This is a genomic window from Paucisalibacillus globulus DSM 18846 (assembly GCF_000482485.1).
GTDB lineage: Bacteria > Bacillota > Bacilli > Bacillales > Amphibacillaceae > Ornithinibacillus > Ornithinibacillus globulus.
Genome location: NZ_KI519438.1, coordinates 1 through 57,671 on the forward strand (window position 1 = coordinate 1; position 57,671 = coordinate 57,671).

60 protein-coding genes and 12 tRNA genes (1 of these 72 running past the window's edge) are annotated in these 57,671 nt (G+C 36.2%); 19 read left to right on the plus strand and 53 right to left on the minus strand.

Features of this window, described 5'->3' with window-relative positions; translation table 11 throughout:
* Positions 1-192: 192 nt before the first annotated feature.
* The 13 genes from K332_RS0117030 to K332_RS0117095 form a co-directional block, all read right to left on the minus strand.
* Positions 193-266 (minus strand) — tRNA-Ile (locus tag K332_RS0117030).
* A 16-nt stretch (positions 267-282) separates the two neighbouring features.
* A tRNA-Gly gene (locus K332_RS0117035) sits at positions 283-356 on the minus strand.
* Between the two features lie 42 nt (positions 357-398).
* Positions 399-472, minus strand: a tRNA-Pro gene (locus tag K332_RS0117040).
* 7 nt (positions 473-479) lie between these two features.
* A tRNA-Arg gene (locus K332_RS0117045) sits at positions 480-556 on the minus strand.
* Between the two features lie 74 nt (positions 557-630).
* Positions 631-714: transfer RNA gene (locus K332_RS0117050), tRNA-Leu, on the minus strand.
* Positions 715-738: 24 nt separating this feature from the next.
* Positions 739-820 (minus strand) — tRNA-Leu (locus tag K332_RS0117055).
* Between the two features lie 12 nt (positions 821-832).
* Positions 833-905, minus strand: a tRNA-Lys gene (locus tag K332_RS0117060).
* 64 nt (positions 906-969) lie between these two features.
* A tRNA-Gln gene (locus K332_RS0117065) sits at positions 970-1,044 on the minus strand.
* A 10-nt stretch (positions 1,045-1,054) separates the two neighbouring features.
* Positions 1,055-1,131, minus strand: a tRNA-Asp gene (locus K332_RS0117070).
* 26 nt (positions 1,132-1,157) lie between these two features.
* A tRNA-Glu gene (locus K332_RS0117075) sits at positions 1,158-1,229 on the minus strand.
* Between the two features lie 8 nt (positions 1,230-1,237).
* Positions 1,238-1,328 (minus strand) — tRNA-Ser (locus K332_RS0117080).
* 3 nt (positions 1,329-1,331) lie between these two features.
* Positions 1,332-1,406 (minus strand) — tRNA-Asn (locus tag K332_RS0117085).
* A gap of 389 nt (positions 1,407-1,795) precedes the next feature.
* Positions 1,796-2,251 carry a SprT family protein gene (locus tag K332_RS0117095; protein ID WP_026908563.1) on the minus strand — a complete coding sequence of 152 codons (456 nt, stop codon included), beginning with the start codon at positions 2,249-2,251 and terminating at the stop codon, positions 1,796-1,798.
* Positions 2,252-2,534: 283 nt separating this feature from the next.
* On the opposite strand from K332_RS0117095, the gene K332_RS0117100 reads away from it, so the two are divergent.
* Positions 2,535-4,016: a catalase gene (locus K332_RS0117100; RefSeq protein ID WP_026908564.1), complete on the plus strand. Its 1,482-nt coding sequence runs from the start codon at positions 2,535-2,537 to the stop codon at positions 4,014-4,016.
* A gap of 57 nt (positions 4,017-4,073) precedes the next feature.
* Here K332_RS0117100 and K332_RS0117105 read toward each other — a convergent pair whose 3' ends face one another.
* The 14 genes from K332_RS0117105 to acpS form a co-directional block, all read right to left on the minus strand.
* The gene (locus K332_RS0117105; RefSeq protein WP_026908565.1) at positions 4,074-6,239 is read right to left on the minus strand and encodes a Tex family protein; all 2,166 of its coding nucleotides are present in this window, start codon (positions 6,237-6,239) and stop codon (positions 4,074-4,076) included.
* A 202-nt stretch (positions 6,240-6,441) separates the two neighbouring features.
* Positions 6,442-7,032 (minus strand): SpoIIE family protein phosphatase, encoded by a 591-nt coding sequence (locus K332_RS0117110; protein ID WP_026908566.1) that lies wholly within the window; start codon positions 7,030-7,032, stop codon positions 6,442-6,444.
* Between the two features lie 5 nt (positions 7,033-7,037).
* Entirely contained in the window at positions 7,038-7,826 is a 789-nt protein-coding gene (sigB, locus tag K332_RS0117115; protein ID WP_026908567.1) for an RNA polymerase sigma factor SigB, read from the minus strand.
* Complete coding sequence (gene rsbW / locus K332_RS0117120; protein WP_026908568.1) at positions 7,798-8,274, minus strand: anti-sigma B factor RsbW; 477 nt, start codon at positions 8,272-8,274, stop codon at positions 7,798-7,800. Before rsbW ends, sigB begins: the two co-directional genes overlap by 29 nt.
* Positions 8,275-8,607 (minus strand): anti-sigma factor antagonist, encoded by a 333-nt coding sequence (locus K332_RS0117125; RefSeq protein WP_026908569.1) that lies wholly within the window; start codon positions 8,605-8,607, stop codon positions 8,275-8,277.
* 165 nt (positions 8,608-8,772) lie between these two features.
* Positions 8,773-9,783, minus strand: coding sequence for a PP2C family protein-serine/threonine phosphatase (locus tag K332_RS0117130; RefSeq protein WP_026908570.1), 1,011 nt, complete (start codon positions 9,781-9,783; stop codon positions 8,773-8,775).
* Between the two features lie 97 nt (positions 9,784-9,880).
* Positions 9,881-10,282 carry an anti-sigma regulatory factor gene (locus tag K332_RS0117135; protein ID WP_026908571.1) on the minus strand — a complete coding sequence of 134 codons (402 nt, stop codon included), beginning with the start codon at positions 10,280-10,282 and terminating at the stop codon, positions 9,881-9,883.
* A 3-nt stretch (positions 10,283-10,285) separates the two neighbouring features.
* Positions 10,286-10,642: an STAS domain-containing protein gene (locus K332_RS0117140; RefSeq protein WP_026908572.1), complete on the minus strand. Its 357-nt coding sequence runs from the start codon at positions 10,640-10,642 to the stop codon at positions 10,286-10,288.
* Entirely contained in the window at positions 10,614-11,519 is a 906-nt protein-coding gene (locus tag K332_RS22815; protein ID WP_051359525.1) for an RsbT co-antagonist protein RsbRA, read from the minus strand. The genes K332_RS0117140 and K332_RS22815 overlap by 29 nt, the downstream gene beginning before the upstream one ends.
* 798 nt (positions 11,520-12,317) lie before the next feature.
* Positions 12,318-12,677: a type II toxin-antitoxin system PemK/MazF family toxin gene (locus K332_RS0117150; RefSeq protein WP_026908573.1), complete on the minus strand. Its 360-nt coding sequence runs from the start codon at positions 12,675-12,677 to the stop codon at positions 12,318-12,320.
* A 3-nt stretch (positions 12,678-12,680) separates the two neighbouring features.
* The gene (locus tag K332_RS0117155; protein ID WP_026908574.1) at positions 12,681-12,965 is read right to left on the minus strand and encodes a CopG family ribbon-helix-helix protein; all 285 of its coding nucleotides are present in this window, start codon (positions 12,963-12,965) and stop codon (positions 12,681-12,683) included.
* Between the two features lie 153 nt (positions 12,966-13,118).
* Positions 13,119-14,249 (minus strand): alanine racemase, encoded by a 1,131-nt coding sequence (gene alr, locus K332_RS0117160; RefSeq protein WP_036689291.1) that lies wholly within the window; start codon positions 14,247-14,249, stop codon positions 13,119-13,121.
* Positions 14,250-14,963: 714 nt separating this feature from the next.
* Positions 14,964-15,986 (minus strand): LolA family protein, encoded by a 1,023-nt coding sequence (locus tag K332_RS0117170; protein ID WP_026908577.1) that lies wholly within the window; start codon positions 15,984-15,986, stop codon positions 14,964-14,966.
* Between the two features lie 322 nt (positions 15,987-16,308).
* The gene (gene acpS, locus K332_RS0117175; RefSeq protein ID WP_026908578.1) at positions 16,309-16,662 is read right to left on the minus strand and encodes a holo-ACP synthase; all 354 of its coding nucleotides are present in this window, start codon (positions 16,660-16,662) and stop codon (positions 16,309-16,311) included.
* Positions 16,663-16,805: 143 nt separating this feature from the next.
* On the opposite strand from acpS, the gene K332_RS0117180 reads away from it, so the two are divergent.
* A complete protein-coding gene (locus K332_RS0117180) occupies positions 16,806-17,570 on the plus strand; it encodes a rhomboid family intramembrane serine protease (RefSeq protein WP_026908579.1) in 765 nt (254 codons plus the stop codon).
* A 14-nt stretch (positions 17,571-17,584) separates the two neighbouring features.
* Here K332_RS0117180 and K332_RS0117185 read toward each other — a convergent pair whose 3' ends face one another.
* The 3 genes from K332_RS0117185 to cshA form a co-directional block, all read right to left on the minus strand.
* On the minus strand, positions 17,585-19,006 hold the full coding sequence (locus tag K332_RS0117185; RefSeq protein WP_026908580.1) for a PH domain-containing protein: 1,422 nt from the start codon (positions 19,004-19,006) through the stop codon (positions 17,585-17,587).
* Positions 18,999-19,478, minus strand: coding sequence for a PH domain-containing protein (locus K332_RS0117190; RefSeq protein WP_026908581.1), 480 nt, complete (start codon positions 19,476-19,478; stop codon positions 18,999-19,001). Before K332_RS0117190 ends, K332_RS0117185 begins: the two co-directional genes overlap by 8 nt.
* Positions 19,479-19,641: 163 nt before the next feature.
* Entirely contained in the window at positions 19,642-21,114 is a 1,473-nt protein-coding gene (gene cshA / locus K332_RS0117195) for a degradosome RNA helicase CshA (protein WP_026908582.1), read from the minus strand.
* A 429-nt stretch (positions 21,115-21,543) separates the two neighbouring features.
* Here cshA and K332_RS0117200 point away from each other — a divergent pair, with 429 nt between their 5' ends.
* On the plus strand, positions 21,544-22,452 hold the full coding sequence (locus K332_RS0117200; RefSeq protein WP_026908583.1) for a DMT family transporter: 909 nt from the start codon (positions 21,544-21,546) through the stop codon (positions 22,450-22,452).
* Between the two features lie 71 nt (positions 22,453-22,523).
* Entirely contained in the window at positions 22,524-23,384 is an 861-nt protein-coding gene (locus K332_RS0117205; protein ID WP_026908584.1) for a DegV family protein, read from the plus strand.
* 72 nt (positions 23,385-23,456) lie between these two features.
* Here K332_RS0117205 and K332_RS0117210 read toward each other — a convergent pair whose 3' ends face one another.
* From K332_RS0117210 to K332_RS0117225, 4 genes are all read right to left on the minus strand, one after another.
* On the minus strand, positions 23,457-24,179 hold the full coding sequence (locus K332_RS0117210) for an alpha/beta hydrolase (protein WP_026908585.1): 723 nt from the start codon (positions 24,177-24,179) through the stop codon (positions 23,457-23,459).
* Positions 24,180-24,312: 133 nt separating this feature from the next.
* Positions 24,313-24,705, minus strand: coding sequence for a YppG family protein (locus tag K332_RS23370; protein WP_051359514.1), 393 nt, complete (start codon positions 24,703-24,705; stop codon positions 24,313-24,315).
* Positions 24,706-25,061: 356 nt separating this feature from the next.
* Complete coding sequence (locus tag K332_RS0117220) at positions 25,062-26,459, minus strand: hypothetical protein (RefSeq protein WP_026908586.1); 1,398 nt, start codon at positions 26,457-26,459, stop codon at positions 25,062-25,064.
* Positions 26,456-27,157 (minus strand): ABC transporter ATP-binding protein, encoded by a 702-nt coding sequence (locus K332_RS0117225; protein ID WP_026908587.1) that lies wholly within the window; start codon positions 27,155-27,157, stop codon positions 26,456-26,458. Before K332_RS0117225 ends, K332_RS0117220 begins: the two co-directional genes overlap by 4 nt.
* Before the next feature lie 236 nt (positions 27,158-27,393).
* On the opposite strand from K332_RS0117225, the gene K332_RS0117230 reads away from it, so the two are divergent.
* The 5 genes from K332_RS0117230 (at position 27,394) to K332_RS0117250 (ending at position 32,548) form a co-directional block, all read left to right on the plus strand.
* The gene (locus tag K332_RS0117230) at positions 27,394-28,344 is read left to right on the plus strand and encodes a phosphate/phosphite/phosphonate ABC transporter substrate-binding protein (protein ID WP_026908588.1); all 951 of its coding nucleotides are present in this window, start codon (positions 27,394-27,396) and stop codon (positions 28,342-28,344) included.
* 133 nt (positions 28,345-28,477) lie between these two features.
* Positions 28,478-29,251 (plus strand): phosphonate ABC transporter ATP-binding protein, encoded by a 774-nt coding sequence (gene phnC, locus K332_RS0117235; protein WP_026908589.1) that lies wholly within the window; start codon positions 28,478-28,480, stop codon positions 29,249-29,251.
* Between the two features lie 32 nt (positions 29,252-29,283).
* The gene (phnE, locus tag K332_RS0117240) at positions 29,284-30,060 is read left to right on the plus strand and encodes a phosphonate ABC transporter, permease protein PhnE (protein WP_051359526.1); all 777 of its coding nucleotides are present in this window, start codon (positions 29,284-29,286) and stop codon (positions 30,058-30,060) included.
* Positions 30,060-30,860 (plus strand): phosphonate ABC transporter, permease protein PhnE, encoded by an 801-nt coding sequence (phnE, locus tag K332_RS0117245; protein ID WP_026908591.1) that lies wholly within the window; start codon positions 30,060-30,062, stop codon positions 30,858-30,860. Before phnE (K332_RS0117240) ends, phnE (K332_RS0117245) begins: the two co-directional genes overlap by 1 nt.
* Before the next feature lie 113 nt (positions 30,861-30,973).
* A complete protein-coding gene (locus K332_RS0117250; protein WP_026908592.1) occupies positions 30,974-32,548 on the plus strand; it encodes a bifunctional metallophosphatase/5'-nucleotidase in 1,575 nt (524 codons plus the stop codon).
* A 50-nt stretch (positions 32,549-32,598) separates the two neighbouring features.
* On the opposite strand, the gene K332_RS22825 is transcribed toward K332_RS0117250, so the two are convergent.
* The 3 genes from K332_RS22825 to K332_RS0117265 form a co-directional block, all read right to left on the minus strand.
* Positions 32,599-33,369, minus strand: a complete 771-nt coding sequence (locus tag K332_RS22825; protein WP_051359515.1) for a PepSY domain-containing protein — start codon at positions 33,367-33,369, stop codon at positions 32,599-32,601.
* Between the two features lie 101 nt (positions 33,370-33,470).
* Complete coding sequence (locus K332_RS0117260; protein WP_026908593.1) at positions 33,471-34,811, minus strand: sensor histidine kinase; 1,341 nt, start codon at positions 34,809-34,811, stop codon at positions 33,471-33,473.
* Positions 34,812-34,815: 4 nt separating this feature from the next.
* On the minus strand, positions 34,816-35,499 hold the full coding sequence (locus K332_RS0117265) for a response regulator transcription factor (protein WP_026908594.1): 684 nt from the start codon (positions 35,497-35,499) through the stop codon (positions 34,816-34,818).
* Positions 35,500-35,697: 198 nt separating this feature from the next.
* Between K332_RS0117265 and K332_RS22830 the strand changes: the two genes are divergently transcribed.
* Complete coding sequence (locus K332_RS22830; protein WP_051359516.1) at positions 35,698-36,345, plus strand: VOC family protein; 648 nt, start codon at positions 35,698-35,700, stop codon at positions 36,343-36,345.
* Positions 36,346-36,379: 34 nt separating this feature from the next.
* Here the strand turns inward: K332_RS22830 and K332_RS0117275 are convergent, their stop codons facing one another.
* Positions 36,380-36,700, minus strand: coding sequence for a thioredoxin family protein (locus K332_RS0117275; RefSeq protein ID WP_026908595.1), 321 nt, complete (start codon positions 36,698-36,700; stop codon positions 36,380-36,382).
* Between the two features lie 69 nt (positions 36,701-36,769).
* The gene (locus tag K332_RS0117280; RefSeq protein WP_026908596.1) at positions 36,770-37,585 is read right to left on the minus strand and encodes a DUF368 domain-containing protein; all 816 of its coding nucleotides are present in this window, start codon (positions 37,583-37,585) and stop codon (positions 36,770-36,772) included.
* A 152-nt stretch (positions 37,586-37,737) separates the two neighbouring features.
* On the opposite strand from K332_RS0117280, the gene K332_RS0117285 reads away from it, so the two are divergent.
* Positions 37,738-38,064, plus strand: coding sequence for a PadR family transcriptional regulator (locus K332_RS0117285; RefSeq protein WP_026908597.1), 327 nt, complete (start codon positions 37,738-37,740; stop codon positions 38,062-38,064).
* Between the two features lies 1 nt (position 38,065).
* Positions 38,066-38,758, plus strand: coding sequence for a DUF1129 family protein (locus K332_RS0117290; protein WP_026908598.1), 693 nt, complete (start codon positions 38,066-38,068; stop codon positions 38,756-38,758).
* A 47-nt stretch (positions 38,759-38,805) separates the two neighbouring features.
* Here the strand turns inward: K332_RS0117290 and K332_RS0117295 are convergent, their stop codons facing one another.
* Complete coding sequence (locus K332_RS0117295; protein WP_026908599.1) at positions 38,806-39,984, minus strand: CapA family protein; 1,179 nt, start codon at positions 39,982-39,984, stop codon at positions 38,806-38,808.
* 647 nt (positions 39,985-40,631) lie between these two features.
* Positions 40,632-41,783, minus strand: coding sequence for a thiolase family protein (locus K332_RS0117300; protein WP_026908600.1), 1,152 nt, complete (start codon positions 41,781-41,783; stop codon positions 40,632-40,634).
* A gap of 151 nt (positions 41,784-41,934) precedes the next feature.
* Here K332_RS0117300 and K332_RS0117305 point away from each other — a divergent pair, with 151 nt between their 5' ends.
* Positions 41,935-42,369 (plus strand): DUF4064 domain-containing protein, encoded by a 435-nt coding sequence (locus tag K332_RS0117305; RefSeq protein WP_026908601.1) that lies wholly within the window; start codon positions 41,935-41,937, stop codon positions 42,367-42,369.
* A gap of 102 nt (positions 42,370-42,471) precedes the next feature.
* Complete coding sequence (locus K332_RS0117310; protein WP_026908602.1) at positions 42,472-42,654, plus strand: hypothetical protein; 183 nt, start codon at positions 42,472-42,474, stop codon at positions 42,652-42,654.
* A gap of 131 nt (positions 42,655-42,785) precedes the next feature.
* Here the strand turns inward: K332_RS0117310 and typA are convergent, their stop codons facing one another.
* The 3 genes from typA to K332_RS0117325 form a co-directional block, all read right to left on the minus strand.
* The gene (gene typA / locus K332_RS0117315) at positions 42,786-44,615 is read right to left on the minus strand and encodes a translational GTPase TypA (protein WP_026908603.1); all 1,830 of its coding nucleotides are present in this window, start codon (positions 44,613-44,615) and stop codon (positions 42,786-42,788) included.
* A gap of 280 nt (positions 44,616-44,895) precedes the next feature.
* A complete protein-coding gene (locus K332_RS0117320; RefSeq protein ID WP_026908604.1) occupies positions 44,896-46,230 on the minus strand; it encodes a sensor histidine kinase in 1,335 nt (444 codons plus the stop codon).
* A gap of 3 nt (positions 46,231-46,233) precedes the next feature.
* Positions 46,234-46,920, minus strand: coding sequence for a response regulator transcription factor (locus tag K332_RS0117325; RefSeq protein ID WP_026908605.1), 687 nt, complete (start codon positions 46,918-46,920; stop codon positions 46,234-46,236).
* 163 nt (positions 46,921-47,083) lie between these two features.
* Here K332_RS0117325 and K332_RS0117330 point away from each other — a divergent pair, with 163 nt between their 5' ends.
* Positions 47,084-48,403, plus strand: coding sequence for a S1C family serine protease (locus K332_RS0117330; protein ID WP_026908606.1), 1,320 nt, complete (start codon positions 47,084-47,086; stop codon positions 48,401-48,403).
* Positions 48,404-48,496: 93 nt separating this feature from the next.
* On the opposite strand, the gene K332_RS0117335 is transcribed toward K332_RS0117330, so the two are convergent.
* Together K332_RS0117335 and K332_RS0117340 are read right to left on the minus strand one after the other, a co-directional pair.
* Positions 48,497-48,703: a zinc ribbon domain-containing protein gene (locus K332_RS0117335; protein ID WP_026908607.1), complete on the minus strand. Its 207-nt coding sequence runs from the start codon at positions 48,701-48,703 to the stop codon at positions 48,497-48,499.
* Positions 48,704-48,869: 166 nt separating this feature from the next.
* The gene (locus tag K332_RS0117340) at positions 48,870-49,544 is read right to left on the minus strand and encodes a TraR/DksA C4-type zinc finger protein (RefSeq protein WP_026908608.1); all 675 of its coding nucleotides are present in this window, start codon (positions 49,542-49,544) and stop codon (positions 48,870-48,872) included.
* Positions 49,545-49,877: 333 nt separating this feature from the next.
* On the opposite strand from K332_RS0117340, the gene K332_RS0117345 reads away from it, so the two are divergent.
* Positions 49,878-50,750, plus strand: coding sequence for an NAD(P)-dependent oxidoreductase (locus K332_RS0117345; RefSeq protein ID WP_026908609.1), 873 nt, complete (start codon positions 49,878-49,880; stop codon positions 50,748-50,750).
* Here the strand turns inward: K332_RS0117345 and K332_RS0117350 are convergent.
* From K332_RS0117350 to cspD, 3 genes are all read right to left on the minus strand, one after another.
* Entirely contained in the window at positions 50,747-51,046 is a 300-nt protein-coding gene (locus tag K332_RS0117350) for a hypothetical protein (protein ID WP_026908610.1), read from the minus strand. The genes K332_RS0117345 and K332_RS0117350 overlap by 4 nt on opposite strands.
* Before the next feature lies 1 nt (position 51,047).
* A complete protein-coding gene (locus K332_RS0117355) occupies positions 51,048-51,728 on the minus strand; it encodes a class I SAM-dependent methyltransferase (protein WP_026908611.1) in 681 nt (226 codons plus the stop codon).
* A gap of 74 nt (positions 51,729-51,802) precedes the next feature.
* A complete protein-coding gene (cspD, locus tag K332_RS0117360) occupies positions 51,803-52,000 on the minus strand; it encodes a cold-shock protein CspD (RefSeq protein WP_026908612.1) in 198 nt (65 codons plus the stop codon).
* A gap of 313 nt (positions 52,001-52,313) precedes the next feature.
* On the opposite strand from cspD, the gene K332_RS0117365 reads away from it, so the two are divergent.
* The 3 genes from K332_RS0117365 (at position 52,314) to K332_RS0117375 (ending at position 55,340) form a co-directional block, all read left to right on the plus strand.
* Entirely contained in the window at positions 52,314-53,093 is a 780-nt protein-coding gene (locus K332_RS0117365; protein ID WP_026908613.1) for an ABC transporter substrate-binding protein, read from the plus strand.
* A gap of 174 nt (positions 53,094-53,267) precedes the next feature.
* On the plus strand, positions 53,268-54,242 hold the full coding sequence (gene trhO, locus K332_RS0117370; RefSeq protein WP_026908614.1) for an oxygen-dependent tRNA uridine(34) hydroxylase TrhO: 975 nt from the start codon (positions 53,268-53,270) through the stop codon (positions 54,240-54,242).
* 615 nt (positions 54,243-54,857) lie between these two features.
* Complete coding sequence (locus tag K332_RS0117375; protein WP_026908615.1) at positions 54,858-55,340, plus strand: glutathione peroxidase; 483 nt, start codon at positions 54,858-54,860, stop codon at positions 55,338-55,340.
* 24 nt (positions 55,341-55,364) lie between these two features.
* Here K332_RS0117375 and K332_RS0117380 read toward each other — a convergent pair whose 3' ends face one another.
* The 4 genes from K332_RS0117380 to K332_RS0117395 all read right to left on the minus strand — a co-directional run.
* Entirely contained in the window at positions 55,365-56,087 is a 723-nt protein-coding gene (locus tag K332_RS0117380) for an amino acid ABC transporter ATP-binding protein (RefSeq protein ID WP_026908616.1), read from the minus strand.
* On the minus strand, positions 56,080-56,739 hold the full coding sequence (locus K332_RS0117385; RefSeq protein WP_026908617.1) for an amino acid ABC transporter permease: 660 nt from the start codon (positions 56,737-56,739) through the stop codon (positions 56,080-56,082). Before K332_RS0117385 ends, K332_RS0117380 begins: the two co-directional genes overlap by 8 nt.
* Positions 56,740-56,769: 30 nt before the next feature.
* Positions 56,770-57,537 (minus strand): substrate-binding periplasmic protein, encoded by a 768-nt coding sequence (locus K332_RS0117390; RefSeq protein WP_026908618.1) that lies wholly within the window; start codon positions 57,535-57,537, stop codon positions 56,770-56,772.
* 62 nt (positions 57,538-57,599) lie between these two features.
* Positions 57,600-57,671 carry the 3' end of a M20 family metallopeptidase gene (locus K332_RS0117395; protein WP_026908619.1) on the minus strand. Its footprint extends 1,086 nt past the window's final position, so the window shows 72 of its 1,158 coding nt (coding positions 1,087-1,158); its start codon lies beyond the right edge, outside the window — the gene reads right to left on this strand; its stop codon occupies positions 57,600-57,602.

Sequence of the window (57,671 nt, forward strand, 5' to 3'; positions counted from 1 at the left end):
CTACTAAAAGCACGCTAGCTTTTAGAATTTCTTTAATAGAAAAAACAGGGTATGTTTTTTCTTACATACTGGTTGTTTTGTTCAGTTTTCAAGGAGCAAAAAGTAATTTGTGTTGTTTTAGTGACAACTTTTATATAATATCACACATGCAATATCTTGTCAACAACTTTTTTCATTCTTTTTTTTGAATGATGGGCCTGAGTGGACTCGAACCACCGACCTCACGCTTATCAGGCGTGCGCTCTAACCAGCTGAGCTACAGGCCCAAGGTTATGTTTATAATGGAGCGGGTGATGGGAATCGAACCCACGACATCAGCTTGGAAGGCTGGAGTTTTACCATTAAACTACACCCGCATTGGAAATATTAAGATCATCAATCCCAGAAGCACTCTCGGATCGGGAAGACAGGATTCGAACCTGCGACCCCATGGTCCCAAACCATGTGCTCTACCAAGCTGAGCTACTTCCCGATTAATATGGCGCGCCCGAGAGGAGTCGAACCCCTAACCTCTTGATCCGTAGTCAAACGCTCTATCCAATTGAGCTACGGGCGCTAAAAAGTAACGTATTTAAATATATCATATAACGCAATCTAATTCAAGTTGTTTTTTTCAATTACTGGAACTAGTGCGGTCGAGAAGACTCGAACTTCCACGGGATCAACTCCCACTAGGCCCTCAACCTAGCGCGTCTGCCATTCCGCCACGACCGCATACGAAATAGTGCAATAACACAGTGCGGGTGAAGGGAGTCGAACCCCCACATCCGAAGATACTAGATCCTAAGTCTAGCGCGTCTGCCAATTCCGCCACACCCGCATATCATAATGATGAGCCATGTAGGATTCGAACCTACGACCCTCTGATTAAAAGTCAGATGCTCTACCGACTGAGCTAATGGCTCATAAAATTCAAGTAATTTCATGTTTGTTTTATACAGTTTGTTAAGCATCTCACAAATACAAAATTGGCTGGGCTACTAGGATTCGAACCTAGGATACACGGGATCAAAACCCGATGCCTTACCGCTTGGCTATAGCCCAACAATATAAATGGCGGTCCGGACGGGACTCGAACCCGCGACCTCCTGCGTGACAGGCAGGCATTCTAACCAACTGAACTACCGGACCTTTTAATATTCACTTTTAAAAACCAATGACCCGTACGGGATTCGAACCCGTGTTACCGCCGTGAAAGGGCGGTGTCTTAACCGCTTGACCAACGGGCCATATTATATGGCGGAGAAGGAGGGATTTGAACCCTCGCGCCGGTTACCCGACCTACACCCTTAGCAGGGGCGCCTCTTCAGCCACTTGAGTACTTCTCCATATGGCTCCACAGGTAGGATTCGAACCTACGACCGATCGGTTAACAGCCGATTGCTCTACCACTGAGCTACTGTGGAATAATCAAAAATAGAAAATCAATCGTGTTCTTGCAAGTACATCCCACGATGTTGGACACCTGCATCTACTAGCATATTCATAGCTGTGTATGCTTCAGTGTTACTTGTAGCTTATTCGGTAGATGTTTCACTTGTTGCTCTACCACTGAGCTACTGTGGAATATTAATTTTAAAAAATCAGCAACGAAAAACATCATACTATATATCAGTTTCAATGTCAAGGATAGTTTTGATTTTTTTAAGCTGAACTAATTCCTTAAGGGAATCTTTTGTTTCATAAGACTTAATATAATTTACCATGGTATGTCCCATTTCGTCAATCTATTTTTTGCGTCAGAATTTATAAACTTTTCTTCTTCCTAGTTACTTCCTATAATTATACCAATTGATTATTCTACTTTTACCAATTTCCCTCTACAAATACCACATCGATATCGTTTCACATCCACTCTTCTTTCACGGTTATATAAATGATTACATTTATCACAAATATATTGGTGCTTTTTACGATTCTCATTAGATGAAAGTGGCTTACAATGCCTGGGTGAACCAGTTAACTGCAGTAAAGATTTAAAATCTCGATCCCCATGTTTATATCCCTTTCCTTCAATATGTAAATGATAATGGCATAATTCATGTTTTATAATTCCTATAAATTCACTCTCGTCCGATTCAAAATAATATTTGGGGTTCAACTCAATCAATCTTTTAGATGGTAGATATCGCCCCCCCGTGGTACGAAGTCGACTATTAAACTTTACTTCATCTATATATGGTTTCCCAAAGTATTCTATAGATAGATTATTCACTAGATGGAAAAGTTCTTTCTCACTTAGCAGTTTCATTTGCGAAAACTTCCTTTTGTTATTATTCCCAATACTGATATTACATATATATAATGTCATTATAAATCGTTATTTAAAATAATTATAATTAAAAATTGATTTTTATTTAAATTCCTTTATAATATACTCTAGAGATGTTAATTTAAAGTCTCCTGAGGTATAGGATTACTTAGCAAACATTTATCCTTACGTCATGACTTTAGAGAAACTATCTATTTAGTAATCTCATAATTACTATGATACTATATTACATGTATTTTATATTATAGGAGGGACATATTCAATGAGTGAAAATAAGAAAAAACTCACTACTGCATTTGGTGCTCCAGTACCAAATGACGACGATGTAAAAACAGCAGGTCCTAGAGGCCCATTATTAATGGAAGACTTCTGGTTCTTAGAAAAACTAGCACATTTTGACCGCGAAGTAATTCCTGAGCGTCGTATGCACGCTAAAGGTTCTGGTGCTTATGGAACTTTCACAGTGACACATGACATTACAAAATATACGAAAGCATCTATCTTCTCAGAAGTTGGTAAGAAGACTGATATGTTCTTACGTTTCTCAAGTGTAGCTGGTGAACGTGGTGCCGCTGACGCTGAACGTGATATTCGTGGTACAGCTCTTAAATTCTATACCGAAGAAGGTAACTGGGATTTAGTTGGTAACAACACACCTGTATTCTTCTTTAGAGACCCTAAGCGTTTCCCAGATTTAAACCACGTTGTTAAACGTGATCCTAGAACAAATATGCATAGCGCACAAGCTAACTGGGACTTCTGGACAGGCTTACCAGAAGCACTTCATCAAGTAACTATCGTTATGAGTGACCGCGGCCTACCTGCATCATATAGAAATATGCATTTATTTGGTAGCCATACGTACAGCCTGATCAATGCAAACAACGAGCGAGTATGGGTTAAATTCCACTTCAGAACACAACAAGGTATCAAAAACCTAACCGATCAGGAAGCTGAAGTAGTTGTTGGTAAGGATCGCGAAAGTAACCAAAGAGATCTTTATGAATCAATCGAAAATGGAGACTTCCCTAAGTGGACTCTTTTCATTCAAGTAATGACAGAAAATGAAGCTAAAGAAGTACCATACAACCCATTTGACTTAACTAAGGTATGGCCTAAAGGCGACTTCCCTCTAATTGAAGTTGGTGAGTTAGAACTTAACCGAAACCCTGACAATTACTTTGAAGAAGTTGAGCAAGCAGCATTCGCTCCAACTAACATTGTACCTGGTATTGGGTTCTCACCTGATAAAATGCTTCAAGGACGCCTATTCTCTTATGGAGATACACAACGTTATCGCCTAGGTGTTAACCACTGGCAAATTCCAGTTAACTATCCTAAAAATGCGAAAAACTTCAACCCTTACCATCGTGATGGTGCTATGCGTGTGATTCCACATGGCAACAATGTTTCTTATAGCCCGAACAGCTATGGTGAGTGGGAAGATAGCAAAGAACATCAAGACCCAAGACAACAACTTGCTGCTGATGTTGACTACTATGACTTCCGTAAAGATGATGACAACTACTTTGAACAACCAGGTAATCTATTCCGTTTAATGAACGCTGATGAACAACAAAGATTGTTCGAAAACACAGCTCGTGCAATGGAAGGTACAACTAAAGAAGTTCAATTAAAACATATTAACCATTGCTACAAAGCAGATCCTGCTTATGGTGAAGGTGTTGCAAATGCACTTGGAATTTCCATGAGTGAAGTTGAAGCTGCTAGTGACGTTGAATAATAACATACTCTTTGAAAAAAGCACTGAGGAAAATTCCTCAGTGCTTTTTGTTAACTATTATTCATTTACCATGGATAATGCAACTCTTCCTTTATTCACATCAATACTTTCCACCCACACGGTTACAACATCACCGACCGAGGCTATATCCATTGGATGTTTCACAAAGGAGTTTGACATCTTAGAAATATGAACTAAGCCATCCTGTTTTACCCCAACATCGACAAATACTCCAAAGTCAACAACATTTCGAACAGTACCTTGTAGTTCCATTCCAGGCATAAGATCTTCTAAAGATAGTACATTTTTCTTAAGTAGTGGTTGCGGAAACTCATCACGTGGATCCCGTCCTGGTTTACTTAATGCTTCGATAATATCTTCTAATGTTGGCTCACCTATACCAAGCTGGGTTGCAGTTTCAGTCTTATTAATAGAGGCTAACTTCTCTTTTAGCGAATTCGAGCCTATATCCTCAATCTTACAATCAAGCATTGCTAATAATTGTTCCGTATGACTATAACTTTCTGGGTGGATCGGTGTTCGGTCTAGTGGATTATCTCCATCGATAATCCGTAAAAACCCTATAGCTTGTTCATATGTTTTAGCACCAAGTCTAGGAATCTTTTTCAACTGTTTACGGTCGGAGAATTTCCCATTCTCATTTCTTAATTTAACAATATTTCCAGCTACCGTCTTGCTCAAACCAGATACATATTGTAATAATGATCTAGAAGCTGTATTTACATTGACACCTACTTGGTTAACTGCAGTTTCTACAACAAATGTTAATGATTCATTTAAAGCCTTTTGACCAACATCATGTTGGTATTGTCCTACTCCTATTGATTTCGGGTCAATTTTAACCAATTCTGCTAACGGGTCTTGGACACGACGGGCAATGGAAGCTGCACTTCTTTCTTCTACTTGTAATTCTGGGAACTCTTCTCTTGCCAGTTCTGATGCGGAATAGACACTTGCTCCAGCTTCATTAACGATGATGTATGGAATATCAAGATTATTCTTTATGATAACATCTGAAATAAACTGCTCTGTTTCCCTTGAAGCTGTACCATTACCAATGGCTATTAATTCTACAGAATACTTTTTAATAAATGTCAGGATAATCTTTTCTGCACCTGTCACATCATGTTTAGGTGCTGTAGGGTACATGACTCCGACTTGATGTAACTTTCCTGTTTCATCAATAACAGCCAACTTACAACCCGTCCGAAATGCTGGGTCTACCCCAAGAACTGTTCTTCCTTTAAGAGGTGGCTGTAATAAGAGATTCTTTAGATTAGTTGCAAATACAGAAATTGCTTGTTCTTCCGCTTTTTCCGATAAGTTTGCTCTTATTTCACGCTCAATAGAGGGTTCAATCAAACGTTTGTATGAGTCTTCTATTGCTGCCTTTAAAATATCGCTAGTCATTTTATTAGTACGTTGTTTAATAATCTTCTTCACTAAGTACTCAATAATTGATTCTATTGGAGAAACAATGGAGACCTTCAGTATATCTTCCTTTTCCCCACGATTTAATGCAAGGATTCGGTGTGAAACAATTGACCTGACCGCTTCACTATAGTCATAGTACATTTCATAGATGCTTTTCTCATCTTTTTCTTGCTTCTTAACTTCCGATTGTATTAATCCTCGTTTGATTGTCTGATTACGAATGTATTCACGATATTCTGGTTCATCGGAAACTATTTCCGCGATAATATCATTTACTCCCGATAATACATCCTCTATCGTTTGTAATTCATATTCTTCAGATAAATATTTTTCTGCCTCTTTATTAATATCAACATTTTCTTGCTTCCAGACTAATTCTGCTAGAGGTTCTAGTCCTTTTTCCTTTGCAATCGTCGCCTTAGTTCTTCGCTTTTGTTTATAAGGTCTGTATAGGTCTTCTACACGTTGTAATTGGGTAGCTTTTCTTATTTCGTTCTCTAATTCTGGTGTTAGTTTTCCTAAGCTCTCAATTAAACGAATAACCTCATCTTTTCTCTGCGCTAAATTTGATGCGTACTGCCATTTATCCTGAATAGCTTTTATTTGCACCTCATCAAGACCACCCGTTACCTCCTTACGATAACGAGCAATAAATGGCACCGTATTTCCTTCATCCATTAAGTTAATTACTTTATGTACAATATTCGTTTGAACAGATGTTTCTTTTGACACCCACCGGGCTAATTCTTGATTTAATGTATCTGACATAGAGCGTTCCTCCTTTACATTAGAAAAACTCGCATTCGCTCAGTCCCAAGCGAATGTGTTAGTTTTTCTATACGTGCGGAAAGTTTTTTATACTTTCCTAACTACCAAGTACTATTCTATCAAAAAAGCCGATTAAATCCCACAATGGAAGGAAAAGGAAGCCTTTGGGGCTATAATTACTAGCTCCCTTAGGCTTCCCTTTTTAATTATGGTTATATCGAACTGCGATTAATGTCGTATCATCATTTCGGAAATTTTCACTTTTAAGTGCATATGTCTTAGTAATTCTTTCTACTTCCTTATCCAAAAAGTAATTCTCAGACAATTCTTTATTTGTAACACCGTCTGTATACATAATGAAATTCATTTCATTTTCAAGTGGTTCTCTAGTTACCTTAAATTTCCTATTAAAACCTGCTAAATATCCGGCATTTGGTATATTTCGTTTTCTATTATTTCCACTAGTAATGGTCATCACACCAACATTACCAATGGAAGAAATAGAATAGCTCTTTGTATTAAAATCAATCTTTAAGATTGCTAGGACAGTGCCACGCTTGCCAATTAACTTTCCATTACACTTCTTTACCAATTCTTCAACTGGATAGTTAATGTTTTCTTTAATGATATTAATAACTATTTCTGAGGATTCTTTTGCAAACTCCCCACTCCCTAAACCGTCAGCCAAAGCACATACAAATTCATTCTCGGTCTCACTATAAAAGTAACTGTCCCCACACTCTTTATTACCAGTTTTTGCTTTTTGAAATACTGCTACCTTCGTTCGTTTCATAGAATTCACAATACCTCCGCACTATCAGTATTAATTGCTTCACGGAGTTTCTTTAATGACCTACGTTGAATACGTGAAACATGCATCTGTGATATTCCTAAAAGTTCCCCGGTTTCTTTTTGACTCATATTTTGAAAATAAGTACAGCGGATAATCTCTTGTTCTCGTTCTGTTAATATCGGAAGAATTTTTTCTAATAGCATTTTGAGGTCAATTTGCGAATATCCTTCTTCATCAGACCCAATCATATCTAATAAAGCAATGGTACTACCATCTGAGGTGCCTTCAATACTTCGATCCACGGATAAAGCTTTATAGCTTTTGTTCATCTCCATTGTTTCTAGTAGCTCTTCCTCAGAGACAGTTAAATACTCGGCAATTTCTTTTACTGTCGGTGACTTTTGATTTTTAGTGGTTAATTCATCTATAGCCTTCTTTATTCTAGGACCCAGTTCTTTAATCCTTCTCGGAACATGGACACTCCATGTTTTATCACGAATAAACCTCTTTATTTCTCCAACAATGGTCGGGATAGCAAAGGACTCAAAGGTTTTACCAAATGAAGCATCAAATCGTTTAATCGCTGCTAGTAGACCTATCATTCCTACTTGTACTAAGTCTTCATGAATGATACTATTCTTAGAATACTTTCTAGCAATGGACTCAACTAAATCTTTATAGGTAAGGATTACTTTTTGTTGAATTTCTTCATCTAATGGATATTGTTGAAGGTGTTCAATCCACTGGTAAACCTCATCTCTTCCTTTATTGTCCGGTTGAGACTTGGTCGTCATAAAACTCCACCCCTAAATTCTCAAGGTATTTTGTCATAAGGACAATAACACCTGAATTATTATTTATCTCAACTTTATCCATTAATGTATTAATTAAAAATAATCCAAAACCCCCTTCACGAAGGTTTTCAACCGATTCATCACTATCGTAAGGACCGAATTTCGTCTTAACCTCATTTAAATTAAAACTACCACCATGGTCAGCAACCATTACTTCTAACCGATCTTCATAAACACCAAATCCTATGGTAACTTCCCCATTATCCTTATCTTCATATGCGTGATTAACGACATTAGTCACTGCTTCCGAAATAGAAATTTTCAGATCCTCTATATCTTCATACGTAAATCCCATTCGACTAGCAATACCTGAAGTACTTAATCGTATAACTCCTACATACTCCGGTTTTGCGGGAAATTTCATTTCGATAAAATCAAACGATTCCATTTATTCTTCTACACCTCGAATCGTAGAGTTTAGGTCCATTATCTCGTGTAATCCGGTTATTTGAAATAAACGCAACACTGTATCTTGTAAATTTACTAATATTAAATTGCATCTATTTTCTTTAGATAGCTTTAATGCATTTACAAATACCCCTAAACCTGTGCTATCCATATAATTTACAAGTTCTAAATCAACTTCCAGTATCGTTCCTTGTCTTTTGGTTAGTGGGAGTAATGCATCCTTTAACTTTGGTGCTGTATAAACATCAATTTCTCCAGATAAACGAACGATAGACTTACTGTTCCCATCCTCTATTTGGATTTTTAGATTCATAGTTTTCCCCCTAATGCGCCCATATTCTTAGAAAAACTCACATTCGCTCAGTCCCAAGCGAATGTGTTAGTTTTTCTATACGTGCGGAAAGTTTTTTTACTTTCCTAACTACTAAAAGCCACGTCTTAACCTACGTATTTCTTTTGTTCCCGATAATTATAAACGCTAAACCACTTTTTTTAAGATGATTAAGGTAAAGTCATCTCTTAATTGGAAATTTTGGATTTTCTCAAAGTATCGATAGACATGGTTGACAATGTCTTGGGCAGGTAGATGCATATATGTTTTGATAACTTCCAGTACCTCATCACGTTCAATAAACACATCGCCTTTGCGACATTCAGTTACACCATCCGTTAACAAAATAACCATGTCACCTTTCTCTATGTCTAACTCAGATTGCATATAGGTTGTATCCGGATTGACTCCTAACACTAAACCTTTTGCTTCAAACTCTTTGAAACTCTTTGTTTTGTCACTATAAAAAAATCCCGGCTCATGTCCCGCCGAAGAATAATAGAACTTACCAGTGTCAGGATTATATTGAGCATAGAACATCGTGATGAACATACTTGGGTCAACGTTTCGTTCTACCACTCTATTAAGGCTTGCAAGTATAGTGTTCGTAGACATCTCATTTTCAGGAAAGCTATCCATGGCATACTTAATCATAGACATAGATAATGCTGCGGGGATTCCTTTACCAATAATATCTGCAATAGCAATACTAATAGTCCCATCCTTCCCCTTTACAAAATGGTGATAGTCACCATTCATTTGGTTTGCTGGGACACTAATAACGCCAATATCTAATTCATCCATCTTTGGCACTTCTGATTGGAGAAGCATGCTTTGCATTCCAGCAGCAACTTCAATTTCTGATCTTATTCTGAGTTGTTTTTCCCTAAGTAGTTGATACTCTTGGTGAGCTAGTCCATATGCCATCATAGCCTCTAATAAAAAGTTCATTGTCGGTTGAATTTTATCCGTTAGCTCTGGGTAGATTTCTAACAGTGCTTGAATATGCATGTTAACTATTTCTTCTGGTGAAATATTATTTTTAATAAAAGATTTAGAGATTTGCTCAGCACCATAAAGTGCTCGCTCATCTCTTGTTTCAATATATCCCTTTAATAAATCCGTATAACTTCTAGCATCTAAATCATTTGTACCCATAAGACGGCCTCTCCTATTCTGTTATAAAGAACTTACTATAAAAGTTCAAAAGCTGTTAACCTAGGATGTTATAAGAAGCATTAGATGTTAGAATCACTTATCTAACCCATTTTGTAGTGACAATTTTAGTACCCTTACCTGTTTCGGATTCTATATCAAATTCATCCATTAATCTTCTAACACCTGGAAGACCAGCACCAAGACCCCCCGATGTTGTATATCCATCTTCCATTACTAAACTTAAGTCTTTAATACCTGGACCAGTATCTGTAGCAACTATTGTAATTCCTTTTTTATCTAATGATTCAATTACCTCAAAATATACTTTGCCTTCACCAGCATATAAATATATATTTCTAGCAAGTTCAGATATCGCCGTTGTGATTCGGGCTTGGTCAACAGTTCCAAAGCCTAACTGTTTTGCAATTTCACGCCCCATTTGGCGGGCAGCAACAATATCCCACTCTTTATGAATAGTTACACAGGATTGGGAACTCATCGACTATTCCCCCAATTCCTGATGTAGTTTCATTAAGCCTTGTTCTAGATCTAATGCAGTTGGAACATTTCGCATATGAATTCCTAATTCAATTAATGTCATCGCAACCGCTGGCTGAATTCCTGTTAAGACAACTTTAGCCCCCATTAGGTCTGACATTGAAACTACATCCCCTAGCACCTTTGCAATAAATGAATCGATTACTTCAACTGAGGTTAAATCAATTACTACTCCTGTAGCTTCTGTAATATGGATCTGTTTTAATAGATCCTCTTGAAATTGTATTGCCGTCTGATCGTCTAACTCAGTTTGTATGGAAATCAATAAATAATTATGTAGTTTTAAGATTGGAATTCTCATTGGTTATTTCACTTCCTTTACCGAATCCTAACAAATCATCCATATTTTGTGATTTGTTATCCATTTCTATAATTGATTTATTCGTTATTTCAAGTGCTAGCATAAATCCTTTTTTCAGTGTGCTTTTTGTTGGTAAGTTGGAAAAATTAATACCTAAATTAACAATCGTTTGAGCTATTTCGGGACGTATACCTACTAGAATACAACTAGCTCCTAGTAAGCGCACTGCCTCTGTTGCTTGGAATAAGTGGTGCGCCACCATCGTATCAACTACTGGTACACCAGTAATATCAATTAAAACAACCTCCGCATTATGGCGCATTACTCCTTCTAATAAGTTTTCCATAATAAACTTTGCCCGTTCAGTATCAATTGTTCCAATTAACGGCATAATTGTGATATTGTCCATCACTGGTATAAGTGGTGCGGATAATTCTTGTAATGCAATTCGTTGCAGGGAAACAACCTGTTCCCAGCTCACAGAGTATTCATTAACTAACTGCCTAATGATTGGCTCTACCCAGGAATCCACACTGCTGATAATCTCAGAGACAAACCCTCCATCACTTTGCTCTAATTTAGTCAGAATGGTATTGACGGTAACCTTTCTAAAAACTAATAAGCCATCAGTAATATAACTTAATGGCCATCCTAATTGAATAATTCGGTCGGAAAAGTCTTTTATTACTTTTGTAGAACCGTTTCCTCTGATACTATGAAAAATAACATTTAAAAATTCTTGGTTATTATTATCATATAATTCGGCTGAAATTTCTTCTGTGTAGTTTACGCTTTTTAACTGATTAATTTCTTTCAGCCACTCTTGTGTTATTTCATCACTATTTTCGATAGCAATACTTCGTAAATCCTTATTCATCATCGAAAAACCTCCGATTAAAAAATATTATAAATATTGTCACATGATATGTATATTATTGCAAACAAATTCTATTTCGATGATGTTGCGGTTTTGAACCATATCAGTGGGTGACTTCATAGTTATCGTTTAACTTTATAATTGACTATGATGATATTACCCTTTGTTTGCTTAGTTGAGTAGGATTGCACCTTGTTCTATATGGTCTTAAATTGTGGAGGATTTTTTCTTAAAAAACTGAATGTATGAATCAGAAAGATATTTAAGGGAGGCTTGAACGGCAATACTGCCTACTTCTCTTAAACTCTAATTCTTTCTTTAGTAGAGGGGTGCACTTGTTGTAGGTTAAACCTTTACCACTTCTGTTATAGGTATCATTCTACCTTATCAAGAAGTGATTGGATACGAATCGGGAACAACCCATCGTTTTGTTAATTGGGTGGATTAGTCTTTATTTGGGTAGAGGCAGAATTTATAATCCTTTATACTATACTACATTTTCATCTCTATTCTTCCTTTATTATCCAACCAAAACGTAGATACCTGCTCGCACTATTTAAATGTAGGATGTAGTTGGGAAGATTAGTATTTGGAGGATTGATATAAAATTAATCGGTCGAACAATTAAGATGGCCCATATTCCATGAGGATGAGGTCTTATGGCCTTTAAAGATTAGAAAAACTCGCATTCGCTCAGTCCCAAGCGAATGTATTAGTTTTTTCTTATGTCGGCGGAAAGTTTTTTACACTTTCCTAACTACTAAAAAAACTCATAGCTTAGTTGTAAACTATGAGTTCTTAATGTCCATACATGTCCTTAAGCCCAAGACTTATTTCAAGTGCATGATTTATTTTTTGCATCATGGCATCATCTAACTTTGTAATTTTATCTGTTAGTCGCTGTTTATCTAGTGTTCGTATCTGTTCCAACAGAATAACAGAATCTCTGTCGAACCCATATCGTTTAGCATCTATCTCTACGTGAGTAGGTAACTTTGCTTTTTGGATTTGGGCGGTGATTGCAGCAACAATAACAGTTGGGCTGAATCGATTCCCAATATCATTTTGGAGTATCAATACTGGACGAACGCCCCCTTGTTCTGAGCCGACCACAGGGGATAAGTCAGCGAAATACACTTCGCCTCTTTGAACAATCAAATTCTACACCCCGATCACAGAGCGTTCCAGAGTAATTTCAGCCTCCTCTTCAGCCTGAAATGCTTCTGAAGCAATAGAGAGATTGATTCTTGCCATTTCTTGATAGCCTTTTTGCATGGATTTATAAAAGTTTTGGATATACTCTTCTTTTTTAGATTCTAGATAAGTCCTAGTTGCTTGACAAATGATGTCACTTAGATCCTTGTTCTCTTTTTTCACTAATCCATCCACCTCATTTAGTAGGTTTTTCGGTAGCCGCACCATAACTTCTTGTAAGCTCTCTGACAAAATCAAGCACCTCCGCCAACTGCTGAACGATCGTTACTATTTCTACATTTTATCAAATTTAATAATACCATTGTCTAACTGTAATTGCAAAGGCTTATCAGTACTTCCCATGAAAAATATTAGTCAATTAGTCCAGTACTATGATTATTGTCGTCAATCAGACTGTTTCTTTCCACTTTCTACATATATCCTTGGTACTCTTTCATTAATCATACAAGGTATTTCATAATTAATGGTGTCCAAGTATTCTGCCACTTCATCCATTTCAATTACAGTGTTCCCTTGCTCACCAATTAACACTACTTCCGTACCAGTCTCATATGCTTCATCTAATCTAATCATCATTTGATCCATGCAAACCCGGCCAACTATTGGCATTCTCCTACCATTTACCAGTACACTCATTCCTTGTAGTTTTCTGCTCCACCCATCTCCATATCCAATCGGAATCGTCCCAATCCATTCGTCCTTCTCTGCAACATAAGTTCTTCCATAGCTAACAGATTCACCTTTTGTAATTCTTTTAACATGAATCAATCGACTATGTAATGAGAATACAGGTTTTAAGTCTACACTATTTTCCTGTCTTACATCTTTTGAAGGATACAACCCATACATGGATATGCCAAATCTAATGTAATTATGCATGCTTTCTGGAAAACGTAAGGAAGCAGCACTATTGCCAACATGAACAATGACCTCTTCCTTACTTTGCTTTTTAAAAACATAAAGCAATTCTTCCAATCTTTCCGTTTGCTCATAATAAAAGTCTAGTTCTTTAGCGTCAGCGGTTGCAAAATGTGTAAAAATACCGGTTATACGGATATTCTTATTGTTAGCTATTTCCCTTATTAGATTTAATAATTCATCTTTAGATTGTACACCTATTCTATTCATTCCTGTATCTAACTTTATATGAATATTTACGGGTTTCACAAGTTGATATTCGCCTAATTCCTCCAGCCAATCCCTTTGAAAAACAGTTAAAGTGATGTTATTCTCCGCTGCTAGAAGTGCATATTTTGCCGGAACAAAGCCCAACACAAGGATAGGAGCTGTAATGGATGCTTCTCTGAGAATCATAGCTTCCTCTAATATGGCTACCGCTAATGCATTTGCTCCCGATTCAAGTGCCTTTTTGGCAATTGGTACCAATCCGTGTCCATAAGCATTTGCTTTTACGACTGCAATGATACCTGTTTCCTGTGGTAGCTTTTCCTTTATTTGCGTAATATTATACTTGATTGCATCTAGATTTATTTCAGCCCATGTTTCTCGGTACATTTCACCTACCACAAGTATTACTCCTTTCAACCTTCTTCTTTATTTTAAAAACTTACTCTCCGGCCCTATCCACGGGCAGAATACAGTACATATTTATCAAAACACTGTCTTCATAGTAATTACTGCCTTCTATTTTTACTATTGATAGAAAATGTGCGGTAACTTAACTTAGGATTTTGAGTTGAGCATCTAACTCCGCTCCGGAAATACACTCCGCTTTCCGCGGGCGGCTGGTGAGCCTCCTCGTGCTACGCACTGTGGGGTCTCACCTATGCCTATCCTCCCGCAGGAGTCTCCGTGTATTTCCTACGCTGGTAGTGAAATAGAATTTTTGTACGTAATTACTGAAAAAATATGTTACAAACAATCCATAAATTGGAAACTCCAACTAGCGCAGGCAGAATACGGAGACTCCTGCGGGAACAGCACGTGTCCGAAGACCCCGCAGCGGTGGTTTTTCCGCGAGGAGGCTGAGGCCGTGCCCGCGGAAAGCGGAGTATTCTGCCGGAGCGGTATTATAGCACTCGATCCATAAAAACTGGGTAGGAATTAAAAGTAGTTACCGCACAGTTTATCCAAATTATGCATCTACACCCATCATCTAAAACTGCCTATTAAATTTCGTATCTTTTAAAATAACAGATCCAGTAGTAATACTCTTATTATAAAACAAAAAGCAGACTCTTATCTATGAGCCTGCCCAATTTTTTGGGTTTATTTTACTTCCTGTCCCTGAACAGATTGTGCGACTTCGATTAATTCTTCTTTTGTTAATTCATCACTTGCCAAGTAGAAGTTCATGCCATTGTAATCCCACTCAACAGTATTCTCAGACAATGCCCCTACTGCACCAAATCCGAGATTAACGATATCACCACTTACCTCGACTGGGGAAGATAACGTCTCTACTACATTCTTTTTCTCTTGTACAAGGGTGAAATTCTTTTCACCAGTAAAAGTAGAAATAATTCGTTTACCATTTTCTAAATCCACTTCCAAACGGTCTGTTAATTCAGCACCAATCGTTTGAATCGGTACCATAACTTGTAATTCCTCTGTTACACCGTCACCGGAAGTAGGTACGTCCTCTGGAGTTGCACTTGCCATATTCTGGTCAATTTCAAAATCCGTATCTTTAAAGCTAGGGTCTAACTCAAAACTATTAAATTTCACTTCAACAACGGTATTTCCGTCCGTATCGAGTATTTTCACTAAGGTAGGTGTGTAGTTTTCTTTATCAAAATAAATTTCCTGGAATGGCAAACTGTTATTCGTTTGATAATTTGTTTTTGCTTTAAAGATGTAATGCTTCTCATCTGTGGTGAATTTCACTTCTTCATCTCCAGAAATATCTTCTACAAGTGATTGAAATAGATATGGTTGACTACTATTTTCTGGCCATTCTGATTGAAATTTAAAGCTCTTCTTTAATTCTGGCGTTAAAACAAAAACACCATCCTTGTTTTTAAGAATAATCTGTCCACCTTTATCATCATTATTACTAGAAAGTGATACTCGATAGAAGTCTTCTTTTTTATGCCATACATCAATTTTGAACAGTTGTTCTTCTTGGCCTGTCTTCATTTTCATTTCAACATTTGCTTTGTAGCCACTTAAATCCTCTACATTTTCTCCGAGCTTTTTAACTACATCTTCCTGTGATTTTTCACCACATGCTGCTAATACTAACACGATACCAAATACAAATATCATCCATATACGTGATTTTTTTATCATGGACATATCTCCCTTGTCTAAAATTACCAACCTAACCAATTAGGTTTTACGATTTATACAAAGGGAACTTTACCGAAAGAATTGACATAGACCATTTTCGCCAACTATAAGACAATTAAATCACCCGTTATATTCCACCCTCTCCTTTATTTTCTGCTTTTTTTGTAATTTTTCCTTCATCATTACTGTCTTATTGGTTCATGGCCCTTGATGTAATTCTTTTTTGCGGTGAAATAACTATAGCTTGTTCCCTCCTGCCCGCAATAAAAATATATGAGACAACCTTGTTATTTATGCAGAAGATAAGCTATTAACTATTATTTTAGATTTCCAGAACTACTTGTGCGACTGCATATTCTCTACTATGGGTAATGGAGACAAAAATATTCATTTTTTCCTTTACTGCAGCCTCAATAAAGGGTGCACCATTTTCGTCATTCAAAATACTAATATCAAGAAAACTTAAACTTCCAATTCCCGTTCCCATTGCTTTAGCAAAAGCTTCCTTAGCAGCAAATCTCCCTGCTACAAATTCTACTTTTCTAGTTTCGCTCTGTAATAACGTAAAGCTCTGTTTTTCTTTCATTGTTAAAATACGGTCAATGAACCGACTATTTTTCATACTTTTTCTTATTCTATCCAACTCAATAATATCAATTCCAATTCCTATAATCATTCTGATTTTCTCCTAACATGGTATCTTTAACTTGAATTATTTTAAATGATTTTTATATTATAGTAATCTGATAATGTATATACTGTTATAATAACCAAACTACTGTATGGAAGATATCCCCCAATAGAAAGAAGGGAAATAAAATGTTTATTCGTAATGAAAGAAGTATTAAAGAATTTATTTACTTTTATCCCGTTGTATCAACAATTGTCATCGTTCACATAGCTATCTGGTTTTTACATGATGTGTTACCAATTGGGGTAATTGACCGATTATATGATTTAGGTGTCGGGCGGCATTTTGAAATTCATAACGGAGAATATTGGCGATTTGTGACACCAATTATTTTACATGGCGGATTAACACATATGTTGTTTAACTCTTTTTCGTTAGTGCTCTTTGGTCCCGCCTTAGAAAAGATGCTAGGAAAGTTTAAGTTTATCCTCGCCTATTTTGGTGCAGGAATCCTAGCAAACATCGCAACATTTTTCATCCATCCATCATTTGGGTTTGCACATGTTGGTGCCTCTGGCTCGATTTTTGGGTTATTTGGGATCTATGTATTTATGGTTGTTTTTCGTAAGCAATTAATTGATGCGGGGAGCGCCCATATTATTAAGGTTATCCTGATCATCGGCTTTATCATGTCTTTCATTAATCCTGGGATTAACATCTTTGCCCATGTACTTGGGTTTATAGCAGGCTTTTTAATTGCCCCTTTAGTAATTGGGAATGCTCGTCCATATTATCCAGGCAATTATCAGCGTTCTTATCAGGATGACGGGGAGATCCGCTTTGATCCTAACCGTTGGAAGAAAAGAAAATTCACTAGAAAAGTGAAGCTAAACCCACTTTGGATCATCATTATTATACTTGTAGCAATTGGTCTTTTTAATTACTTATTTTAATACGAGAGAGGGTATTAACCCTCTCTGCAAGAATACCAATCTGACATTTCATCTACGGCCTTCTCATCTAGCTCCTTCACATGGTAATGCTTTCCCATCCCCATTTTTCCAACAATGGACAACTGTGTCGTTGCTAAACGTTCTTTACGATGAAGAATATGTTGCTTCTTATTAAATGCTTGTATTCGTTTATGATTCATAATCATGGTCACTTTACTGAAGACTCTATACCTAAGAGTTATTCTATTACCTTCAATTACATAACCCGAATCTTTATATTGTAGAATTCCCAATACTACACTTGCTGCCAAGATTACTATTGGAATCCAAACAAACTGTGGTAGTATAAAGAATACTGCAGCTAACAAAACTAGCGCTGGAACTATCATCCGAAAAAGATAATATTTCAGTGACCGTTTTGGTAATGGTTTTATCTCCTGACGGTTTGTTAGATATTCTGGTAGAAACTCTTCTAAAAAGGCATCTACTTCTTCTATCTTTATCATTGGGAATAATACGGTAGAAAACTGTTCTCCCTTGTCATTAGAACCTCCTGCAATTTCAGCAATAACCGTGGTAAATCCTAATGGTTGTCTAATTAGATTTTCCACATGCCCAATTGCTTGAATACGTTTTAGTGGTATTGTAATATGTTTCTTCTCTAATAATCCACACGTAATAACAATATCTTCCTCAACTTTAGATATAGTAAAGTTCCAATATTTGATTATCGTTCCGGCGATACCTACAAGCCACAAAAACAGTATTATTCCTACTACCATTAACGCTAAAATAATTAACCCTAATCCAATGGCCCAATTATACGCTTGATCATAAAAATTAGCAGGAATAAAGCGTTCTAATTCCGAGAAGGCAGCACCACCAAGTGCAAGCAGAACTCCAATTCTACCTGATGTTGCACCAGCAACTAACAGCCGTTTCTTTGAAATAGACTGGGATGGAATAATTGTTTCTGTGTCGTCTGCAAGCTCTTCTACTTTTACAATCGATTTGAGCTCTGCCCGCAAAGCCTCTCCTTCCTCTAGTGTGACAGCGATTAATGACGCTTCTGCTTCCGCACCAGTTCCGGCTGTCTCAATTTCCACTTTAGCCAATTTAAAAATACGATGTAGAACATTCTGGGTTAAATCAATCGATTGAATTCGGTTTTTAGAAATGTATCGTTTTTTTCGAACCAATATGCCATACTCAAGTCGTAGCTCCTCCCCCTCTATTCGATAAGTAAATCTACTCCAAGAAAGAAAGCTACCGAGGAAAAGAAATCCGACAAGTAAAACCGCAGCTAATATAGCATAAAATAGATGGGTGTCATATAAGGTTACAAATATTAGCACAAAGATAAAGATTGTACTCCTTAATGCCATTACTAAATTAAATATCATAGTGGCTGGATGTAAACGCTTTGGTTCAGACATCATCTTCATCCACCCTTGCTAATGCTGAGATTTTGTCTCGCAAATCGGATGCAACTTCATTTGAAAGTGCAGGTATTTGGTGTGTTGTTGCAGCTGTTGATATGGACACAGACGCCAAATCAAACTTCTTTAAAATTGGACCTTGCTCTGTTTCTACATGCTGAACACGAATCATCGGAATTAACGTTCGTGATACTACTAAAATTCCATGTTGAATATATATCTCTTGTTCAAAAACCTCATAACGCCATCTTTTCCACCGAAGCTTAGGTAATAAGAATACAGTAAAATAAGTACTAACAACACTGACTGCTATTAAAATCAAAACAATCCATAGTGGAAAATCAACAACAAAATGGAGTACAATTCCTATAATAGTAATCACCCAAGCAATTGCTTCATATAAAATTGCTGTAATTCGCCATGCCTTAATGGCATCATGTGATATTGTATGTATTGGTGGCTTTCTCACTTATTTTCATCCCCCTAAAATAATCTAAAGAAAAAGCTCCTTATATTATGAGGAGCTTTTCTTGATTGATTAATTAAATTCTAAGACTAAAGAAACCCCTGTGTAATAAATAGCCAGCCCAGCCAACTCTACCACGAGATATATGGGCTATTCCACTTTATCTTTAATCTCTATTTCTTCTCTTTTGGAAATTTCCTTTGCGGTTACGTCCGCCTTGGTTTCTTCCACTACCTTGTGGTTTTCCACCGCCTTGATTACGTTTGCCGTAATGGCGTTTATTATTGGAACGTCCTTTATCCGCTTGAGCTTTTTTAACACTAATTGGAGCAACTCCAGAAATTTGAACTGGAATATCTCTTCTTTCTTTTGTTAGCAATTTTAATGCAGCAGCTACAATCGTAACAGAATCATGCTCATCCAATAATTCATTTGCTGTTTGATGATAAGCATCAAGTTCATTTTTTTCTATTGTTTTAATTATCTTTTCAACAGTTAATTGCTGTTGTCCAAGACGAGCCTCTTTATTAGTTGGAGGTACCATACGCTTCATTTTGCTCTTTGTAACCTTTTCAATCAAACGAAGGTGAGCAATTTCTCTTGGTGTTATAAATGAAATAGCTTCCCCAGTACGTCCGGCACGACCAGTACGTCCAATACGGTGTACATAGCTTTCAGGGTCTTGTGGGATATCAAAGTTGTATACATGTGTTACACCTGAAATATCTAAACCACGTGCAGCTACATCCGTTGCAACTAATACATCTACACGCCCATTTTTAAATTTATTCAATACAGACATGCGTTTTCCTTGTGTTAAGTCACCATGAATTCCTTCTGCACGAAATCCTCGCGCTTGTAATCCTTCTGTTACTTCATCAACACGCTTCTTAGTTCTACTAAATACAATCGCTAATTCAGGATTTTGCATGTCTAATAAATTGGTTAACGTATCAAACTTATACTTTTCTGGGATTTCTACAAACTGCTGTGAAATGTTCTCTACAGTCATTTCCTTCGCTTTAACTTTAACCTCTTTTGGACTATTCATAAGGTTAGTTGCGATATCACGAATTTCTTTTGGCATTGTAGCAGAGAAAAGTAATGTTTGTCTTTCACCTGGAACTTGTTTTAAGATTTCACGGATATCATCAATGAATCCCATGTTTAGCATTTCATCCGCTTCATCCAAGACAACTGTATGAACAATATTGGCACGAATTGTTCTTCTTCTAAAGTGATCTAACAGTCTACCTGGAGTTGCAACTACAATTTGAGGGCCATCTTTTAAAGAACGGATTTGTCTATCCATTGGAGCCCCACCATAAACTGGTAGAACACGCACACCTTTAAATCTACCTAGTCGGTTTAATTCTTCTGCAACCTGAATGGCTAATTCTCTAGTTGGAGCAACAACTAGACCTTGAACCTTTCTTTCTGTTGTGTCAATTTTCTCAAGCATTGGAATACCAAAAGCAGCAGTCTTTCCTGTTCCTGTCTGAGCTTGGCCAATGACATCATTCCCAGCTAATGCAAGAGGAATGGTTTCTGCTTGTATGGGTGTTGCTTCTTCAAAACCCATTTTTTCTAAAGATTTCATTATCGGGTTTGAGATACCTAAGTCATTAAATGTTGTCACGCTTTTTTCTCCTTTGTGAAAATTAATCTTTTGTTTTAGCGCTTGACTTGCCGTGATGCTTGTTCCGAGAATCACATCACTCATTTATCTTATCTTATCCATTAAAATGAAAACTTACATGTTCTTCGTGAGATAGGAACACTTTATAGATAATGTACAGAGTAGCATGAATTTTTTCCATCCATAATAATTCAAGTGGAAAAGGCTTATCCAATTAGGAAGAACCTAAGAATTTTCCTTTTGGGGACATTCCCCTCTATGAAACGTCTGATTTTCTTCAGACGATAAGCACCGTGGCAAATTAACCGTCATATTATGATAACATATGAGGAATAGTACAAGCTAGCCTACAAATGATATTTCGTATAGAACATGCTAAAATAGTTAATTAAAAGAATACAAACTAACATAATTGTAGGAGGAAATAAAATGAGAGTCCCTCCATTTAATCCATATATAGCAATAGTTATTGGCGTTTTATCCGTTTCGACATCTGCAGTACTAGTAAAATTAGCAGGTAATGCTCCAGCAGCGATAATTGCAAATTACCGACTATTACTAGCTGTATTATTAATGGCACCAATTATGATTTTAAAATATCGTCATGAATTCAAACTGATAACTAAAAAGGATTGGTTACTATCATCTCTTGCTGGAATTTTCCTTGCTTTTCATTTTATTCTCTGGTTTGAATCTTTAAATTATACGTCTGTGGCAAGCTCCGTTGTTCTAGTAACACTACAACCAATCTTTGCCTTTCTTGGAACATATCTTTTTTTCAAAGAAAGATTTTCTTCTGGCGCTGTAATTAGTATGGTGATTGCCCTTCTAGGAAGTGTCATCATAAGCTGGGGTGATTTCCAAATTAGCGGGATGGCACTATTTGGAGACATTTTAGCGTTTATTGGAGCAATTGCAATTACCGCTTATTTTCTATTAGGACAAAATGCTCGAAAACGAGTATCCCTGATGACTTATACATTTGTTGTTTATGGGGTAAGTTCCATTACTTTAATCCTTTATAATTTGTTATTGCAAAATCCATTTTTGGGTTATCCAACGAAATACTGGATTATTTTCTTAGCTCTTGCCATCATTCCAACTTTCTTTGGACATACACTATTTAACTGGGCTTTAAAATGGTTAAGTACGTCTACAATTAGTATGGCCATTGTATTTGAACCCATTGGAGCTTCTATTCTAGCTTACTTTATTCTAGGAGAAAAAATCACTTGGTCCCAATGGCTAGGGGGTACCATTGTTATCTTCGGTTTGTTTTTATTTATTATGAGTACCACAAGAAAAGCTAGTTTTACCTTACATAAGAGAAACCGTTGAGCTCTAACTATATTTACTTCATAAAAAACGTTATAATTAAACTTAACTAATCTAGAAAATAGGTGATTCTATTGTCAATTCAGTTAATGACTGATGGTGGTGCCGATATCCCAAAAGAATTAATGGATGTTGTAGACATTAAGATTATTCCATTATATTTAAATTTTAAAGATCAACAATATAAAAGTGGTGTTGAACTGGACATTCATAGCTTTTATAAAAAAATTGAGGAAACAAAGGAATTACCTCGTTCAGCGGCTCCGAGTCCAAATGATTTCTATGAAGGTTATAAAAAAGTCGATCCATCCAAATCAATTCTAATGATTAGCCTATCAGGTGGATTAAGTAGTACCTACGAAAATGCTGTTGCAGGAAAAGAATTACTACTCGAAGAAGAACCAAATCGTAAAATTGAAGTAATTAATGCAAAAACAGCATCGGGCGGACAGGCCATATTATTATTTGAGGCATACCAAAAAATTCTAGAAAATAATTCTTTTGATGAAATTGTTAACCATTTGAATCAAATGGTTAAACAAACAGCAACATTATTTGTACTAAAAACGTTAGAAAATTTAGTTCTTGGTGGAAGAATTGATAAGGTTAAAGGAACATTTGCTAAAACCTTAAATATTAAACTTTTAATGAAGGCTAGTGAAGAAGGTACAATTGAAGTTGCCGAAAAGATTCGTGGAGACAAAAAATCCATTCGAAGGTTTGTTGATCAAATCGGTGAGTATGTTAAGTCAGTTGAAGATAAAGTCTTAGTAATGACACATTGTAATGCAGCAGAACGCGCAAAAACTGTACTTGCTGATATTAAAGCAAAATACCACTTTAAAGAAACGTATATAACGGAGATGGGTCCACTTATTTCTACTTATGGTGGTGAAGGCGCTCTAGTTATTGCATTCTTTAAAGATAAAAACTAACACAGTTAAGAGGTCTATCACCCAACATACAATATTCATATGTTGTATGTTGGGTGATAGACCTCTTCTATTTCATACTAAATCTGCTGAAACTTCATTTACTCCAGAAGGCTTTAACAGAAACTCGTGAACCATTCTATTCAACGTATCTTTGTCATTCCCAAGACATATTAAATGCCTTGAACGTTCAAAAAACACCACTTCTTTACGTTTTGATGATATTTCTTTATCTAAATAATATGCAGTTTTATACGGGACCATATTATCCATTTGACCTTGTGCAATTAGTACTGGGCTTTCTACATTTTTTAATGACTTTCTTGTTAAACGCACTAACTTTAAAAACTCTATATTTGCTTTAAACGGAACGCTTCCAAGCTTCCTCTTGTAATGACGATAGAGTTTATTTTGCGGTAACTTCCCTGTCACACCGTCCCTTACTATTTCTCCAAGATCAAAACTAATTTGTTTAAATGATAAGTATTTTCCAGCAGTAGCTAAGAGTACAAGCTTATCGACTTTATATTTTGCAGCCAAATAAGCAGCAATCATTCCTCCCATGGAAAAGCCAATAATATATATTTCATCAAAACTCTCCTTTAGTTTCTTTAAGGAAGCTTCAGCTGTTTCAATCCAACTTTTGTAATTTACATTCTCAAGTGCGAGCTTTCTTCCATGACCCGGCAAAGTGGGAACTGAAATATGCCAATCCGTACGCTCTTGTAGATACTCTGTTAGTGGTTCCAATTCATGAGGGCCACCGGTAAATCCGTGGATGATTAAACAACCAATCATGATGTATTCTCCTTTATAAAGTCTTCAGTTAAGAGCTATTAATCGTAAGTTCTTTTTACTTTTTCCCTAAACTACTCAAAAAAATGCAGTTAGCTCTCAAATTCCCATCGAAAAAAATGAATTAATCTAGGGGTCAACGGAATGTCTTCATAAAGTCACCAAATTGTTTAATAATAGGGGATACTTGATGATATGTGTTTGCCATTTGACTTACTGTTGATAATACTTTATCAAGATTTAACTGCCCATTTTGATCCTGAAATTGTGATACCATTCCATTTTGCGGTTGGGCTTGTTGATTATTTCCTTGCTGTTGTTGATTACTGGAATACCAATCCTGTGGTTGTTGTGGCTTAGCAAATTGTTCAAATGGTGATTGTGGCTGTTGATAGATATTTTGATGATACTGCATATATTGTGATGGATGGAAAGGTTCTTGGATTGGTTCGTTATACGGTTGGCTATACTGTTGATATTGTTGCTGATAGTCTTGGCGCATATGTGGAGGATGCCCGAAATTCCTCATATGACACACCCTTTCCTAATTAGCTTTTTACTATAAGTTATGCAAAAGTAGGTTCTAGTGTGTTTATGCTACAGAACAAAAGCGCAAGCGCCCGGTTAGCGACGTATGGACTGCGCCCTGCCATGCAGGGTGGGACTGCGTTGCCACGCAAAGTGGGGGATTTAGCAGTCCATTCCCCGTAGGAGATAAAGGAAACACGACGAACGAAGAGAGTCGATGTTGACTTATCGTACGGAGGTGAAGGAAGTCCAATAGTCGCTAGGTGCTGAAGCTGGACGTGGTCGTTCCTGATTAATTATCCACAGGCAGAGACTTTTATAATTTCGTAAACAATAAAAAAAGAAACACGCGATTAGCTAGCGTGCTTCCCTTTTCTTATCCTTCTGTTGGATTAGTACAAAAATAAATATCCCTATTGAAACAAGAGAAAAATATGGTTGATATTCGCATAGTACAATAAGAACTAATCCAAAAAAGGCCATTATTTCTTTTATAGTGAGCTGACCTAGTTTTTTATCTAATAGAGCAGCTGCATTTTCCATTTTAACCATTAAGTTAATAATGAATAATATTAAAATTAAAAAGAGAAAGCCTATACTCCACCAAGTAAAATGGACAATAGAATAAATAACGATTGGAATCATAATAGGAACAAAACCTATCCATGCCCAAGATTTTATCGTATTACGAAAACTCTCCACATCCCAAGGTAATACTTGTACAATTCCGGTATGAAATCTATTCGTAAATATACTAGCTACAAATGACGTGTAAACATGTATACTTATTGCAATCCCAATCAATACAATCACATCATTTACAAATGTTAATATGACAATAGCAAGAAATAATCCACCTGATACTTGGATAATGAGTTCAATATTTTCTCTAAAGTGCTGTAGCCATAATCTTTTATGAATGACAACATCAGTATAGGCAAATGGTCTTTTTCTTGAAGCCCTGTTTTGAAATATATTATATTTCCTCTCTCTTCTAAACTTTGTTTTAGTTGCCTTGGAAATTAAAGGCATATTCCAAACCAAAAAGTCATTTATCTCGGTTACCCTTCCCCAATGAACCCGGGAGAATAATTTCTTGCTTAAAATAATATTAGTAATCATTACGATTGCCAAAATAATAATACTGATCACTTTCGTTTGCTGTAGTAGAGTTCCAACTATGTCTAAGATGATAATTGACATAAAGATACTTACTTTCACAAAGAAACTTGCCTGAAATAACTTCCACTGCGGAATGGTCATGAAAACTTCAATCATCCAAAATAATAGAAAGTAAATCCATATTAACACAGCATCGATTGGTGTAATTAAAATTATTAAAGTACCAATAATTAAATACAAAAGTAATTGCTTCATCCACTGCTCTATTACAACAAAATAGGCAATACTCTTTATTGAATGAGGTAGCATTCCTAATTGATACTCTGAACTAGTAATTAATACTCCAGGATTACGAAATGATTTAAATACATATCGTATCGGCACAATTGTTAATATAAGCCAAAATCGTTCCTCCATTTGCTGTTCAATAAAAATAAATTCATCTTGAAATTGCCTCATAAAATCGTTAAATATAAAGATACTAGCAAATACATAACCACCAACTATAAGAGAATAAAGTATAGTGGTTTTATCGAATGAAATCTGTGCAAGTTGTTTTTTTATCATTCTTTTCTTACGGAATCGATTACTACGAATAAGCCAATATGCGTACCAGGAAGAGGAACGACTCATAGGTCTTCACTTCTCCTTTTTATCGTTTCAAACTCTGAAATCTGTCCTTTATGTAATATCTTTCCCTCTTGTAACATGATAAATTGATCGGCAATATTCTTCACACGCTTTAACTGGTGGGTTGTTAACAGAATACTAGTACCACTTGCTATCTTTTCTTTCAATATCTCCTCAAAGTAATCAACCGCATATATATCAAGCCCCATAAATGGTTCATCAATTAATAATAGTGGAACATCTGGTAACATTGCACAAATGGTTTGTACCTTCTGTCGCATTCCTTTTGATAATGATTCTGGATATTCGTTTAGCTTTCCTTGTAGCTCAAAGCCTTCCACGTATTTACCAATACGCTTTTTTAATTCCATTTCTTCCATTTGATAGCTTTTTCCATACAATTGAAAATGCTGCATAGCCGTTAATTCTGACATGAGTAATGGTTCCTCAGGTATAAAAGCAATATTCTTTTTATAATCGAGAAAACTAGTATCTAGGTTAAACTCCCCATCAATGGTAATCTCACCATTTGTCTTATCTTGAATACCCATAATTGTTTTCATCAGCGTGGATTTTCCTGCACCATTATGACCAACTAATGCAATAACCGAACCTTTATCTAGAGTAAAAGATATATTGTTTAATAGTTTAGTGTCATTAATCGCCACATTTAAATTACTTACTTCTAATAATTTTCTCATTACAATCACCACCTATGTAAATTTACGTTTTTTAATATTAAAAGGTTTCAAAAAAGTAAATATAACACACTAATGTCGGTAAAAACCGAATGTTACATGCCGAATAATGTGTTTTTATCATTAAATTCATGTAAAAAACATGTAAATTAATTAAAAAAAGCCTAGCTTTTTTCGGAGATTTAGTATTTAATAAAATAGAAAGCATAAATATTTTTATATTTCTTAGGAGGGTCACAATGAAGAAACTTTATGGTCTAGTGCTTATTTTAGGTTTAGCACTTGTACTAGCAGCATGCGGAGGTTCTGATGACGATAATGCATCAGACAAGTCAAACGGAGATAAAAAAGACGAGGCAACTGAAACTGATGGAATGATTCCTGAAACGTTAGTTATTGGTTTCGTACCATCACAAGACTCTGATAAAATCGCAGATACTGTAGAACCTTTGGCAAACCGTTTAGGTGAAGAACTAGAAATTGAAGTAAAAAGTCAAGTTATGACTGATTATAACGCTTTAGTAGAAGCAATGGGTGCTAACCAAGTACACGTTGGCTTCATTCCGGCATTTGGATATGTTCTAGCAAATGAACAATATGATGTAGAAGTAATCTTAAAATCCATCCGTTATGGATCAGGTACATACAAAGCACAATATCTAGTACGCTCAGATTCTGGTATTGAAAGCCTTGCTGACTTAGAAGGTAAAGTTTGGGCATATGGTGATCAAACTTCTACATCCGGATACTTATTCCCGGCAAACCAAATGATGGAAGAATTCGACCTTGAAACTGCAGCAGATTTAGAAGCATTTTTCGGTGGCACTAGTCAAGTAGGTGCGCATGACACTGCAGCAATTGCTGTATATGAAGGTGACGCTGACGTTGCAACTACTTTCGATGATGTACGTGAGGAACTTGAAGAGGAGTATCCGGATATTATGGAAAAACTAAAAGTTTTAACTCACACAGAAGAAATTCCTAATGACACGATTTCTGTAACAAAAGAATTAGATAAAGAATTTGTCCAAAAGATTAAAGAAGTATTCCTATCATTCAATGAAGACGATGAAATGATCAAAATCATGGATGAAGTTTACAACTGGGATGCTATTGATGAAGCAACTGACGAGGAATATCAAGTGGTAAAAGATACTTATGCTAAATTTAAGGATTCAGTTGGTTTCTAATTTAAGGATAAAATAGTTAAATATATATGACAAAGGGAAGGGTAATTTACTTCCCTTTTGTTATGTTAAATATATTAGAATAATGATACAATTAATGAGAAAAAACTTAACCTTTATTGGGGGATTTATTATAATGATTGAATTTAAAAATGTTGGTCTTGTCTATCCAAATGGAACAGAAGGTTTAAAAAACATCAATGTAAAAATCAATGATGGCGAGTTTGTCGTTATTGTTGGATTGTCAGGTGCCGGAAAGTCTACGTTTATTCGTAGTATTAATCGTTTGGTTACTCCTACATCTGGATCTCTTCTAGTAGACAATGAAGATATTTTGAAGTTTAAAGGTAAAAATCTTCGTAAACTCCGCACAAAAGTCGGTATGATTTTCCAAAACTATAATCTAGTAAAACGTACCAATGTTTTTAAAAATGTACTAGCTGGTAGATTAGGTCATACAGGTACATTACGCTCTATATTTAATCTTTATTCAAAAGAGGACAAAGCACTTGCTTATAATAATTTAAATCGAGTAAATATTGCTGAAAAACTTTATAACCGTGCGGATGAATTAAGTGGCGGTCAGCAACAACGTGTCAGTATCGCTCGTGTGTTAACACAGAAACCAAAATACATTTTAGCAGATGAGCCCGTTGCATCACTTGATCCACCAACTTCCCATCAGGTAATGACCTATCTTAAAAAGATTAATAAAGAAGATAATATTACAACTATCGTCAACCTACACTTTATTGATATGGCAATGGAATACGCAGATCGCATTATCGGTATGCGAGCAGGTGAAGTTGTATTTGACGGGCCAGTTTCTGAAGTGACAGAAAAAACGTTTGAAGAAATTTATGGGCGTTCTATTCGCGAGGATGACTTGCGTGGGGGGGCACAAGAATAGTGACTACAAAAAATACTTTGGCACAAAAAACAATGCCGCTTTATCCAGCGAAAACCAAAATTCAAGTAACCATTATCTTTTTTGTCGTATTAGGTATTTATACATACAGTATGATTAAAACCCAAGAAGATATGGTTGGTGGATTTGGTGGCGCACTTGGTAATATGTATACGGTAATCGAGAAGTTCTTCCCACCAAATTTTGCTATTCTTCCAGCAATTTGGGATTCGATGATGCAAACGATTCAAATGGCGATTATTGCTACTACAATTGCAGCCATTTTAACAGTTCCATTAGCTGTATTATCAGCTCAAAATATTACAACATTTAAACCATTGTATTATTTGACCAGAACATTGTTGAACTTATTACGTACAATCCCAGACTTAGTATTAGCCGTAATTTTCGTAGGATTATTTGGAATTGGGGTCTTCCCCGGAATTCTAGCATTAACTGTTTTCTCACTTGGAATTCTAGCAAAATTAATTAGTGAAACAATAGAATCAGTAGATATGAACCCGTTAGAGGCAATGCGTGCTTCTGGGGGGAATGTATTCCAAGTAATCTGGTATTCCTTGGTCCCTCAAATAGCACCACAATTTACATCTCTAGTACTCTATGTATTTGAAATTAACATTCGCGCTTCCGTTGTATTAGGTATGGTTGGTGCCGGAGGTGTTGGATTAATATTGAATCAACAATTAAAGTTCTATAACTATCCAAATGCTATGACCGTTATCATTGTAATATTTGCAACAGTTCTTATTATTGAATATGTAAGCAATAAGTTAAGGGAGGCATTGTTATAATGGAAAAACTACAATTACCCCCTAAACCAGAAAAATCAGCACTTAAGAAAATACGTGCAGTTATCATTTTAATTTTAGTAATTGCCTTGTATGTCTGGACTTTCACATCGATTAATATTGATTGGGGACGAGCAATTGAACGCTCCATTAGTAACTTCCACCGCGTTGTTCCAAAGCTATTCAGCCCGGACTGGGCAGTTGCAGGTAAAGTTGGCGAAGCAATGTTAGAGACCATATTTATTGCTTTTGCAGGTTCATTGATGGCTGCAATCTTAGCAGTACCATTATCATTCTTAGCTGCACAAAACATGATGGGTGGAAAGGTTGGTTCCACAATTGGAAAATGGATTCTTTCTGCTATCCGTGCTTTCCCAGATTTAATCCTAGCGATCCTTTTCGTTGTAGCTGTAGGACCAAACGCTTTTGCTGGGGTACTTGCCATTGCAATTGGATCAACAGGTATGCTTGGTAAAATGTTCTCAGAAATCATCGAGTCCATTGATATGGAAGTTGTTCAAGCAATGGAAGCAAATGGGGCAAATAAAATCCAAATCTTATTCTATGGAGTTATTCCACAGATAACACCTGAATTCTTATCCTACGCTATCTATCGTTTTGAAGTAGACATTCGTGCTTCTTCTATCTTAGGTATCGTTGGTGCGGGTGGTATTGGTACAATGATTATCTTTGCATCAAGTAACCGTAACTGGAATGAAATGGGTATGATTTTACTTGCGATTGTTATCGTTGTAACTGTTATTGACTTTGCATCTGCAAAAATTAGACGTAAAATAGTATAAGATTATAAGTATAAGAAACGAAATTACAGAAGCCAGCCTTCTTCATTTCGTTTCTTTTGTTCGTAGTTAGCAAGGGAAAAATTTTCCACACGTATAGAAAGGATGTCAAAAACTTGTCAAATACCACAACACTAAAAATCATCTATACAAGTGATATACACGGAAATGCAATGCCGATACTTTATGGTACCAATGAATCTGCCGACCTAGGTTTAGCTAAATACGCAACGATTGTTAAACAAATTCAGAATGAGAACGAAAATGTATTAGTACTAGATAATGGCGACCTAATACAAGGGACTCCTTTAATGACTCATTATGTAAAGGAACATGCTGATGAGGAAAACCCAATGGTTGGAATCTTAAACCGCATTGGAGTCGAGGCAGGTGTTATCGGAAATCATGAATTTAATTTTGGTAAAGAAATTTTATTAGATGCAATTAACAATTCTTCTTTTCCTTGGTTATCCGCTAATCTTGTAAATGATAAGGGAGATCCTTATTTTGGAAAACCCTATATTACTAAATCCTTTTCAAATAACCTAAAAGTTGCCGTAGTTGGTGTAACTACACACTACATTCCAAATTGGGAATCACCTGGTCATATTACAGGTATTGAATTTAAAGATGCCTTAGCCACATTAAAGACTTGGGTAGAGTATATACATAAAGAGGAAAAACCAGACATTCTAATCGCTTCTTATCATGGTGGATTTGAACGTGATTTAGAAACTGGTGAGCCAACAGAGAGTTTAACCGGGGAAAATCAAGGCTACGCGATGTGCCAAGAGATTGAGGGCATTGACATTTTACTAACAGGACATCAGCATCGTATCTTAACCCGTGAAATTAATGGTGTTCTTGTTGCACAGCCAGGAAATAATGGTAAAATGTACGGTTCCATTGATATAGGTCTAGATAAATCGAAGAATGATAAATGGCAAGTAACTAGTAAAAAGGCTGAAATTATATCAATTGGGGAAGTAGATGCGGATGAGGATATTTTACACTATATGAAGGAAATAGAAACTTCTACGCAAAATTGGCTTGACCAACCAATAGGGTTTATTGATGGGAATATGACCATCGAAGATCCCTTTAAAACTCGTATTCAAAAGCATCCATTCATACAATTTATTCAAGATGTGCAAATAGAAGAAAGCGGTGTAGACATTTCTGTTACTGCCCTACTAACTAATGATTCGAAAGGGTTTAACCCAACTGTTACTATGCGGGATATCGTCTCGAACTACATGTTTCCTAATACACTTGTAGTATTAGAGCTTACTGGTAGTGAAATTAAAGAGGCATTAGAAAGAACCGCTCAATACTTTGTCTTAAATGATGCAGGGGAAATTATAGTGAACCCTACTTATGTTACTCCAAAACCACAGCATTATAATTATGATATGTGGGAAGGAATAAATTATATTATTAATGTGTCACAGCCTGTAGGAGCCCGAATTGAAAATGTCACGTATCATGGACAGCCTTTAAAGGATAATGAAAACTACCATGTTGTCATGAATAACTACCGTGCAACTGGCGGGGGAAATTATGATATGTTTAAAAACAAACCCGTAATTAAGGAAATCCAAAAAGACATGGTCGAACTAATTCATGCCTACTTTGATAAACATAAAACGGTGAAAATAAATACAAAATCCAATTTTGAAGTGCGAGTATAGAAGATGGAGCTACCTCAAGCGAGGTAGCTCCATTAATATGACGACCGCTACTAATTATTATCATCGTCCCAGTCTTCATCATCTTCTAAGTCATCCGATTGATCATCTGAGTCTCCATTACTATTTTCACCATTTGATGTGCCAATTTCTGAATCTATAGAGATGTAAATGATTTCACCTGTGTAAGCATCTATTTCTAATTCTACTTCACCATCAGCACTCTCAATCTCGATTTCGTAAATAAGGCGCCCATCATCTTCATCCAGCTCTAAGTCCGTAATCGTTCCAGGAAATTCACCTAGTGCAATTTTCTTTGCAGCTTCGACATCAATTACTACATTTTTAGCATTATCTTCTTTACTTTGATTTCCTTCATCTTTTACATCTTTTTGAGATTGTTTGGAGGTATCCTCAGCTTTATCATCTACATTGTTTTTGTCATCATTTGATGTATTCGTATCTTTTGCATCATCATTTTTCTCTTTAATAGCTACTTTGTTAGAATCCTTTACTGTCGAATCATTAACCGTAACTCTTTTTTCTTTTTCCTGCAATTTTAGTACTTCACCTGTATTACCATCTAACTCAATCTCATACTCTTTTCCATTACTTGTTACCTCAACTTCATATACAGCTCTATTAAAACCTTTATCTAATTCAAGTTCCGTTATGGTACCTGGATATTGTTCTTCAACTAATGCCCTAATTTCTTCTTTTGACAACCCAGGCTCTGCTTGCGCTGCATTAGAATGATAAATCCCAAAACCTAAAACCGCCGCTAAGCCTACACTTGAAATGGCAATTATCATTTTCTTTTTCAATTTATTTCCTCCTCGTTTCTTCTTGATACTTACATCATATAGCTCAAGAATGAATGTACACTGAGAGAAAGATTAGAATTTGATGAGAAAACAGAGAGACTTTATTCATTTGCTGGAAGAATTACTTTAAAGGTAGATCCCTCTCCAAGCTTACTTTCTACCGCTAGCGTCCCTCCATGTGAATTAGTGATTGTTTTTGCAATTGCAAGACCAAGACCAGTCCCTCCAGTATTTCTGTTTCTCGCTTTATCCATTCGATAAAATCTTTCAAAAACCCTTTCCTGTTCTTCTTCTGGAATGCCCGCTCCAAAGTCTTGAATATATACAGCGATTTGTTTACCTTCTTTTTCAGCAAGAATAGTTACTTTGTTGTCGCTGTATTTAAGGGCATTATCGATGAGAATATAAAACACTTGTTTAAGTTGGTCTCGGTTCCCATGTACATATAATGTGGCATCCTTCAGAGAAAATTCGATTTCCCTACCATATGCCCCAATAAATACATCAATCGTCTCTTCTAACAACTCCGCCACATTCACATTCTCACCACGTTGAACTTCCTTATGTTTGGCTAGAGCAAGCATTTGTTCTACTAGCTTCTGCATACGATTTGCTTCCGATTCAATCGCCTCTATTGATTCCTTTACAAGCTCAGGGTTATCCTTTCCCCTTCGCTCTAGTAGCTGTGCATAGCTTTTAATAATTGATATCGGTGTTTTTAATTCATGTGAAGCATCTGAAACAAATATTTCCTGCATTTCATAATTGTCCTTCAACGAGTCGATCATTTCATTAAATGTTTTTTCCATTTCATAGAGCTCATCTTTAGAACGATTATTTAACTCTATTTTTTTCCATTGTGTAAACTTCTTATTTTCTTTCATTGCACTGATGAGAGATTTAATAGGTTGAAGCAAAAATCTAGCCAATAAATTTCCCGCAATAATAATTGGGATAATCATAATGATGGAAGCTAGTATTAGTACATACAATAGATTCTTCATACTCTCTTCTAGGCTTATTAAATGCTTCGCTATTTGTAATGTTACAATCTCACCAGTACTCCAAATTATAGGTCTTGATACGATTGCAAAACGGTCTCCATTATATGTTGTTACTTCCCTTTTCTCCAAATTGGAATACCCACCCGGAAGATCGAAGTAATCGGATGACTTTGATTGCCGCACAAGGGGACTCCCTGTTTCCGGATATACCCGAATCAATCCATCCGCTGGTAGAAATGCTTTTATTAGCTCCCCAGGTGGTATACCCTGGTTCGTATTCATTGTTGAAATGATGGTAGTCGTTTGCTCTGCAAGCTCCTCTAGTTCACTATCAACGGAATTATTATAAAATAAGAAATAAATCGAAGCATTAATAATAAGTATTAACACAAGCATAAAAATACTGGTAAACAACTGTATTTTAGTCCGTAATTTCATACCCTTAATCCTTTATGGAATATCCAACTCCACGAACCGTTTGAATATAAGCTGTCGGATAGCCCTTATCAATTTTTTGTCGCAAATATCGAACATATACGTCTACAACATTAGTTTCACCAAAATAATCATATCCCCATACTTGTTCAATTAACTGGTCTCGGGTGAGTACAATATTCTTATTTTTTAACAAGCATACTAGTAGGTCATACTCTCTCGGAGTTAAATCTATATTTTTTCCATCACGAGATACTTCATGGGCCCCTAAATCAACGATTAAATCACCAACAGAAAGTAGGTCCTTCTTTACCTTTACTTCTATAGGCTTTCGTAAATGTACACGAACTCGTGCAAGTAGTTCTTCTATTTGAAATGGTTTTGTGACGTAATCATTCGCGCCAATATCAAGTCCACTAACCTTATCATGCACAGCATCCCTTGCAGTTAATAGAATTATTGGTGTACTCTCATCGGTTCGTCTGATTCTTCGAAGTACCTCAAGCCCGCTCAATTCTGGAATCATAATATCTAATAATACTAAATCCCACTCTTTCTCCTGCAGTAACCTAAGTGCATCTTTCCCATTATCTGCTATCTGTGTGCGGTAATTTTCATACTCTAATTCAAGCTGCAGAACTCTACTTAGCTTTGCTTCATCTTCAACAATCAAAATAATTGGCTGTTCCATTGTATCACCCGCTTTTATTGGTTCTTTTTGTTTACTATATCAAATAAAGATTAGAAAATGATGAGAAATGGGATTTAAAAATTGATTTTCAAGAGAATTAGATAAATAATGGTAACAATAAAGATTTAGGGGTTACCCATAAAACGGGCGGAAGTTTTACTGCCAGTTATATGTAAGAAATGACGAGGAGGAATCGAAATGCTTTCACTTGACCATATCGTTATTGCAGGTAAAAATGCTGAAGAAGATAGTATTTCTTATAATAAACGTTATGCTGTAAAAGCTATCAAAGGCGGAGAGCATGAGAGTTGGGGAACTTATAATTATCTCGCATATTTTTCTAATCAATCATATATCGAATGGCTTGGCGTAAACGATTATGAAAAAGCTAAAAAGAGTGATAATCCATTAATACAACATCTAATCTATACTCTTGACCAAAATAAAACAGGTCCATTTCAATTTGCCCTCCGAACGAATCAATTAGATGATTATATTCGTCACTTTGAAGAAAATCAGATTCCGTATGCTGGTCCTTATCCTGGAGAAAGGCAACGACCAGATGGAACGATGTTATCATGGCGAATGCTCTTCCCTAAATATGATATAGAAGAAGGCACGCTACCATTTTTAATTGAATGGGATAATCCAACAGGAGGACCATACGTTCAGAGTTTAGCTAATCCGCAAGCAATAACTAAAATCAATTACTCTGGTATTAACAAGTCAACATTTTCAAGCATATATCAAATTAAAAGTAAACGAAGCTTAACCAATCAATTTACATTACAAAACGCCAAAATAGCATTTAACAATAGTGAAAAGTTGACCTTTGAATTAGTTTAAGAAGAGAATGTGCATGTGCACATTCTCTTTGACTTTATCCTAGTTGTTGATGCAAAAATTCTGTTACAGACTCTGGCGTTTTGGTATAAGCACTATGTTGATGTGCTAGTTTTTCTCCATTTTGGAAAATAAGGATACTTGGAATACCCATTACTTCATAGGTACCTGCAATTCCTTCTAATTCATCGGTATTCACTTCGTACCATTCATAATTCTTGAACTCATCAAGAATTCCATCAATGAACATGTCCATTCTTTTGCAGTCCGGACACCAATCAGCAAAGAACTTTATAATTACTGGTTTTTCACTTTGAATAACCTCATTAAATTTATCCATCGTTTGAATGTATTCCATTTATCAACACTCCTTTAGCATACTTATTCCTATTGTATCCAGTAAACAAACGTTTGTCTCATAGTTTGCCTATTCCTTATATTCCACTTTTCCTAATATATAAGCAACAAACAAACCAACTGCGAAAGTAGCTACACTTAGTAATAATAATGTAGTTCTTTCCGGCCAGCCTGGAAATACAACAAAGATGGAACCAATCACTAAGCCGATAATTAAAGCAAACGTTGCACTTCGATAATTTTCTAAAAAGAAGTTTATGACTTTACTCATCGTAATAATCCCAAGTAGAATACCAATTCCAACAACAGCAATAATATCAAGTTGCAAATTACTAATCGCACTAATCACTGTTGAATATACACCTATAACTAGCAATATAAATGAACCACTAATCCCTGGCAATATCATAGCTGCACTGGCAATAAAGCCACAAAAAAATAAAAGAATATAGGTAGAAACGGTAATATCTTCAATTACCACTCCCTCGCTCGTATGGAGAAACATCATCGAACCAACTACTACCAATCCAACTATTAGTAATATATAATGATGAGCTTTAAAATTAACTTTAACATCCGCTTCTTTAAATAAATAAGGCAAAATCCCGATAATCAGCCCCAAAAAGAAAAACTGAGTTGGACCTGGATAATGTTCAAACAACCATTCGATTAAATGGCTTAATAGAAGAACTGCTGATCCTATACCTATACCTAATGGGATCAGAAATCCTAATTGCTTTTTCCACTCCTTACTTACTAATCCATTAATGGCAGCTATCAAACGATCATAAATCCCAAGCAATACTGCTATTGTTCCACCACTTACCCCGGGAATAACATCACTTGCTCCCATAATTAAACCACGATAAATATTTTTCCATTCCACACAAATAATCCCCTTTATAAAAATCTATATAATATCATACCAAATAATGGTTGCAATTTATATAATAAGCAGTATACTAATAGTAAGCTACTTTGCATAACAAGGTAGCTGTAAAAACAAAATGTATCTTGTTATACAAGGTAGGTGCAGGAATGTCATTAAGAAGTCAACTGTTAAAAGGTGTTTTGGAAGGATGTATATTGTCCATTATTAACAGACAACCCACGTATGGTTATGAGCTTTCAGTCCGGTTACAAGAATTTGGTTTATCCGATGTTAGCGAAGGATCTATTTATCCAATATTACTAAGACTACAAAAGGAAAAATTAATTGAAGGCACGATGCAGAAGTCTGAACTTGGTCCTAAACGAAAATATTATCATCTTACAGAAGCTGGTAAAGAAGCATTAATTGAATTTATAGAGCAATGGGAAACCATTAAACTTCCAGTTGAAAATATTATTAAAAAGGAGGAGTAGTATGAATTCTAAAGATATTATTAAATTAAACAATAACTTGAGAGAGAAATTATCAGAAGAGAATAAAGAAGTTTATGAAGATATGCTTGTGTATATCCGCTTAAACGCGAACAAATCCGAGCAACAAACGGAAGAAGTATTATATGAGTTGTTGGAACATTTACTTGAAGCCCAAAAAGATGGCAAGACTGCTCGAGATGTATTTGGTAAAGATTTAAGAAAATACTGTGATGAGCTAATTACTGAAATCCCTGGTGAGGGGAAGTCACTCGCTTTCGTTTCGGGAGCTTATATAGTGATTTACTTTCTAGCTATTATTAGTACATTTCATGGGTTAGGTAACTTTGTATTATCTCAATTTTTTGATAGGTTTTCCAATAATTTTACTTTTTCATTAGGTAGTGGGATAACTGTTGTCATCGTTGATTTACTAATCCTATCTGTCTTTATTTTTGCTATTTTAAGATGGATTAAAAATTCTACATTTAAAGAGAAGAAAACTAAAAAATGGGTAGAATTTTTACAATTGTGGCTTATAAGCACAGCTTTTATTGGGGCTACTGTAGTAATTCCAATCATCATGCCAAGCTTTGGTACAGAAATTACAATTCCTGTTCTCACATTCGCTGGAGTTGGAATACTTCTATTCCTCCTTGCGTTTGTATTAAACAAGAAATATAGAATTACTAAGTAAAATAAGGATGTCTTTAAAGAATTTCTTCTTTGAGACATCCTTATTTATTATTCTTCAATAAACTTTAAATCTGGTACCCAGATTGACATATGTTCTTTCATTTCTTCATAATGCTTTTTAGCATTTGGTAATTCTTGATCGGTTAATTGGTACATTGGAATGACCTCAAAGTCTTGCCAATTTGAGTATTTTACATACGTAGGTAAGAATTCTGGTGAATGGACTGTTACTTCTTTTTCGCTACCTTTAGTTGTTTTTGAAATGTGAAATTTGAATATGCCACCAATCTTTCGATAAAATTCATCTTGACCAGATAGGAAGTTTCCTAAAGAGTATATAACCAATGTACGACTGCCATCTTCACCTTCGACCCAATCAACCGGTTGTAATACATGTGGATGGTGTCCAAGTACAACATCTGCTCCTTCATCGGCAACAAACTGAACAAGATCCTTTTGTATTTGATTCGGCATCCGCTCATACTCGTTTCCAAAATGGAGACTTACGACAACAACATCTGCTTCTTTTTCTGCTTCTTTTATTTCCATCGCTATGAGTTCTCGATCAATTAAATTAACTAAGTAGTCCTTCCCTATTGGAACTGGAATTCCATTTGTACCATAGGTGTAGGATAAAAAGGCAACTGAAATTCCTTCTTCTGTCTCATAAATCCTCATTTGTTCACGATCTTGCTCATCTTTATAAGCACCGGAATACATCATATCAATGGTTTCCCAATGCTTAATGGCCCGTTGGATAGCTTCTTCTCCACGATCTAATGTATGGTTATTAGCTAGTGACACAACATCTACCCCTGCCCATTTCAGTGCATCACCAACTTCAGTAGGACTGTTAAAGGTAGGATAAGAAGATAATCCTAATTCCACTCCACCTATCATTGTTTCTTGATTTGCAATTGAAATAGTCGCATCACTTAAAAATGGTTCAACACGTTTAAGCATAGGTTTAAAGTCATATCCTAAATCAACCTCGGCATCATTATAAACACTATTATGAATGAGCATATCACCAATCGCTGTTATGGATATTTCTTTGGTTATTTCAATTGGTTCTTTTGGTTCTCTATGCTCCATTGGTTTTCCTATATGTGAACCAGCAGTCCGATTTTGGTCCATTTTGCCTTCTGATATTTCTTTACCACAGGAAGCTAATACTACAACCATAAACAAAAATAGTATTACCTTGATAAATTTCCCCCTAGTCATAGACAATTGCTCCTCATACTTTTTAACTAATTATACCATGTTAACACGAAATAAATTCCTTATTATTCAATAATTCTACAATTTATATTAGTTTGTCCAACATAGTTATTCTTAATATGACAAAAGAGGGTTTTCTTCATTCACTAGGCTAGATATTGTATGACCCGGTGAATGAACGAGCGATTTTTATTGGCGGATATTTCTGGATTTTGGCCGATATTCTTGATTTGTGGCTGATATTTACGGGTTTTGGCTGATATTCTTGATTTGTGGCTGATGTTTACGGGTTTTGGCTGATATTCTCAAATCTCGGCTGATTTTTCTGGATTTTGGCCGATATTCTCGAATTGCGGCCGATGTTTCTGAATTTTGGCCGATATTCTCGAATAATGGCCGATGTTTCTGGAGCTCGGCCGATATTCTCGAATCGTGGCCGATGTTTCTGGATTTTGGCCGATATTCTCGAGTTTTGGCCGATGTTTCTGGAGCTCGGCCGATATTCTCGAATTGCGGCCGATGTTTCTGGATTTTGGTTGATGTTTATAAAAAACTGCTGATGTAATACAATTCATTAAATACAAACTCATAAAATTAGCAAAGAAAAACAACTGCTCATTAAAACAGTTGGCAGTTGTTTTCCGGTGATACTATTTTATTCGCTCAATAATCGTAGCATTTGCCATCCCCATGCCTTCACAAATAGCTAGTAAACCATAGCGGCCGTTAATTCGCTCCAATTCGTACAACAGTGATGTCATCAGTTTCGTTCCTGTTGCACCTAACGGATGGCCTAGCGCAATTGCCCCACCGTTCACATTCAACTTATTAGGATCAGCATCTGTTTCTCTCAGCCATGCAAGTGGTACAGGTGCAAATGCTTCATTTACTTCATAGCGATCCATATCCTCTATGATGAGTCCCGCTTTCTCTAAAACGCGTTTAGTCGCTTCAATTGGTCCTGTCAACATGAGAGTTGGGTCTGAGCCTATAACAACCTTGGCTACTATTCTAGCCATAGGTTTAAGACCTAACTCATTTGCTTTTTCTCCAGACATTAGTAAAACTGCACTTGCCCCATCACTCATTTGACTAGCATTTCCTGCTGTTATTTTACCATTTTCTTGAAAAACTGCTTTAAGATTGGATAGGGCTTCTATAGATGTATCTGTCCTCGGCCCTTCATCCACTTTAATAATTTGCCTATTTCCTACTGCGTCTTCTACCTCAACCGGGTGAATTTCCGCTTCAAAATTCCCCTTTTCAATTGCATGCAATGCTTTTTTATGGCTCTCTAGTGAATATGTATCTAACTCTTTCCTAGTTAACTGCCATTTGTCTGCAATTTTTTCAGATGATACACCTTGATTTACAATTTCATACTTCTCTTGAAGTTTTTTACTAGGTTTGGTTTTTCCTATATTAGAAAACATTGGTGCACGAGACATGCTTTCAACTCCACCAGCAATTACAATATCCATATCCCCCGCAGCAATGGCTTGTGCCGCAAAGTGTATAGCTTGCTGGCTGGAGCCACACTGCCTATCAATTGTTACCCCTGGCACATGGGGTGGAAATCCTGCAATAAGAGCAGCAGTACGTGCTATATTCCCCCCTTGTTCGTTTACTTGTGTCACACATCCTAAAATTACATCTTCCACTTCAGTTTTTTCAACTTTCGTCCGATGCATTAATTCTTCTAATACCTCGGCTGACAATTCATCTGCACGATAATTTGAAAATGCCCCACCTTTTCTCCCAACAGCCGTACGAACCCCATCGATAATGACTACTTCCCGCACAAATATCCCTCCTATATCCTTACCATATATGATATTTGATTTTTTGAAATAATTCTACACTTTAATTTTTATTCTTTTTTAGTAATAAATGAAACAAATCTCTGATAAAATCGTATAAAATAGCAATATACATATTAAGGAGGAATTTTTTTTGAAACGTACTGCTGAAATTACACTTGGAATTATTGGTTCGATTCTCTATCTATTCTCTGTTGCTTTTGGTATTTTTAGGCTTTGGATGGAAAACAATAAGGATACTCTAGAGGAATACATGGTAGAAAATCAATCTGAATTTGATTTAACTTCATCTGACATGACGGTACTTGAAGAATTGTTTAATATGAACCTTGCACAAGGTGGTATATTAATTGTTATCTTACCGATCTTAGCTATTATTTTAGGTATTGTTGCGGTTGTATTAGTGAAGGGTAATAAGCGTCCAGTAGCTGCAGGAATTATCTTCATTGCAACAGGAGTAGGCTATGCCATCATTACACTTGGTGGGGGAATCTTGAATGGGATTCTATTGTTGATTGCCGGAATTCTTTGTTTAGCGCGTAAACCAAAGACAATAATTGAAGGTTAAATAATTCTTATAAAAATAGGAGAAAAGACTCACACTATCCTTAGACTCTAGTATATAATAAGTTGTGAAACTTTAAGTAATCACCATATCGAGGTGTTTTAGATGAAACGCTATTTAACCGCAATATTTCTTGGATTAAGTGCGTTGATATTGTTTTTTGGTTTACGTATTGATTTGCAATGGACTGGAGTAGCTACTTGGGGACTTGCCCTTATTAGTTTAATCTTTGCTGCTTATTATACAAAATACATTCCAGATAAAAAACCAAATAGAAAAGGGAAGTAAAACAAACAATTGTTTTACTTCCTTTTTTACTGACTGTTTAAGTAAACTTTATTAAAGAACATATCATGATGATGTAAAAACAAAAAAAGGATACCTAAAGGGGTAAACCACCTTTAGGTATCCTTTTGTTATTACACCATTTTCGCACGTTTTGATGCCTTTTCACGTTCATTTTTATTTAAGATTTTCTTGCGTAGTCGAATAGATTCAGGAGTTACTTCACAGTACTCATCATCATTCAAATATTCTAAAGCTTCTTCTAGTGACATGTTTCTAGTTTTACGAATTACTGATGTTTGGTCCTTATTTGCTGAACGAACGTTGGTTAAATGTTTTTCTTTTGTGACATTAACTGTTAGGTCATTTTCACGGTTATGCTCCCCAACAATCATCCCCGCATATACTTCTGTACCAGGTTCTACGAAGATAACTCCACGATCTTCAAGACCCATGATTCCGTAAGTGGATGCTTTTCCATTTTCTAGTGCTACTAGAACACCTTGACGTCTTCCACCAACTTGACCTTTAATCATTGGCTCATAAGCATCAAATGTATGGTTTAGAATTCCGTACCCACGTGTTTGGGACATAAATTCAGTTGAGTAACCAATTAGTCCACGAGATGGTACTTTAAATTCAAGACGAACTTGACCATTTCCAAAGTTCACCATATCAAGCATTTCACCTTTACGCGCACCAAGTGATTCCATAATAGCACCAGTATGCTCTTCTGGAACGTCTACTTGTACTCGTTCAACCGGTTCTGATAGAACACCATCAATTTCTTTTAAGATTACTTTTGGTTTTGAAAGTTGAAGTTCAAAACCTTCACGACGTAAATTCTCAATTAAAATTGATAAGTGTAATTCTCCACGACCTGATACGATCCATGCGTCAGGAGATTCAGTTGGGTCAACACGTAAACTTACATCTGTTTCTAATTGTTTCAATAAACGCTCTTCTATTTTACGGGATGTGATATACTTACCCTCACGTCCTGCAAATGGACTATTGTTTGTAACAAAAGTCATTTGAAGTGTTGGTTCATCAATGTGTAATAATGGTAGCGCATCTGGATGATCCTGTGGACAGATAGTCTCTCCAACGTTTAGGTCATCTAATCCAGAAATTGCCACGATCTCTCCAGCACCCGCTTCTTCAATTTCTAATCGTTTTAATCCGAAGAAACCAAATAGCTTACTAATGCGGAAGGACTTTTGTTTTCCATCCTTCTTCATAACAACAACCTGTTGACCAACATGAATTTTACCACGAGAAATACGTCCAATACCAATACGTCCAACATAATCATTATAGTCTAATAAAGTTACTTGGAATTGTAGTGGATCTTCACGGTTATCAACTGGAGCCGGAATATGTTCAATAATTGTTTTATAGATTGGCTCCATCGTTTCTTGTTGATCATCCGGCTCAAGTCCTGAAGTTCCGTTTAAAGCAGACGCATAGACAACCGGGAATTCTAATTGGTCATCATCTGCACCTAATTCAATGAATAGATCTAATACTTCATCAATTACTTCTTCCGGTCTAGCATTAGGACGGTCAATTTTGTTTAGTACAACAATTGGTGTTAATTTTTGTTCTAGTGCCTTTTTCAACACAAATCGAGTTTGTGGCATGGTACCTTCATAGGCATCGACCACTAATGCAACACCATCAACCATTTTCAGAATACGTTCAACTTCGCCTCCGAAGTCTGCGTGTCCTGGTGTATCTAAGATGTTAATTCTTGTATCGTTATAGCTAATTGCTGTATTCTTTGCTAAAATCGTGATTCCACGTTCACGCTCAATATCGTTGGAATCCATCATACGTTCATCGACTTGCTCATTTTCACGAAAGGTACCTGAATACTTTAGTAGTTGGTCTACTAATGTAGTCTTACCATGGTCAACGTGAGCAATAATTGCGATATTACGAATATCTTCTCTTAATTGCATAAAGTACGCTCCTCTTGTTTTGCGAGTGAATCAAACTAGACAATTATATCATATTTGGGGATTGTTGTCTTAATTTTTTTTACTCTCTAAAGTTACCCATGGCCCAAAAATACTTTACTTTTACTTCTAATCACAGTGGTGACCTCTTTCAATAAAATCGTCGAAGTGGCTATCCTTTCCCATCGTGGATGTTGGGCTCTCACGGAAGCCTACATTCTACTTAAAAAGTCCGGTGCTTGTTCTCTCCTTCGTGCAAACAAATTAGAAACCATCCGTAGTTCTATAACTTATTAAAGATTAGGGTGAATTTTGCGCCACCTAGTTGAGATTTCCCAGCTTGGATTTTTCCACCAGACTGTTCAATGATGGCTCTAGAGATAGCTAGCCCTAGGCCAGTCTCTCCATTCTTACCTTTCACAAATCTGTGGAAAATATGTGGCATTAAATCTTCAGAAATGCCTTCTCCATCATCCTCAATAGTTATCATAATTTGACTACTTTGCATACTGGAGGAAATTACAAGTTTACTCTTTCCATGGCGGATTCCATTAACAGCTAAATTAAGTAAGGCGCGTAATAAGCGTTCTTCGTCTCCTTTAAGATATATGCTTTCTTCCACTTCTTTTCGAAGCTCTATATTTTTTTCCGTTGCTAAAGGTAAAGCCCTCTCCATTACCTTATCAATTAAAGTGGTTAATACAACCTTCTCCTTTTGATAAGTAATCTCTTCACTTTCTAGCTTAGCTAGCAATATCATTTCATTAATTATTTTCTTTAAGCGGTTTACTTCTGAAACAATAACTTCCAGTCCTTTTTCTTCCTCTTGTTCATCAAATACCTTTTCTTTAATTCCTTCTGCATAGCCTTGTATTGTCATAAGTGGGGTTTTTAGTTCGTGGCTAGCATTTTGGAAGAACGTCTGCTGCGTATTTATATACCGTTGCAACTCATTCGCCATATCATAAACACTTTGAGCAACCTCTTTTATTTCTCCCGATGCATTTATTGGTTTGATTTCATTAAACTCACGCTTTTCGACTTTTTTAAGTTGGTATTTTAGTCGAGTTAACGGTGTAACCAGTTTTCTAGTAAGAAAATAACTAAGACCAATGGCAGCAATTGCTCCGAATATGAATACAAGTAACATACGCATGATAAAATCTCTTTGTACAATTTGCAGATCTTGTAATGGCGTAAGGAGAATCAGTTCTAATCCAAGACTTTCCGGAACAAATAAGATTCTAGATGTTACATATTTTTCATTGCCAAATCCCCATAGTTCTTCATCAGTATTACTGAAATCATTATTCATAAATAATCCAGTAACAATGGATGTTGGTAATGTTGAGAAATGTACGGAATTTTGCGTACGATCATATAAGAATAGTTGTAAATCTTGCTCCTGTAAAAATTCATTAAAGCCAATTAGGTTTTCTCTTGATATAAATGCCTCATCTAATACGTTGACCAAAATTTCACCTTTTTGCTCCAGCTGTCTTTGTTCATCCTGGATTAACAGATTCAAAATTAATGAATAAACCACATATCCCGTAATGGCCATGATAATCAAAAGTAAAGCTGTAAATGCTGCATTTAATTGGTATTGTAACTTCATTGTTTAGTCCTCTTTATCCCGAAGACGGTATCCAAATCCCCAAACAGTCTCAAGTGGTAGATCTTTTATTTTCTTCCGAAGCCTTTTCACCAAATCATCTACCGCACGGTCACTTCCAAAGTAATCGTCTCCCCAGATACGCACGAGGAGTTCTTCACGGGAAAATGCACGATTCACATTTTCTGCAAATAAAAGCAACATATCAAATTCCTTGGTGGTTACGTCCTGTTCCTCTTCAGCCCAAAATACAAGACGATCACTTTTATCAATTACTAATTGTTCTACAACCACCTGTTCATTGTTTTTAATCTGTTCTTTTCCCTCTGGTCGGTAGCGCTTAAATACGCGCTTTACCCTTGCCATTAATTCTCTAGGGCTAAACGGTTTTGTTAAATAATCATCTCCACCTAACTCAAGCCCAAGTATTTTATCAATTTCTTCATCTTTAGCAGAAACAATAATTATCGGAACATCACTTTCATTACGAATCACCTTACAAAATTCGTATCCATCCATTCCTGGAAGCATTATATCTACAATCCACATATCCGGTGGATTAGACTTCCAAAGTTTTAACCCTTTTTCGGCTGAATCCATTATCGAAACATGATAGCCTTCTTTCTTTAGGAAGGCTGACACGATGTTTTGGATATTTGGATCATCTTCAATGACAGCAATATGGTAATTCATTTTCTTCACCACTTTTACCTAATTTTTCTTCTATTTTCACATTAATAAGAATGTGAGACAATATATTTTGCTTATTTCCACATTTATTCCACAATTATCCCTAAGCTATTCCACCGCTAATGGATATGCTATACATATAGTTTTTAGGAAAGGATGAATATCAATGGAAAATAATGAAAATGAAAATATACCAGTAGAGCCTAATAATGATGAACAGCATCATTATGAGGACTCCGAAAAAACTACTTATCATCAAACAGAACAAATAAATGATCACGAATCTGAAGCTAATTCTCCTTCAGAACCAGTGATAAAAAAGAAAAATTCTAAAGCTTCCACCACTACCAAGGCATTCCTTTCTGGTATGCTCGGGGGTTTTATACCTGTCATTGTTTTGATACTACTCCTTTCCAACAATGTAATCTCATTTGGCAACGAAAGTAATACAGAAGTATCAACAAAAGCAAGCTCAAAATCAGAGCCAGAGATAATAACCACAATGGCAGCAGAAGATGCTAAAGGTTCGACTAATCTTGCTGAAGTTGCTGAAGCTGTTGTAGGTGTGACAAACTTACAACAACAAAATATCTGGACTAATAGTCAAGAGGCTGGAACCGGATCTGGAATCATTTATAAAAAGGAAGATGGAAAAGCCTATGTTGTAACAAACCACCATGTTGTAGCTGGAGCAGAACAAGTTGAAGTTGTGTTATCTAATGATGAACGGGTTACAGCCAAAGTTCTTGGAACAGATGAATTGACCGATTTAGCTGTATTAGAGATAGATGGAGATAATGTTAATATGGTTGCTAAGCTCGGAACAGCTGATGGTAAACAAGTAGGGGAAACTGTATATGCAATCGGTAACCCACTTGGAATTGAATTTGCTAACTCGTTAACGAAAGGAATCATTAGTGGACTTGAACGTTCCGTATCTGTGGATACAAATGGGGATAGTGTTGCTGATTGGATTACAGAAGTTATCCAAACCGATGCGGCCATCAACCCCGGTAATAGCGGTGGGGCCTTAGTTGATTCAAATGGCGAGGTAATCGGTATCAACTCCATGAAGATTGCTAGTACTCAAGTCGAAGGAATTGGATTTGCCATTCCAATGGAATCTGCCCTTCCTATTATGGAACAATTAGAGACAACCGGTAAGGTGCAACGTCCGTTTATTGGCATTAGCATGGCAACCATCCATCAAGTACCAATGCAATATCGTCATAATGTTGTCCTACCTGAAGGTATAGAAGAGGGTATGGTTGTAGCAAGCGTTGAACCTGGATCCCCTGCAGCTGATGCTGGATTACAACAATTTGATGTGATTACGAAGATTGATGAGCATGAAACACCCACTGCTTTAGAGCTTAGAAAATATATGTATACAGAAACACAAGTAGGCGATTCTGTCAGCCTTGAAGTTTATAGAAATGGCGAAAAACAAATCGTTGAATTAAAGCTTACAGATCGATATGAATAAGTGTTCAAAAGAAGGGTCCTCCCTCCCTTCTTTTTTGCATAAAAAGGGTCTAAATCTCCACCATAACTTGGAGATTTAGACCCTTTAATAAACTTATCCAAAGAACAAGTCAAGAACGTTCATACCTGTTGAACCCCGCTTATTATAAAACTCAGAATACCCACAACTCTTACAATACACAACAATAAATTGATTATGCTGTACGTCAAACATTTTCGATAATCCCGTACCTGTCATAGCAACTTCCTTCTTGTCTGCATCCATACTGCCACATTTCATACATCCTTTATTTTCCTTCATTCCTCATTACTCCTTTTATTCAAAAGATATTTTAAATGAAAGTGTTTCATTAGAAAAACACGCATTTGATAAAGGGAAAGTTGATGTGTTAGTTTTTCAATACGCCGCGGAAAGCTTTTATATTAAAAAATGCACAGCATATCACTTGGGACTGCTGTGCATTTTATTAATCCATATCTAATTCGTTCTCATATTTATTATGATTCGGAGTTACTCCTGTATAATTTCCATGTTGATCAGCGGCAACAAATCCCTCGATATCCTCAACAACACCCACGTTTTCATCGCTATTTGGATACATTTCATCATAATTATCTCGGTCACCGTAAAAGTCTGATGCTGTTTCAGAAGTTCCATAACGACTAATTTCTTGCCATGTGTCCTCTGCATCATAACCAACTTGTTCTTCATCTGTTACCTCATCGGGGTTAATATTTGGACTAAATACCTCTTCTTCAACCGGCCTATTCCGCTCAAACGTATCACTTTCTGCATGATTGATACAATGGTCTGTTGTTGGTATGGCTTCTAATCGCTCTAATGGGATATCTGCCCCACATTCTCTACATATCCCATAGGTTCCTTCCTCTATCGCATGTAAAGCCTCATTAATCTCTTCTAGTTCCTTTTCTGTATGCTCATTTAAGGCAAGGTCCTTTTGTCTTTCGTATAATTCTGTTCCTAAATCTGCAGGATGGTTGTCATAATTCGATAGTTCACCTACGGACTCTTTTGCCATCTCATAGTTAAACCCATAATGGTCCTGAACATGATTAATCAATTCATTTTGCCGAGCTAATAATACTTCTTTAAACTTTTCTTGCTGTCGATTTGAAATCATGTATTAGCCTCCTAAAAAAGCAATGATCCGTGATTACTTTTAGAAAAACTCACATAGGGAGTGTGGTAGTTTTTCATATATTCTGCGGAAAGTATAATACTTTCTACTGAAAAAGGTTGCTAATCATACTATATGTAAAAGCATTAGATTGATTCTATAATATCAATCTGAATAGCATGTCAATATGTGGCATTCAACCCTTTAAAATGGTCTATAGAAAAAAGTATAAATTGTTTCTCTAACTACAACTGCACCTAATGACTCGATAATTGATTTTTCTTTTATAATATTGAAAATAATTATATAGTAAAAGCAGAAAGGGAGTGCTTCATCATGCTTAAAAATATCGGATTTATCGGAACTGGTGTTATGGGAAGAAGTATGGTTCAAAACCTTTTAAAGGCAGGATATAATGTTTCGGTTTATACTCGGACAAAATCAAAAGCAAAAGAATTATTACATCAAGGTGCAGTATGGAAGGATTCTGTATCTGATTTAGCTTCTACAGCTGATGTAGTCATTACAATTGTTGGATATCCCCAGGATGTAGAAGAAGTATATTTTGGTGAAAATGGGATTATTGAACATGCTAAAGAAGGATCCTATATTATTGACATGACAACTTCCAAACCATCTTTAGCAATAGAGATTTATCAAAAAGCCGTTGAAAAAGGGATTTTTGCTCTTGATGCACCTGTTTCTGGTGGAGATATTGGCGCTAAAAGCGGTAAACTCGCAATTATGGTTGGCGGGGACCCAGAAGCATTCGATGCGGTTTTACCAGTATTTGAAGTAATGGGAGAAAATATTATCCTACAAGGGCAAGCTGGTGCAGGACAACATACAAAGCTAAGTAATCAAATTGCTATTGCTACCAATATGATCGGGGTTTGTGAAGCCATTGTTTATGCTAAAAAAGCTGGACTTGAACCGTCACGAGTTTTGGACAGCATAACAACTGGCGCAGCTGGAAGTTTTTCTTTATCAAAGCTTGCTCCACGTATGATCGAAGGAGACTTTGCCCCAGGATTCTATGTAAAGCATTTCATAAAAGATATGACTATAGCTATTGAATCAGCAGAAGAATTAGGACTATCCACTCCAGGCTTAGCGCTATCCTTAGAACTATATAAAGAGTTAGCTGAAAAAGGCGATGCAGACAGTGGAACACAAGCGTTAGTTAAATTATTCGATCCATCATTCTAAGACTTTCTCTTATCAATTTCACCTTGAACAACAAATGCTAAATCATCGTTCCCAAAAAGCTGCAAGACATGTAAAACGGTTTGATCCGGTATTTCGTTTGATTCTATTTTGGGAACGGTTAATTCCATCGCTTCTTCCAATGCCCTGTTATTAGCCTGATATGGATAGGCTAATTTATATAACTCCTCTGGATCCATATCATTATTGATACACCATTGTGCAAAAATTAGAATCATCATTTTTTCGTCATTCTGGTAGTTTTTAATAATTTGTTCTTCTAGTTGTTTTCTATCCATTTTATTCACCCACTTTACGAAGCAAAAACACCCACATAAAACTTAATGCCTGTTTTAATACAACCGGTAATCCTTGATAATGTTCTTCTGTTACGCCTTCTTTATAAACACCTAATTCATCCACTAACTCAAAGCCTAATTCTTTAGCAAGTTTGAAAAACTCCCAAGGCATCATTGTGTTGTTTATTGTTTTTTTACCATAAACTTTCGGATAGCTACTAGACCTCGGACCAGCTGTTGGGCCCAAAACACCGACACATAAAAGGCCATCTTGCTTCAAAACTCTCCTCAATTCCGTCGCTGCTACTGACGGGACTTCAACCCATTCTATAACGTTAATACTTAAAATAGCATCAACCGATTCATCCAAAAGTGGTAATTGATTCACGTCAGCGACTTTAAATGGAATATCCTGCAGCCGTTCCTTTGCCTTTTCAATCATCTCTTCTGAAATATCTAAACCCATTACTTCATGGCCTAACTTTTTTAGCTTGTATGTACCGTAACCATCTCCACAACCAACATCTACTAGCTTAGATCCATTTTCAAGATGTTTCTCTAATAAAGGGATGATATCTTTTCGGCTGCCATGATCCCACATATTCTGGCTACGGGCATTCCAAAAACTAGCTCGATTATTCCACTCTTCTTTTGATTTTTCCATCCAGTCAAATGAATCCAATTCCAGTCACCTCGTCTTCTAATTAAATAAAAAGGCTTATCTCAACTGAGATAAGCCTTGTGGTTTTGTGTTAATTATAGTTTAGTTACGTTAGCTGCTTGAGGTCCACGGTTACCTTCAACGATTTCAAATTCAACATCTTGACCTTCTTCAAGAGTTTTGAAACCATCAGTTTGGATAGCTGAGAAGTGTACGAATACATCGTCACCGTCTTCGCGCTCGATGAAACCGAAACCTTTTTCTGCGTTAAACCATTTTACTTTACCAGTCATTTATATGACCTCCTTATCGAATAGCTTGCAAAGTACAATTGAACTTAATACTTTTACACCTACTCTGATAAAGAGAACGTAAAGTATTACCAATTTCAATTTCCTTGCTACTTTTAACTTTACCCTTTTGATTAGAAAAATGCAAGTAAATCCGAATTTTTTAGTAAAAAAAAATAAAATTTAGTCTTTACTACCTATTAAATCTATGTTAAAATTTGTCGCATTTTGTAGAATGACCTAAATTCGCAGTGACAAGAATGTTATTCTGGGCTAAACTTGAAAGGGAACTAGTCGATAATGGGAGGGGTTTCATATGTATAACATAAAGGACCACCTAGAGAGAAAGATTACACTTTCACATCTACCCAAACGTATTATTTCTCTTGTACCAGCCATTACGGAAACCATGTATCACCTGGGTCTAGAAAATACGATTGTTGGCCGAACAAGATTTTGTATTTTCCCAGAGGAAAAAGTACAAAAGGCAAGAAACATTGGTGGAACAAAAGATATTAAGCTAGACCGGATCCACGAATTAAAACCAGATTTAATCATTGCTGAGAAAGAAGAAAATACCAAAGAAATTGTAGAAACACTGGAACAACATTATCCAGTCTTCGTCTTTGAAGTACAAAACATACCAGATGTGTACCGTATGATTAATGATCTAGGAATTATTACTAATCGCAAGGAAGAAGCAATACAAACGATTAACGAAATCAAAAATAAATTTGATACCCTTCCGAATGTAAACGGCAAAAGAGCTGCCTATGTTATTTGGAAAAAGCCCTACATGGTCGTTGGCAAAAATACATATATTCAGTCTATATTAGAAAGAATCGGATTTGTTAATCCATTTGCATCCTTTAACGGACGCTATCCCGTTATTACAGAAGAAGACTTTCTACATGCTGAAATGGATTATATCTTTTTAGCGACAGAACCATATCCTTTCAAGGAAAAGCACTTGGAGGAATTTCAAGCATTGGTACCCGATGCAAAACCGTTGATTATTGATGGTGAGATGTTTTGGTATGGTGCTAAAATGATTCAGGCAGCAGATTATTTTAGAGGAAAGTTTAATGAATTATAGTTACATTATACGTATTCCAAATCCCACACCTTAACAAAATTGCAACACAATCCTATTAAATCCTATTGAATTTCCAACTAAAAATTGCTAAACTATACTCTTGCAAGATAATAAAAAGTAACTATACCTACCAACATTTATATCTTGCAAATATGAATGATAGGTGGTAAAAAAATGGAAAATTACCGAGTATTGTTATACTACAAGTATGTTGACATCGAAGACCCTGAAGCCTTTGCTAAAGAGCACTTAGCTTTTTGTAATGAGACTGGATTAAAGGGTAGAATTTTAGTAGCTAAAGAGGGAATTAATGGGACCGTTTCTGGTACTGTTGAAGCAACGAATAAATATATTGAAATGATGCATAACGACCCTCGTTTTAGTGATTTAACGTTTAAAGTAGATGAACATGATGGTCATGCATTCAAGAAAATGCATGTACGTCCACGTAAGGAGCTAGTAACCCTACGTTTGGATGAAGAAGAAAATCCTGATCCAAAAGAGTTAACAGGTGAATTCCTTTCGCCAAAGGAATGGCGTGAAGCGATGGAACGTGATGATGTCGTTATTGTTGATACACGTAATGACTATGAATTTGAATTAGGTCATTTCCGTGGCGCAATAAACCCAGATATCGATAACTTCCGTGAGTTACCAGAATGGATTCGTCAAAACAAACATTTGATTGAAGGTAAAAAAGTTCTTATGTATTGCACTGGTGGTATCCGTTGTGAGAAATTCACTGGTTGGATGATTAAAGAAGGATTTGAAGATGTAGCACAACTTCATGGTGGGATTGTTACGTACGGTAAAGACCCAGAAGTACAGGGTGAACTATGGGATGGACAATGCTATGTATTTGATGAACGTATTGTAGTTCCAATTAATCGTAAAGATCACGTAATTGTTGGTAAAGATTACTTCGATGGCGAGCCATGCGAACGTTTTGTTAACTGTGCAAACCCTGAATGTAATAAACAAATTCTCTGCTCAGAAGAAAATGAGCATAAATATATGCGAGGATGTACACATGAATGTCGTGTACACCCAAGAAACATGTATGTTAAAGAGCAAAACCTTTCCCAAGAAGAAATCCAACAAAGATTGGACATTATTGCCGGGGAAGAAACAGTAGCTCAAGAAGCATAGTAAAAGACGGCCAATTGGTCGTCTTTTTATTTTTTGCAGTATCCTACATTATTGTTGTTGTTAATTTCATAATTTGTATAAACTGCCAAGTAACTAATAATTCTCAGTAGCGCATCATACCCGCTCCGGAAATACACTGCGCTTTCCATGGGCGGCTGGTGAGCCTCCTCGTTCCTTCGTCACTGCGGGGTCTCACCTATGCCTGTCCTCCCATAGGAGTCTCCGTGTATTTCCGGAGCTGATATAGCTTAAATGAGATTAAAAGTGATTATTATCGAAAATATGTGATAAAACAATTTTCATTAAGAAAGCCAATACTAGCGTAGGCAGAATACGTAGACTCCTACGGGAATAGCACGAGGCCGAAGACCCCGCAGCGGTGAACTTTCCGCGAGGAGGCTGAGGCCGTGCCCGTGGAAAGCGGAGTATTCTGCTGAAGCGGTGTCATACATCTACAAATCTATTTTTCGGTTATGAAGGTGTTTGACAAAAAAATTACTCCACATTTTCCATCAATAGTGTGAATAAAGCCTATTCCCCCATAACTCAGGGTGCAAGTCTTTTATCTTTTCTATAAATTTATGATATGCTCAGAGATAGAAGGAGGAATTTTCAATGAGCGTACATGATTTTTCAGTGGAAACAATTCAGGGAGAAACAATTAACTTAAAGGAATATGAAGGAAAAGTATTACTAATCGTAAATACAGCAAGCAAATGTGGGTTCACCCCTCAATTTGAAGGTCTGCAGAAACTTTATAAAACGTACCATGATAAAGGGTTTGAAGTTCTTGGGTTTCCATGTAATCAATTCAGAAACCAGGATCCTGGGTCAAATCAAGAAATTGAAGATTTTTGCCAGTTAAATTACGGGGTTACCTTTCCAATGTTCCAAAAAATTGATGTAAACGGCCCTAATGCTCATCCTCTTTATAAATATCTAACCAGCGAAGCAAAGGGTTTCCTTACAAAAGAAATCAAATGGAATTTCACGAAATTTTTAATAGACCAGGATGGAAATGTGATTAAACGATTTCCACCGCAAACAACTCCTGACAAAATACAAAAAGAAATAGAAAACCAATTAAAAACTCGGTGAGACTTTGCTCAGGCCGAGTTTTTCCTATAGAACTTTTGCTAAAAAATCCTTAGCACGTTTCGTTTTGGGGCTCTTAAAAAATGACTGTGGTTCCGCTTCTTCCATCAATTTTCCTTCATCCATAAAAATGATTTTATCCGCGACCTCCTTTGCAAAATTCATCTCATGTGTGACAACAATCATCGTCATTCCCGTTTGAGCTAAATCCTTCATTACATCAAGAACTTCTTTCACCATTTCAGGGTCTAGTGCTGAAGTAGGTTCGTCGAATAACATAATTTCTGGATCCATTCCTAATGCCCTTGCGATAGCAACACGTTGCTTTTGACCACCTGACAATCTATTCGGATAAGCTTCAACTTTTTCTATTAAACCAACTCTGGCCAATAATTCTTTCGCATTCTTTTCAGCTAATTCTTTTTTCATATGTTTTACTTTAACCGGTGCATACATGACATTCTCCAATACCGTCATATGCGGAAACAGATGAAAGTGTTGAAATACCATTCCAATATTCTTTCTAACCTGAAGTTTATTCACCTTTAGGCTAGTAATTTCCTCATCCTTTAACCAGATATGACCACTGGAGGGATCTTCTAATAGATTTAAACAACGTAAAAAGGTTGATTTCCCTGAACCTGATGGGCCAATAACAGCTACAACCTCCCCTTTGTTAATTGTTGTTGTAATATTTTTCAACACTATACTTTCTCCAAAATTCTTTGTAAGTTCCATAGTTTTAATCACTCTGTCTCAACCTCCGTTCCACCCAACTACCAATATTTGTTAGGATAAAAATCATCACCCAATAAATTACTCCAGCAAACAATAACGGTTCAAAATTACGATACAACTGGGCCCCAACAATTTCTGCTCTCCGCATTAAATCCATATATCCGATAGTTGATACTAGTGCTGATTCTTTTGTTAAGGTAATAAATTCATTCATCATGGCTGGTAAGATATTTTTCAATGCCTGTGGTAATATAATATTTGCCATCATTGGTCGATACGGTATCCCTAAAGCTTCCGCCGCTTCTACTTGTCCTTTATCCACCGCCATAATACCTGCACGAATAATTTCTGATACATAAGCCGCTGAATTAAGACCAAATGCTAGAACGGCACTTAAAAATACAGGGATATCATAGAGAAATAATTGCGGTACAGCATAATGTATAATCATCAATTGTAGAATTAATGGTGTTCCACGGAATATCGATGTATAGATATCGGCAGGCCATTTGAGCCACTTTTTATTCCCAATCTTACATAGCGCTAATATAGTTCCTAATAGTAAACCAAAAAGAATAGATACACTGACAAACTTTAATGTTGCTCCAATTCCTTCTAATATAAAAGGAATTGAAGGCACGATTTGGCTAAAGTCCAAATTCATGCCTTCACACCTCACCTTCTAGCTGTTAAATTATTCGTATTCTGATAACCATTTTTCTTTTAGCTTTTCAATCGTTCCATCTTCTTCAAATTTCTTCAAAACAGCATTAACGGCTTCTACCCTTTCACTTCCCTTAGGAAATGCAATTGCCATACCAGGTGAGCTTGTTGTTGGATCATCAAACCCTATGTAGCCTTGAGAATTGATATAGCCTGTTGCCACTGTCTTATCCATATAAGCAACATCAATTCGATTAGAGTTTAATTCTTGAATAAGTATGCTAGCATCATCTACTTTTTTCACCTCAAAACCATACTCTTTCGCTAGTGTTTCAGCACCCTCTTCTTGAATAGTGCCTAACTGCACACCAACAACTGTTCCTTTTAAACTTTCTAAACCCTTTATATCTTCTTCTGCTTTTGAAATGAACATTTCACCAGATCGATGATACTCATTTGAAAATTCTACATTTTTTTGCCTATCTTCAGTTGCACTCATTCCAGCAAGTACCATATCTACACGTTTTGCCTGCAATGAACCAATTAGACCATCAAAGTCCATATCTTCAATTTTTAATGCATAACCTAATTCATCAGCAACTAGATGTGCTAACTCCACATCAAATCCGATAAAATTCCCTTCTGCATCATAAGATTCAAATGGTGGAAAGTCTGCGGACGTTGCCATCTTTAATATCTTTTCCCCTTCCTTTTCTGTTGAACTTGCTTCCCCTGAACCACATGCCGCTAACAAACTAACTAAAAACACAATCAAAATTCCTAGCATTGCTTTTTTCATATGAACCACTCCTTTATAATCATTAATATTATTGATTAAATATACATAAATACGTATAAAAATTAACCTCGTTGAAACTCTTCTTTAATAGCTGCCAATAAACTATTATTTGTTAATACATCAAATCCTGTGCT

Bases quoted from the DNA above. Each gene is read 5' to 3' on its own strand.
- K332_RS0117105 (WP_026908565.1), bottom strand. From the start codon at position 6,239: ATGTCAGATACATTAAATCAAGAATTAGCCCGGTGGGTGTCAAAAGAA.
- K332_RS0117130 (WP_026908570.1), bottom strand. From the start codon at position 9,783: ATGGGTACAAATGATTTAGATGCTAGAAGTTATACGGATTTATTAAAG.
- K332_RS0117100 (WP_026908564.1), top strand. From the start codon at position 2,535: ATGAGTGAAAATAAGAAAAAACTCACTACTGCATTTGGTGCTCCAGTA.
- K332_RS0117335 (WP_026908607.1), bottom strand. From the start codon at position 48,703: ATGAAGGAAAATAAAGGATGTATGAAATGTGGCAGTATGGATGCAGAC.
- K332_RS0117375 (WP_026908615.1), top strand. From the start codon at position 54,858: ATGAGCGTACATGATTTTTCAGTGGAAACAATTCAGGGAGAAACAATT.
- K332_RS0117340 (WP_026908608.1), bottom strand. From the start codon at position 49,544: ATGATTTCAAATCGACAGCAAGAAAAGTTTAAAGAAGTATTATTAGCT.
- K332_RS0117095 (WP_026908563.1), bottom strand. From the start codon at position 2,251: ATGAAACTGCTAAGTGAGAAAGAACTTTTCCATCTAGTGAATAATCTA.
- K332_RS0117325 (WP_026908605.1), bottom strand. From the start codon at position 46,920: ATGAATTACCATATTGCTGTCATTGAAGATGATCCAAATATCCAAAAC.
- K332_RS22830 (WP_051359516.1), top strand. From the start codon at position 35,698: ATGCTTTCACTTGACCATATCGTTATTGCAGGTAAAAATGCTGAAGAA.
- K332_RS0117185 (WP_026908580.1), bottom strand. From the start codon at position 19,006: ATGTCTGAACCAAAGCGTTTACATCCAGCCACTATGATATTTAATTTA.
- K332_RS0117180 (WP_026908579.1), top strand. From the start codon at position 16,806: ATGTTTATTCGTAATGAAAGAAGTATTAAAGAATTTATTTACTTTTAT.
- K332_RS0117390 (WP_026908618.1), bottom strand. From the start codon at position 57,537: ATGAAAAAAGCAATGCTAGGAATTTTGATTGTGTTTTTAGTTAGTTTG.
- K332_RS0117125 (WP_026908569.1), bottom strand. From the start codon at position 8,607: ATGAATCTAAAAATCCAAATAGAGGATGGGAACAGTAAGTCTATCGTT.
- K332_RS0117385 (WP_026908617.1), bottom strand. From the start codon at position 56,739: ATGAATTTGGACTTTAGCCAAATCGTGCCTTCAATTCCTTTTATATTA.
- K332_RS0117110 (WP_026908566.1), bottom strand. From the start codon at position 7,032: ATGAAACGAACGAAGGTAGCAGTATTTCAAAAAGCAAAAACTGGTAAT.
- K332_RS0117330 (WP_026908606.1), top strand. From the start codon at position 47,084: ATGGAAAATAATGAAAATGAAAATATACCAGTAGAGCCTAATAATGAT.
- K332_RS0117170 (WP_026908577.1), bottom strand. From the start codon at position 15,986: ATGATAAAAAAATCACGTATATGGATGATATTTGTATTTGGTATCGTG.
- K332_RS0117265 (WP_026908594.1), bottom strand. From the start codon at position 35,499: ATGGAACAGCCAATTATTTTGATTGTTGAAGATGAAGCAAAGCTAAGT.
- K332_RS0117345 (WP_026908609.1), top strand. From the start codon at position 49,878: ATGCTTAAAAATATCGGATTTATCGGAACTGGTGTTATGGGAAGAAGT.
- K332_RS0117310 (WP_026908602.1), top strand. From the start codon at position 42,472: ATGAAACGCTATTTAACCGCAATATTTCTTGGATTAAGTGCGTTGATA.
- alr (WP_036689291.1), bottom strand. From the start codon at position 14,249: ATGTACCGAGAAACATGGGCTGAAATAAATCTAGATGCAATCAAGTAT.
- K332_RS0117275 (WP_026908595.1), bottom strand. From the start codon at position 36,700: ATGGAATACATTCAAACGATGGATAAATTTAATGAGGTTATTCAAAGT.
- K332_RS0117320 (WP_026908604.1), bottom strand. From the start codon at position 46,230: ATGAAGTTACAATACCAATTAAATGCAGCATTTACAGCTTTACTTTTG.
- K332_RS0117365 (WP_026908613.1), top strand. From the start codon at position 52,314: ATGTATAACATAAAGGACCACCTAGAGAGAAAGATTACACTTTCACAT.
- K332_RS0117295 (WP_026908599.1), bottom strand. From the start codon at position 39,984: ATGACTAGGGGGAAATTTATCAAGGTAATACTATTTTTGTTTATGGTT.
- K332_RS0117230 (WP_026908588.1), top strand. From the start codon at position 27,394: ATGAAGAAACTTTATGGTCTAGTGCTTATTTTAGGTTTAGCACTTGTA.
- rsbW (WP_026908568.1), bottom strand. From the start codon at position 8,274: ATGGAATCGTTTGATTTTATCGAAATGAAATTTCCCGCAAAACCGGAG.
- phnC (WP_026908589.1), top strand. From the start codon at position 28,478: ATGATTGAATTTAAAAATGTTGGTCTTGTCTATCCAAATGGAACAGAA.
- K332_RS0117260 (WP_026908593.1), bottom strand. From the start codon at position 34,811: ATGAAATTACGGACTAAAATACAGTTGTTTACCAGTATTTTTATGCTT.
- K332_RS22815 (WP_051359525.1), bottom strand. From the start codon at position 11,519: ATGAATAAGGATTTACGAAGTATTGCTATCGAAAATAGTGATGAAATA.
- typA (WP_026908603.1), bottom strand. From the start codon at position 44,615: ATGCAATTAAGAGAAGATATTCGTAATATCGCAATTATTGCTCACGTT.
- phnE (WP_051359526.1), top strand. From the start codon at position 29,284: ATGCCGCTTTATCCAGCGAAAACCAAAATTCAAGTAACCATTATCTTT.
- trhO (WP_026908614.1), top strand. From the start codon at position 53,268: ATGGAAAATTACCGAGTATTGTTATACTACAAGTATGTTGACATCGAA.
- K332_RS0117220 (WP_026908586.1), bottom strand. From the start codon at position 26,459: ATGAGTCGTTCCTCTTCCTGGTACGCATATTGGCTTATTCGTAGTAAT.
- phnE (WP_026908591.1), top strand. From the start codon at position 30,060: ATGGAAAAACTACAATTACCCCCTAAACCAGAAAAATCAGCACTTAAG.
- sigB (WP_026908567.1), bottom strand. From the start codon at position 7,826: ATGACGACCAAGTCTCAACCGGACAATAAAGGAAGAGATGAGGTTTAC.
- acpS (WP_026908578.1), bottom strand. From the start codon at position 16,662: ATGATTATAGGAATTGGAATTGATATTATTGAGTTGGATAGAATAAGA.
- K332_RS0117290 (WP_026908598.1), top strand. From the start codon at position 38,066: ATGAATTCTAAAGATATTATTAAATTAAACAATAACTTGAGAGAGAAA.
- cspD (WP_026908612.1), bottom strand. From the start codon at position 52,000: ATGACTGGTAAAGTAAAATGGTTTAACGCAGAAAAAGGTTTCGGTTTC.
- K332_RS0117285 (WP_026908597.1), top strand. From the start codon at position 37,738: ATGTCATTAAGAAGTCAACTGTTAAAAGGTGTTTTGGAAGGATGTATA.
- K332_RS0117140 (WP_026908572.1), bottom strand. From the start codon at position 10,642: ATGAGAATTCCAATCTTAAAACTACATAATTATTTATTGATTTCCATA.
- K332_RS0117135 (WP_026908571.1), bottom strand. From the start codon at position 10,282: ATGAGTTCCCAATCCTGTGTAACTATTCATAAAGAGTGGGATATTGTT.
- K332_RS0117210 (WP_026908585.1), bottom strand. From the start codon at position 24,179: ATGATTGGTTGTTTAATCATCCACGGATTTACCGGTGGCCCTCATGAA.
- K332_RS23370 (WP_051359514.1), bottom strand. From the start codon at position 24,705: ATGAGGAATTTCGGGCATCCTCCACATATGCGCCAAGACTATCAGCAA.
- K332_RS0117225 (WP_026908587.1), bottom strand. From the start codon at position 27,157: ATGAGAAAATTATTAGAAGTAAGTAATTTAAATGTGGCGATTAATGAC.
- K332_RS0117200 (WP_026908583.1), top strand. From the start codon at position 21,544: ATGAGAGTCCCTCCATTTAATCCATATATAGCAATAGTTATTGGCGTT.
- K332_RS0117350 (WP_026908610.1), bottom strand. From the start codon at position 51,046: ATGGATAGAAAACAACTAGAAGAACAAATTATTAAAAACTACCAGAAT.